Genomic DNA, 57,671 nt, shown 5'->3' with positions numbered 1-57,671 from the left:
GGGGGAACATCACCCGGCCGCCGAACCGGTCGGTCAGGGCGCCGACGGGGATGCGGCCCAGCGAGCCCACCACCACCGGGACCGCGACCAGCAGCGCCTGCTGGGCGGCCGACAGGCCCAGCAGGTCCTTGAACCGGGGCCCCAGCGGGCTCAGCAGCGCCCAGGCCCAGAAGTTCACCGCGAACCCCAGGGTCGCCAGGGCGAGCATCGCCGCAGCCCGCCCTCCGGAGGCGGCCGGGTCCTGCCCGCCGGTCTTCGCCGTGGTCATCGCATCGCTCCTCATCACATGGGTCGCCGTGCCGACGGCTTCCATGACATCGGACCGCCCCCTGCCGCCGGTACCGACGAAGGTCCTCTCCGCCCGGGACCTCGGGCCCCGGTGCGGATGCGGCGCCACCGGGTGTCCCGCACAGGTGGCGCCGCGGGTGTCCCGGCCGGTCGCGGGCGGACCGCCGGGCGGTGGCCGCGCACCCGCCCGGCGGGCGTCCGGCGGCCGATCGGTAGAGTGGCACACGGTGCGCCGGGAAGTCTGGTCGGCAACGTCCGACCCGTACCCGAAATCCGGAGCACTCCATGACGCACCCCGTCCCGCCGCGCCGACCCGTCCTGCTGGGCCGAGGCTCCTGGGGCGAGGCCCGCCGCATCGCCGACATCCTGCGCAAGGAGACCGTCGGCGGGGCGCTGCTGCTGGCCGCCGCGGTGGCGGCGATGATCTGGGCCAACTCCCCGTGGGCCGGCGCCTACGAGACGCTGCGCGACCTGCGCGTCGGGCCCGAGGCGCTGCACCTGAACCTCTCCCTGGCCGGCTGGGCCGGCGACGGCCTGCTGGCGATCTTCTTCTTCGTGGCCGGGCTGGAACTCAAACGCGAGTTCGTCGCCGGCGACCTGCGCGACGTACGGCGGGCCGCGGTCCCGATCGCGGCCGCGCTCGGCGGGGTGATCGTCCCGGCGCTGCTGTACCTGCTCATCACCCGGGGCGCGGAAGGCGCGGGCAAGGGGTGGGCGATCCCCACCGCCACCGACATCGCCTTCGCCCTGGCGGTGCTCGCGGTCATCGGCCGGTTCCTGCCGACCGCGCTGCGCACCTTCCTGCTCACCCTGGCGGTGGTCGACGACCTGGTGGCCATCGTCATCATCGCGCTGTTCTACACCGACCACCTGGCGCCGGTCCCGCTGGCCGCGGCGCTGGCCCTGCTGGCGGTCTTCACCGCGCTGGTGCAGCGCGGGGTGCGCTCGTGGTGGCTGCTGCTGCCGCTGGCCGCGGCCGTGTGGGCGCTGGTGCACGCCTCAGGCGTGCACGCCACCGTCGCCGGGGTGCTGCTGGGCTTCGCCGTGCCGGTGCTGCGCAGCCGCCGGTCCGGCGGCCCGCAGGACGGGCCGGGCCTGGCCGAGCACTTCGAGCACCGCTTCCGCCCGGTCTCGGCCGGGGTGGCCGTGCCGGTGTTCGCGTTCTTCTCGGCCGGGGTGGCCCTGGGCGGGCTGGACGGCCTGACGGGTGCCTTCGGCGACCCGGTCGTGCTGGGGGTGGTGGTGGGCCTGGTGGCGGGCAAGCCGATCGGGATCATGGCCGCGACCTGGCTGGTGGCCCGCTTCACCCGGGCCGACCTGGACGAGGACCTGGCCTGGGTGGACATGGCGGGGCTGTCGGTGCTGGCGGGGATCGGGTTCACCGTCTCACTGCTCATCGGCGAGCTGGCCTTCGGCGCCGAGGGCGCCGAGCACGTCAAGGTGGCGGTGCTGGCCGGTTCGCTGGCCGCGGCGCTGATCGCGACGGTGATCCTGCGGCTGCGCAACCGCGTCTACCGGCGCATCCACGAGATCGAGACCGCCGACCTCGACCACGACGGCATCCCCGACGTCTACGAGACCGATCGGGCCGGCACCGCCGACGGCTGAGCCGCCCCTGCGCCCCCGCGCCCGGACCGTATCCGGTTCCGGTCCTGCTCGCCGCCGCTGCAGGAGCGGTCGGTGGTGCTCGAGCCCGCCGAGGGCGCCGTGCCGGGCCCGGAGCGCGAGGGGCTACCTGCGGACGCGGCACGCGCACCGATCAGGTTTCCGCGCCGCGCCCGTCTGGACGTGGGAGATCGACTCACGAGAGGCTGGCACGATGCGGAAACTGATCTTCGGCATGAACGTGACCCTGGACGGCTACATCGCCGCGAGCGGCGACGACCTCGGCTGGAGTGGGGGGGAGGGACCGGACTCGTCGCCGAGCGCCGAGCTGTTCCAGTGGTGGTCCGACCGGGTGGACGCGACGGGCCTGGCGCTGTACGGGCGCAAGCTGTGGGAGGCGATGAGCTCCCACTGGCCGACCGCCGACAAGCAGCCGGGTGCCACACCGGCGGTGATCGAGTTCGCCGGCCGCTGGCGGGACATGCCGAAGGCGGTGTTCTCCTCGACGATCGACAGGGTCGACTGGAACACCCGCCTGGTCACCGGCGACGCGGTCACCGAGATCACCAGGCTCAAGGCCGGCGACGGCGGCCCCATGGACATCGGCGGCGCCACACTCGCCGCGGCGGCCATGCGGGCCGGGCTGATCGACGAGTACGCGATCGTCACCCATCCGGTCCTGGTGGGCGGCGGCACGCCGTTCTTCACGGCCCTGGACAACTGGGTGGACCTGACCCTGGTGGAGACCCGGACGTTTCCCGGCGGCGTGGTGCTGACCAGGTACGAGACGAGGCGCTGAGCACGGGCCGAATGCTCGGCTCGTGAGGCCGGGTCGAAATCCTTCCTGGCGTGCTCACCGTGGCCCTCGGCGATGAGGAACCTTCCCGGCCCTTCCTTGCTTTCCGAGTGAGCTGTTGACCGGCTCGCTGAGATGAGGACGACGGCATCGTTGATCATGACGATGTTCTTCGGGAACAGGGCTGCCCGCCGGCAACGCCGGCGGGGCGGTGGTGCTCGCGTTGCCGCGGTGGTGTTCAGCTGGTCGGGGTGCTCATTCCGCGGTTCGTCGCGTAGCAGGACCGTCAGCCCGTTGAGGTCGTTGCGCTCATCGGCGGCCTTCGGCGCCGGCCGGCCGAGGACGTCTCGCAGGATGAACACCGCCCGCTGCCGCGGCGGCAGGTGCTGCACGGCGGCGATGAACGCCGGCTCGACCGTCTCCCGCGCCACCACCGATTCCTGCGGGTCCTCCGGGAGCATCCGGCCCGGGTAGGGCGCTCACACCGGGCCGTTCGTCGGACCGGAGGGGTCGGGCCGATCCAGAGGACGTGTTCATCGGGTCCCTACGGTCAACTTGCGGGAATCTTCATTCCCGGTAGTTGGTGAACAGCTCCTGCTGCACAACGAACAAGATTTATTTATTTGTGTTTTCTAGAAAACAGAAAATGCTAGGCTTGGCGCATGACACAGGAGACGACCACGCCCCGGCCGTGCAAGCACTGCGGGACGCCTGTGGAGCAGCGCCCGGGACGGGGACGCCCCCGCGCCTACTGCCCGCAGGGCGACTGCCAGGCCGCCGCGAAGCGGGAGCGCGAACTGCGCCGCGCCACCCCGGGCCTGGAAGGCGCGCTGGCCCGCGCGGAGGAGTTCTACGAGCGCATGGAGAAGGGGATGGCCGCGGCGATCGCCCCCCTGGCCCAGGTCCTGGCCGAGGAACTGAGCCCCGCGGGGGTGGAGGCCCGGGTGAGCGCGGTACAGGCCGAGGCGCACACCAGGGTCGCCATCGCCCGCACCGAGCGGGAGCAGGCCTTCGAGCAGGTACGCCTGGCCCGGGAGGCGGCCGAGCACGCCCGCCGCGAGCGCGACACCATGGCGGAGCGGACGGCCGAGGCGCTCGCCGAGCGCGACACCGCGCTCCGTGACGCCGAGACGGCCCGCGAGCAGGCACTGGCCGCGCTCCGTGAGGCCGCGGCCACCGAGCGCCTGGCCAGGAACGCCGAGGCCCAGGCGCGCCGCCGGGCCGAGCAGGCGGAGGCGGCCCGGGACGCGGCGGTACGGGAGATGGCCGAACGGGTGGAAGCCGCCGGAGCCGAACGGGACCGAGCCCTGACGCAGGCCGCACAGGACCGGGAGCGGACGGCCGAGGCGCTGGCCGAGCGCGACGAGGCGCGGGCCGAAGCCGAGCAGGCGCGCCGGGCCGCAATCGAGGCCGAGCGCTCCGCGGCCGCGGCGGCGGTGCAGGCCGAGGCCGCGGCGGCCGAACGGGACCGGGCGCTGGCCCGCGCCGAAGAGCAGTCCCGGGCACGGGCGCGCGCCGAGACCCGAAGAGCCGAGGCGCTGGCGCTGCAGGTGCAGGCGCAGGAACGCGCCGCCGCCGCGGAGGCCGCGGCGGCCGAACGGGTGGCCGAGGCCGAGCACCGGGCCGCCGGCCAGGTCGACGAGGCCGAGGATCGGGCCGGACGGCTACGGGAACAGGCGGAGTCGATGCGGGCCGAGCGCGACGACGCGCGCACCGGGCTGCTGCTGGAGCAGGCCAGGGTCGCCGACCTGAGGGAGCAGCTGCAGGCGGCGCGGTCCGAGGCGGCCGGCCTGCGGGAGAGGGCCGTCGCGGCGGAGCTGCGCGGCGGCGGCCCTGCCGGACCGCAGCTCACCCCCTGACGGCCCGGCGACACCCGGCCCGCCACCGGTGCGAACGGCCGGCCATCACCGCGCGGCCACCGCCGGCGCCGGCGGTGGCCGCCGTCGACGAACGGTGACATGCGGCGGACAACGCGCGCACATTCGGCGCCCATCCTTGGTCATGAACGAGCCGCGCACCGTCCCGCCCCGGACCCGACGGACCCGACGGACCCGACGGACCCGACGGACGCGGCGGTGCCCGGCAGCGAGCGGCAGCGAGCGAGGACGAGGGATGACGCAGGCGGACACGGTGGAGACGGGTCAGGGCGACGGCCACAGGGATACCGGGTCGGCCGCCCGGCGCGCGGGCATCCGCCGGGCGATCCGCCGCGGCTCCCTGCCGGAGCCCTGCAGACGCGGTCCGGCGCTCGCGGTGTCGGCACTGCTCCTGGGCCTGTCCATGCTGCTGCACGCGAAGATCCCGAACCGGATCGGGAACCTCGGCAGCCTGGTGGAGACCTTCCTGCCGTGGTCCGGTCTGGGGATACCCGTACTGCTGGCCGGTGCGCTGCGGCGCCGCTCCGCCTCGGCGGCGGCCGCACTGCTGCTGCCGGCCCTGGCATGGCTGAACCTCTTCGGCGGGATGCTCGGCGACAGGTCCCGCCCGGGCGGCGACCTCACCGTGGCCGGCCACAACGTCGGCGCCGGCAACCCCGACCCGGCCGGCACCGCCCGCGCCCTGCGCGCCTCCGGAGCGGACCTGCTGGCGCTGCAGGAGCTGACCCGGCAGGCCAGGGGGGTGTACGAGAAGGAACTGGCCGGCACCTACCCCCACCACACGGTGCAGGGCACGGTCGGGCTGTGGAGCAAGCTGCCGCTGTCCGATATCCGGCCGATCGACATCATGAACCACGGGCCGCTGGCGGACACCGTACCGGCCGACCAGAAGGCGGCCTCCAACCGGGCGCTGCGCGCCACGGTGTCCACGGACCACGGGCCGCTGACGGTGTATGCGGCCCACCTGGGCTCCGTACGGGTGAACCCCAGGGCGGGCTTCTGGACGGCCTCGCGGAACATAGGCGTGCAGGCGCTCGGCAAGGCCGTCGCCGCCGAGCAGAACAAGCGGGTGGTGCTGCTCGGCGACCTGAACGGCACCATGGACGACCGCGCGCTCGCCGGTCTCACCTCGCAGCTGCGCTCGGCTCAGGACGTGGCCGGAGACGGCTTCGGCTTCACCTGGCCCGCCTCCTTCCCGGTGGTGCGGTTCGACCAGATCCTGGTCCGCGGCATGGAGCCGGCCGGTTCGTGGGCGCTGCCGGCCACCGGCAGCGACCACCTGCCGGTGGCGGCCAGAATCAGCTGGTGAGCATCCCGCAAGGGCCGCGGATCCGTCCCCGGATCCGGAAGTACGCACCTCAGGGGTGTTTCCGGGGTCGAGGAAAGGACGGCACGCGCCCAAAGTGACAAGGGGCGCAACCGCGCCCGTCACGACATGGGAAGGATCACCGTGAGATCCAGAGTTCTAGCAGGGGCGGCGCTCTCCGCAGTGCTGCTGTCCGGCATCCTGCACACCCCCGCCGCAGCGGCCGCTCCGGCGGCGGCCGCCACCGCGGGGTGCGCCTGGCAGGCGAGCACACTGCCCCTGCCCTCAGGCACCACATCGGGCCGGGTCTCGGCGACGGACCACCAGGGCGGGTACTCCGGCACGGCGTGGGGTGCCGACGGCAAACGCCGGGTGCTGTCGTGGAAGGACGGGACGACCACCGACTACGGAACGGGAGGTCCCAATGACTCCGTGGTGGACCAGAACTCCACCGGGACCATCATCGGTTACAGTCCTCTCGGCTACGCGCCGCCCGCCGGCCACGCCTGGAGCACCCGCAACGGCAAGAAGGCGCCCCTGCCCAGGCCCGCGACCGTATACGTCTCCTCCCCGTACGCCATCAAGGACAACGGCGACATCCTCGGCTGGATGTGGGGCACCTTCGACGGCGTCTGGCGGACCCGCCACGTTCGCTGGCCCGCCGACCGGCCCGCCGAGTTCGAGGTGATGCCCGACCTTCCCAAGGACGCCGTCGTCGCGGACGTCGACGACGACGACACGATGCTGCTCAACTTCAACGCCAACCAGGGGACCTACGCAGTGGGGCTGTGGCGCGGCGGCGTGACGACCTACCTGGCCGAGATCCCGGGGGCGACGCGCACCACCGTGCGCGCCATCTCCAACGGGCGGGTGATCGGCGAGACCACCCGCCCGGACGCCACGGGCAAGACCTCGACCGACGGCGTGCTGTGGGACCGGGACGGAAGCGTCCACATCCTGCCCGGCACCGCCTCCGTCTCCGGCATCAACCGGGACGGACTGATCGCCGCTGCCCTCGACCCGGACAGGAACAACGACTACTTCACCGGCATCTGGCGGCTGCAGACGTTCGACTCCGTCCTCGACAACGCCGACAGCGGCGTGAGCGTCGTCGGCAACGACGGCACGATCGGCGGTCATCGGTTCAACCCGGCCACCGCCAGGTTCCAGCCGACGGTCTGGCGCTGCGGCCGGTGAATCCGAGCGGACGCGCGCGAACGGACGATGGTCGGCTCCGCAACGCGGGATGCGGGGTGATCTAAGGGTCCACGTCCGCAAGGCCGGCTGTGAGCATGGCGAGCCTCAGCCCGGAAGCCGCACGGGGACAACCGCAGGCCCGCACCCTCCTCCCGAGGGCCCACGCACTCGGTACGGCCACACCCTCCCCGGGCCGCGACCGGCCGAAGCGGTGAGGTGCGACCATCCGCCGCCGGACGAGCAGGAACACGATGCGACACAGACCACTGGCTGCGCCATGCTCGTCGCGGCCGTGCTCGCCCCGGCGATGGAGGCTTCGGCGGCCTCGCCGGAAGCGGGTGCGGCCGGAGCCGGTGGCTTCGCCGGCGTCGCCCGGGCGAGCGGCGTCACCAACCACGTCGTCGTCTGGAAGGACGGCGGTTACGCCGACTACGGCCGGATCGACAGCATCTACCATTCCGAGGTCAACGACGAGAACCGATCCGGCACGGTCGTCGGGACGGCGGCGTTCAACGGCGACGTTCAGCCGCAGCCTGTCCCACCGGCCGAAAGGCGGCAGGCGCTAGAGCATGTCCAGCAGGATGGGGGCGGCGTTGATCGCGCCGTGAACAGTGAGGATAGGCCACAACGGCCGGGCGAACGGTCCGGCGTAGAGGACGAGCCAGGCCGCCACCGGCACCACCGGCACCACCGGCCCGTAGCGGTGCCAGACCTCGGTCCGCTCACGCACCGGTTCTCGACGAGTGGCGCCGTGGCGTGACAGCCGGAATACCAGCGCCGGTACGGCCAGCAACAGGACGAGCTTCAAGACGGTGTACGCCGGCTCGGCGTCATGGCCGCTGTCTGTCACCAGTCGCAGCGCTACTGCGAACAGCACGCCTGACACCAGCAGGGCGCCTGCTTGCAGGTGAAGCTCCCGCGTTGCCGGTGCACCGCCCCCAAGGGCCGCTCGAGGTGGTGATGGCATCAACCGGGTGAGCACCAGGCCGGCGAGGGCGGGGATCCAGATGTGCCACATGGGCCTGGTGGCGACCTGGTCGGCCGTGTAGCGGATCTCGCCGACGGTGGTCAGCGCCGCCACAGCGCTGATCCGGAGATCACGGCCAGGCCGGCGATCAGCACACCCAAGCTCAGCTCCCTCGCGGAGCTGCACAGCACCGCCTGGGCGGGCGAACGCCACATCTGCCGCCTCGCGGTCGCCTCCTGCCACGACATGCCGTCACCCGAGATCGGGCAGGAGCTCGCCGACGCCGACCTGGAACGACAGGCCGCGCGGCTCCACGTGTTCATGGACGGCCTGACGCTGCAGACGGCGACCTACCCGCGCAACTTCACCCCGCAAGACATCCGGGCGGTCGTCCACGAAGAGCTGCGTCTGCTGACCGAAGTGCAGCGACCTTCCGGGCATAAGGATTAAGGATTCTCGTGGTCCGAAACCCCGTCCGGGAACCTGCTGAGAGGGGAAGCCGGTGGCGCTGCCCTCCGAAGACGGTCAGGCGCTCTGGCGGGTGCGCCACCGGGCGAGGATCTCCCGGTCGGCGGCCCGTTCGGCGGCCTCAGCGTGAAGCTGCTGCTCTTCGCTGCGCGCCAGCGGCAGCCAAAGCGAATATTCAGGGTCGTCACTGGTGATGTCGCGGGTGCCGTCACACGTGACCCCGTCGTCCAGCGTGATCACTGCGGGGATGCGGAGCACTCCACCCGGCAACATGATCACCTGCATGGCCGTGTCCTTTCCGCCATCGATCCCGCTCCAGCATAATCGCACGGTCGCCGCGAACACCACGAAGGCGCCTTTCAGCCGATCCCGTACCGGCCGACCATCCAGTGATAGACACCCTCGGCCTCAGGCTCGTCACCGATCAGCATGATCAGCCGACCCGCCCGCCGGGTCAGCACGCAGGCGAAGCACTCGGCGAACAACTCACCCACGTCCTGGCGGTAGGGCGGCGGCAGGTGATCGCGCCTACGGACGTGCAACCGGCTCCACCACGCCGCCCGGGAAGGCCGGTGCTCCATGTCGTCGACCGCATGCCCCAGTTCGTGCCCGCAGACCGACACCGACGGCGACGGGGCGCTGCCGATACCGATCCGCCGCTGCAGCGGATCGTAGACCCCGGCGGTGCGCTCCCACGATCCGGCCTGAACCGGCAACGGAACACCACGCAGCCCGTCGAAACCCGGCAGATCAGGCACCGATCCCGGGCCGATGACGATGCCGCCGCTCAGGTGAACCGCCAGCCGAGCCGCAAGCACCTTGGGCAGCGCCGACAGCGTCAGCACCGCGAGAAGGGCCTCCGCCGGAGGAAAGGTACCGGGATCCCAGCAGCGCCTCAGGCGGGACTCCAACGGGCCCACGTGCAGCCAGCCCGGACGTCCCCTGCTGCGATCAACCACCGTGGTCGCGCCCTCCTGCACGGGCAAGCCCGATCGGCTCGGGGGCGCCGATCGACAAAGGCCTGACGATCACCCTGGACTATATCCCCGGCCGACATCCCGCAGAATGATCATCTGATGAGGCCGCAACCATCCGCACCCTCCGCGGCAGGTCATCGCCGACGGACGGGGTATGTCCTCATTGCCGCCCCATGGCATCCGACGCCACCAGGAATCCCTACCGCCGACTGGCCGGCCTGCGAAACGCGCCAGGCCGGCCAGTCGGCGGCGGCGCTTCTCGGGGTGCTGTCGTGGTTTTTGGCTTTCTGTGGTTGTTTATGAAATCAAAAACCTCCTTTACAATGTAGATTTTTTATGTGGCACCTGACTCCCAAAGCCCTCGTGATCGAGGGAACAGGCCCAGGCGGTGAGCGTCGGCACCGTTCCCCTACGGAGACCCGAGATCCTTGGCAGGATGGCCTCCGTAGGGGAACGGCACGAGGCATCCGGCCGATGCACCCGGATCCGGCTCGGACGGCGGAGGAGATCCGATGACACCGCACGACGACGAAGAGGTCACCGACAGTCCGACGGGCTGGGTGGCCCACCACATCCGCACCTACGTCGAGTCAGGCGGCGAGAAGGGCCATCTCTACCAAGGCCTGCCGACGCTGCTGCTCACCACCCGCGGCCGCAGGACGGGGACGCTCCGCCGTACCGCACTGATCTATGGGAGGGACGGCGACCGCCACCTCCTCGTGGCGTCGAACGGCGGAGCACCCCGGCACCCCGCGTGGTACCTCAACCTGGTCGCCCACCCCGACGTCTTCCTGCAGGTCGGCCCGGAGAAGTTCGCCGCCCGTGCCCGCGTCGCGACCGCGGAGGAGAAACCACCGCTGTGGCGGCTGATGGCGTCGGTCTTCCCCCGCTACGACGACTACCGGACCCGGACCGACCGGGACATCCCCCTGGTGATCCTGGAACGCCTCCCCGACCGGCACCCCTGAGCGCACCCGGCGGCTCGGTGGTACGGCGGTGCGGAAAGCGAGACCGGCACCGCCGCGGGCAGGACGACATCGCGAACGTCGTCGTCCTGCCCGACACCCACGCGCCGCAGCGGTGGAAGCCCTGCCCTCCCCGCCGCACTGGTGACGCTCTACTCCCGATCCCGGCGGCGGGCGCTCCGGACCCGCCGCAGCAGGCGCACCCACACCGACCAGCGCGCGGGACGGCGGCCGAGCCGACCGGTCGCGGCACGCTCGGCGTTGTCGAAGAGATCCTGCATCAGCGCCTCGTGCAACCAGCGGATCAGCAGCGGCCACAGGAACCTCATGCGCCCTCGGGTGGTGCCGACGATCGTGTGCGTGAGGCGGGAACGATCCGGTCCCTCCGCGGTGACGACGAGCTCGTGGTGGCCGTCGAGGCCCAGCTCAGGGTCGAAAGAGAACCGCAGACGGCGGCCGGGCTCGTATTCGGCGACGCTGTAGCGGATGGGGCCGTGACCGCCGCGCGATCCGGGAGCCAGCCCTGCGTCGAGGACGAGCGGCGGCCAGGACGGAGTGGGCCAGAGGCGGTCACCGGCGGCTGACACCCCGTCCAACAACGCACCGAGCCTGTCCGCCGGCGCGTCGATCGACCGCTGCTGGACGTTCCTCATACCGCTCCCCCGTCCGCCGATCTCCAGTGGAACCGTACGGCACAGCCGGATCACGGAGGAACGCGGGTGCCGTGCTTCCCGGTGGCGACCCGCGGCTGCCCGTGCGACCCGCCATCACCTGCCCCGCCCCGCCGTTCCGCCTCGCCCCGCGGTCTCCCCCCGCCCCGGAGCCGGCCAGGCGCCCGGCGACGCCGTACCCCCGCCCGGACCCCGGCTGCGTCTCCCGAGGCCGAGGCGGGATGGTGCGTGGTTCGTTCATGACGAATTACGATTGGCGCCGGATGTGCGCGCGCCGTCAGCCGCATGTCACCGTTCATCGACGGCCGCGACCGTGACACGACCATGACACGACACGGACGGGACGGGGACACGGCCGGACGACAGTGGACGAGGTCGGCAGGCAGGCGAGTTACGGAGTGTGCTGTGAAATCCGGGGGCGCGTCGCGAGTGCTGCTGATCGAAGACGACCCGGCCGTGCGGGAGGGCCTCGAGCTGGCCCTGACCCGGCACGGGCACCGGGTGCGCGCGGTGGAGTACGGCGAGCAGGGACTGGACCGGCTGCGTACGGACCCCCCCGACGTCGTCGTGCTCGATCTCATGCTGCCCGGCATCGACGGGTTCGAGGTCTGCCGCCGCATCCGGGCCGCCGGTGAGGTGCCGATCATCATGCTGACCGCGCGCGGCGACGACATGGACGTGGTGGCCGGACTCGAGGCGGGCGCCGACGACTACGTGGTCAAGCCGGTGCAGCCCCGGGTGCTCGAGGCGCGCATCCGCGCGGTCCTCCGGCGGATCGGCCGGGACCAGGCGGAACTGGAGCGGCACGGGGACCTGACCATCGACCGGGCCGGGCTGGTGGTCGCCAGCCGCGGCGTGCCGGTCAGCCTCGCCCCCACCGAACTACGCCTGCTGCTCGAGCTCTCCGGCACGCCGGGCCGGGTGCACAGCCGCCAGCAGCTGCTGGAGTCGGTGTGGGAGCACGGCTACTTCGGCGACTCGCGCCTCGTGGACGCGTGCGTGCAGCGGCTGCGTGCGAAGATCGAGGACGACTCGGCCGCGCCCGTCTACATCCAGACGGTGCGCGGGTTCGGCTACCGGTTCGGGCCGGTGTGAGCCGCCGGTGGCACCTTGGCCGAGCCTGGGGCTGCGCGCCCGGCTGTCGTCCGCGTTCGCGCTGCTGTGCGTGGTCACCACGGCGGCGGTGGCCGGCGGGATCTACGTCCAGGCGCGCAACGCCATCCTGCAGCGGACCCAGGACGCCGCGGTGCAGGCGATGACGAGCCGCCTGGAGGCGCTCTACCCGCTGCGGAACCCGGCGCCGGACCGGGCCGAGCTGGGCGACATCGCCGACGCCGTGAGCGACGGGAACGTCTTCGCGGTCGCCTTCTACCGCGGTGAGCACTCGCCGGTCGGCCCGCCCCCGGAGCGCCCCGGCGCCCCGGCCCCCGGTCCGCCGCCGGAGCACCGGAGGCCGGGCGGGGATCCACCGGTCCTGGATCTCGGGGTGATCCCACCGGAGCTGCGGCGGACGGTGGCAGGCGGCGGCGTCGCGTGGCAGCGCGTGGTGCGGCGGGACGCCCCCTTCCTGATCATCGGCACGCCGTTGCTGATCACCGAGCGGGACCGGACGGCGCGGCCGTCCGGCATCGAGGTCTACGCCGCGCGCAGCCTGCTTCCCGAACAGCGCAGCATCGACGAGCTCGCCGTACGCGCCTGGCTCACCGGCGGGGCGGCCCTGGCCTTCGCGCTCCTCCTGGCGTGGCTGGCCACCCGCGGCGTGCTGCGCCCGGTGCGCGAGCTCGGCCGGGCGGCACGCCTGCTGGGCGAGGGCGAGCTGCACACCAGGATCGCGGTCCGCGGCTCCGACGAGCTGGCCGGCGTGGCACGCACGTTCAACACCACCGCCGCGGAGCTGCAACGGCACGTCGAGCAGCTGCGCCAGATGGAGGCCGACGCCCGCCGGTTCGTGGCCGACGTCTCCCACGAGCTGCGCACCCCGCTGGCCGCGCTCGCCGCGGTCGCCGACGTCCTCGACGAGGAGGCGGCCCGGCTGCCCGAGCCCTCCGGCAGGGCCGCCAGGCTGGTCAGCCAGGAGACGCTCAACCTCACCGCTCTGGTGAACGACCTCATCGAGATCAGCAGGTTCGACTCCGGCGTCGCGGCCCTCGCGCTGAACGAGGTCGACGTGGCCGAGCTGGTGCGCGCCACCCTGCGCGCCCGCGGCTGGTCGGAGGCGGTGCGCACCGAGCTCCCACCCGGGGTGACGGCACTGCTGGACCCGCGGCGGGTGGACGTCATCCTCGCGAACCTGGTCGGCAACGCCCTGCGGCACGGCGAGCCGCCGGTGTCGGTACGGCTCTCCGCCGACCCGCACCGGATCACTCTGGAGGTCCGCGACCACGGGCCGGGCCTCGACGAAGCGGTGCTGCCGCACGTGTTCGACCGGTTCTACAAGGCCGGCACGGCCAGGGCCAGGTCCGAGGGCAGCGGCCTCGGCCTGTCCATCGCACGGGAGAACGCGCGCCTGCACCGAGGCGACCTCACCGCCGCCGACGCCCCGGACGGCGGCGCCGTGTTCACGCTGCGCCTGCCGCGCCGGGCACCCGATCCGGACGGGGGCCCCGAGTGAGGACCGCGCTCCCCCGCCGCGTGCTCGCCGCGGGCCTCGTAGCGCTCGCGGTGGCCGGTTGCGGCGTGCGGCCCAGCGACGTCATCCCCGCCGGCGACCCGCCGAGCGGACCCGTCGCACCGGCCACGATCACCCTCTACCTGGTGAGGAACGGCCGGCTCGACGCCGTGACGCGGCCCGGTGGCCCGCTGTCCCGGGCGGACACGCTCGCGCTGCTGGCGGCCGGGCCCGCCGCCGGGGAGCGGGCACGCGGGCTCACCACCGACGTCCCGCCCGAAGCCGGCCCGTTCTCGGTGACCGTCGAGCGGCCCGGCCATGTGGTGGTGACCCCGTCCGCCCCGGCCGGTGAACTGTCCGCACTGGCCGTCGGGCAGATCGTGTGCACGGCCGCCGCCACCGCGCCGGAGGGCCCTGCCCGGATCACCGTCGTCGGTACCGGGCGCAGGGCCGACCCCCGGGACTGCCCGCGGTGGCGGTAGCGGTCCGCCGTCCGCATCCGTTTCCGCAGTGGCCTGCCGTTGCCTGTTTTTTTCGGGGCGGGGATTTTCGAACCGGACCGGCGCCTTTACAATGTAGATCAAATACTATTTGATCTCACGATATGCCTTGTTTCTCCACAGATGCCCTGTGCGTGGGGGCCGTCTCCGGAGATGATGCGATCACGGACATGAGGAACCGGTGATCGCGAGAAGCGAGGAGGCGTTCGTGCGTCTGGGATTCAGCATCGGCACCCTGGGGCCTGTCGCGTCCACCCCCGATGAGCACCTCAAGCTCGTCGGGGAGGCCGAGCGGCTGGGGTACGACTCCGTCTGGGCCTCCGAGGGGTACGGCGCCGACCCCGCGACGACGCTGGCCTGGCTGGCGGCGGGCACCGAACGCGTGGAGCTCGGCAGCGGGATCATCCAGATCTCCGGCCGCACCGCCGTCGCCACCGCCATGGCCGCGGCGACGATCGACCGGCTGTCCGGCGGCCGGTTCCGGCTGGGCCTGGGCACCTCCGGCCCGCAGGTGACGGAGGGCTGGCACGGGCGGCGCTACGAGCGTCCGCTGGCCCACCTGCGCGACTACGTCCAGGTGGTGCGGACCGCGCTGGCCGGCGAGCCCGTGCGCCACGCGGGCCCCGTCCTCCGGCTGCCCCTGCCCGACAGCCGCGGCAAGGAGCTGAGCATGGCCATCGGGCCGGTACGGCGGCCGCTGCCGATCCATCTGGCGGCCATGGGTCCCAAGGCGATCGCCCTCGCCGGCGAGATCGCCGACGGATGGCTGCCGATCCACTTCCCGCCCGAGCACGTGGCCGAGTCCCTCGGCCGGCTGCGCTCGGGGGCGGCCCTGGCCGGGCGCGACCCGGCGGAGATCGCCGTCTCCCCCATGGTGATGGCGATGGTGGACGACGACGCCGACTACGCCCGCGACGTGGTGCGCCCGATGCTCGCGCTCTATCTGGGCGGCATGGGCAGCAGGGAGGTCAACTTCTACAACCGGCTGGCCCAGCGCCTGGGCTTCGCCGCCGCGGCCGCCCGGGTGCAGGACGCCTACCTCGACGGCGGGATGGGCGAGGCGATGGAGGAGCTGCCCGACGACCTGGTGGACGCGCTGGCGCTGTGCGGCACCCCGGAGCGGGTGCGCGGGCGGCTGGAGGCCTACCGCGAGGCGGGGGCGACGACCCTCGTCGTCGGGTTGAACGCGCCGACCCTGGACGACCGCATGGAGCAGCTCGGCTGGCTGGCCGAGCTGAACTCCTGACAGGTGCCTGCGGGTTCCGGGAGGTCGTCTCCCCGGACCCTCGCAGGCAGCTCCCGCCGCGCCGGCCTGAGAAGGATGGAGCGGCGGCTCCCGGCCCCGCGGAACGCCCTGCGCCGTGGGACCGGGGGAGGGGCCGGCCCGCCGAGCCGGTCGCTCCGGCGGGCCGCCCCTTGCGGATCAGCCCGGCGTGGCGGTCCGGGGCTGGCGGACGATGGCGGCCGGGACCGCCTCCTTCGCGGCGCCCTTCGCCCGCATCTCCTCGACGAGCGCCGCCATCCCCGTCACCGTGGGAACCTGGAACAGGGTCCGCATGGGGAGCTTCACCCCTGCCTTCTTGCGCAGCAGCGCGATGAGCTGGACCGCCACGAGCGAGTTGCCGCCGAGCTCGAAGAAGTCGTCCTCCACGCCGACCCGTCTTGCGCCGAGCACCTCGCCCCAGAGCCCTGCCAGCATGCTCTCGGTCTCGTTGCGGGGCGCGACGTAGCCGTCCGCGCTCCCCCCACCGCCGTCCGCCGCCAGGTCCAGCTCCTCGGCCACGGTCTCCTGGGTGAGCTCGCGCACGCCCGCCACGAACTCCGCCAGCGCGGTCGCGTTGACGACCGTCTGGGTCCCCAGGCCCGCGGCGAGCAGCCGGCGGAACGCGTCCGCGCCGTCCGCGGGCGAGATGCCGCGCTGGGCCCCTTCCAGGTCCACGCCCGCCCCGGCCGCCGCGGACTCCTCGGCCACGACGGGCTGCTCCGCCGTCTGCCGGGCGCCCTCCCCGACGGTGGCGGCGACGGCGCCGGTGTCGACCCGGCGGAGCACGAAGTCGGAGATGTCGACCAGGGCGCGGCCGTCGTCCCCGTAGAGCGTCAGATCGACGGAGACGATCTCCCCTCCCCCGGTGTCCCGGTGCCTGGCGTGGCTCCAGATCCGGTCCTGCAGCGGTGCGTGCACGGTGATCCTGCCGTAGCCCAGCGGCAGGTAGCTGTGCTCGCCCGCGGCGCTGACGAACGCGGTCGCCTCGTCGAGCAGGGCCGGGTGGAGCCCGAAGCGGCCGAGCTCCGCGGCGACCTCGGGCGCCGCCTCCAGCCGGGCGAGCTCCTCCTCCTGCCCCAGGTGCACCGCGCGCAGGCTCCGCCAGCGGGGTCCGAAGGCGACCAGGCCGGACGCGGAGGCGAACATGTCCGCCGCCTCACCGCGGGAGCCGTACGAGCACCGGTCCCGCAGCTCGGCCAGGTCCGCGGCCTGCGCGTCCGCGGGCACCCACGCCGCACCGCCCCTGGCGTGCTGCCTGGTCGTCCCGCCGACGACGCTCACCACCTCGAAGTCCACCCCGTCCCCGCCGGGCGAGAACAGCACCCGCAGCTCGGCCGAGGCGCCCTCGGCGACCGCCAGCGGCGCCACGAAGGCGACGTCGCGCAGCTCGACGGCGTGGCCGGGCCCCGGAGCGGGCACGGTCGCCTCGAAGGCGTGGCGGACCGTCTCCAGGTAGCCGGTGCCGGGCAGCACCGGCTCTCCGGCGACGCGGTGCTCGGCCAGCAGCCAGTGGGTGTCCGGGGAGACCGTCCCGGAGGCCCAGGGCAGCCGGTCGGCGGAGTCGTGCCGGTGGGTGAGCACGGGGTGGTCCAGCGGGCTGACCCGGTCGCCGCGCTGCAGCGCCCGGAAGGCCACCGGCGCGGCGACCTCGGCGGCCATGCCGACCTCCAGCCAGGCGCCCCAGTTGACCGAGATCACCCGTCCGGGCCAGGTCTGCGCGTAGGCGTCGAGGAAGTTGTTGGCGGCGCAGTAGTCGACCTGGCCGAACCCTCCGGCCACCGCGGTCACCGAGGAGCACAGCAGCACGAAGTCCGGCTCCAGGTCGCCGAACGCCTCGCGGAGCGCGATGGTGCCGGCCAGCTTGGGGGCCATCACCCGTTCGGCCTCCGCGCGTTCCTTGACCTCGGCCATGCCGCCGCCGGGCAGTCCGGCGGCGTGCACGATCCCGTCGATCCGGCCGAACCGCGCGAGCGCCTCGTCGCGGGCGCGCCGCACGCTCGCCGGATCGGTCACGTCCGCGGCCAGCACGAGCACCTCGGCGCCCGCCTCCTCCATCCGGCGGACCGCCGCGACGGCCCGGGCGGTCCGGTCCGTCCCGCCGGCGAGCGCCTCCCACTCCCGCCGCGGGGGCAGCCCCGAGCGGCCGAGCAGGACCAGCCGGGCCCGCACCCGCCGGGCCAGGTCCTCGGCCAGGGTGAGGCCGATCCCGCCGAGGCCGCCGGTGACGAGGTAGACGCCGCCCTCGCGCAGCCCCTCCGGCGCGCCGGCGCGGGGGGCCGGGGCGGCCACCGGGACGGGCTCGTACCCCCGCACCCAGCGCCTCCCGGACCGCAGCACCACCGGGGAGGGCGGCGTCCCCTCCTCCGGCGCGTCGAGCCGCGGGTCCCGGGCGAGCTCGGCCAGCACGGGGCCGAAGCCGTACGGCGCCGCCCCGGCTCCGGCGGGCTCCCCCGCGGCCTGCCCGGGGGCCTCGGCCGGGGCCTCCAGGTCGATGTGGCGGACCGACAGCCAGGACGCCTCCAGGGGGACGACCTTGGCGATCCCGGCCACCGTCGCGTGCTCGGGGCGGCGCAGGTCGGGGCCGAGCACGCCCTGCGTGCCCGCGGTCAGCACGTCCAGGTGCACGCCGGACTCCCGCTCGGCCGCCGCCAGCGCCTGGACGAGGGTGAGCAGGCTGAAGAAGCCGAGGTCCTGGGCGGCCAGCGTGCCGGCCGCGTCGCGGGCGGGCGAACCGTCCAGCGCCCAGGCGTGGACGATCCGCTCCGGCACCCCGGCCTCGGCGATCAGGGCCTCGTAGTCCTCCCGGGCGCCGGGCCGGACCGTGATCCCGCCGTCGGCCGTGCGGCCGTACCGCTCTCCGGCGGTGACGGTCAGCACCTGCGTCCCGGCCGCGCGCAGCGCCGCCGTCAGCGGGGCGGCGGACGGGCCGGCGAAGACGAGGCAGCGCTCCGGCGCCGGCGCGCCGGAGACGGGGACGGGCTCCTGCCGCCAGGCGGGGAGGCTGAACCACTCCTCGACGGGGAGCGCGCCGGTGCGCGGCGGGACCGGGTAGATCAGCTGCGGGTCGGGCAGGATCGGCACCCAGTGGTGGGAGCGTTCGAAGGGGTAGCCCGGCAGCGGGACGCGGCGCCCGGGTGCGCCCGCGGCGTCCGGGTCGATCGCGACCCCCGAGGCCCACAGGGCGCCGGCCGCGGCGTGGAGCACCTCCGCGTCCGGCTTGGGGTCCGCGGGGCCGGGCAGGCTCGCCAGCGGCGCCGGGGCGCCGGAGGGCAGCTGGGTCCTGGCCAGGCCGGCCAGCTGGCGGCCGGGGCCGCACTCGACGAGCCGCCACTCCCCCTCCGCCAGGAGGGTCGCCACGCAGTCGCCGAACCTGACCGCCTCCCGCAGGTGGCGGGTCCAGTAGGCGGGGTCGGCCGCGTCCTCGGCGGTGGTCCACGTCCCGGTGACGTTCGACAGGAAGGGCAGGGCGGGGGCGTTGCGCGGGGTCGAGGCGACGACCTCGTGGAACTCCGCGAGGACGGGGTCCATCATGGCCGAGTGGAAGGCGTGCGAGGTGCGCAGCACCGTGCGCCCCACCCCCTGCTCGGCCAGCCGCGCGCCGTACTCCTCGACCAGGGCGGTGGGCCCGGCCACGACGCAGGTGCCCGGCCCGTTGACGGTCGCGATCGACAGCCCGTCGGGCAGGCTCTGGCGGACCTCCGCCTCGTCCAGGCGGAGCGCGAGCATCGAGCCCGGCGGCATGCTCTGCATGAGCCTGCCCCGGGCGGCGACCACGTGCAGCGCGCCGGGCAGGTCGAAGACCCCGGCCACGGTCGCCGCGACGTACTCGCCGATGCTGTGGCCGATCATCGCGGCCGGTTCGACGCCCCAGGAGCGCCAGAGGCGGGCCAGCGCGTACTCGACGGTGAACAGCGCGGGCTGGGTGAGCGCGGTCTGCCGGAGCCGCTCGTCGGCGGCCTCCCGCTCTCCGTCGCCGGGGAAGAGCAGGTCCCGCAGGTCGAGGCCGAGCTCGGCGCGCAGGATCTCGGCGCACTCGTCCACGGTCTGGCGGAAGACCTCCTCGGTCCGGTAGAGGCCGGACCCCATCCCGGCGTACTGCGCGCCCTGGCCGGAGAAGAGCCAGGCCACCCGCGGCGCCGCGCCCGCCGCGCCCCTGACCAGGCGGCGGGGGTCGGTGAGCGCGCGGGCCGCGTCCTCGGTGTCGGTGGCGACGACGACCGCCCGGTGCTTCATCTCCTTGCGCCCGGTGCGCAGCGTGAAGGCCACGTCCGCCAGGTCGAGGTCGGCCGCGCCGGTCAGCCGGTCGGCGAGCCTGCCCGCCATGGCGTCCAGCGCGGCCGGGGTGCGGGCCGACAGCCGCAGGAGGTGGACCGGGCGGTCCTCGCGGGGGGCGGGCGGGATCACCGGGGCCTGTTCGAGTACGGCGTGCGCGTTGGTGCCGCCGATGCCGAAGGAGCTGACCCCCGCCCTGCGCGGCAGGTCGCCGGTCTCCCACTTGGTGAGGGCGGACACGACGCGGAAGGGGTTCTCGCCGAAGCCGATGCGGGGGTTGGGGCTGGTGTAGTTGAGGCTCGGCGGGATCATGCCGTGCTCGATCGACAGGACCGTCTTGATGAACCCGGCGATGCCCGCGGCGGGGCCGAGGTGCCCGATGTTGGTCTTGACCGAGCCGATCCCGCACCAGCCGGTCTCGGCGGTGTCCCTGCCGAACACGCTCGACAGCGCCGCCACCTCGATCGGGTCGCCCAGGGAGGTGCCGGTGCCGTGCGCCTCCACGTAGGTGACGGTGCGCGGGTCGACGCCGGCCAGGTCGAGGGCCTGGGAGACCGCGACGGCCTGCCCCTCGACGCTCGGCGCCGAGAAGCCCACCTTGGTCGCGCCGTCGTTGTTGATGGCGTTGCCGATCACGATCGCCCGGACGTGGTCGCCGTCGGCGAGGGCGTCCGACAGCCGCTTGAGCACGGCGATGCCGCCGCCGCCGCCCCAGATGGTGCCCGCGGCGGAGGCGTCGAACGCCCTGCAGTGCCCGTCCGGGGCGTAGATGCCGTCCTGGTGGTACTGGTAGCCCCATTCGGGCGGCATCTCGATCGACACGCCGCCGCTGAGCGCCATGTCGCACTCGCCGGACCGCAGCGCCTCGCAGGCCGTGTGGATGGCGACCAGCGAGGAGGAGCAGGCGGTGTGCAGGGTGAGGCTGGGGCCGCGCAGGTCGAGCTTGTAGGACACCAGCGTCGACAGGTAGTCCGGGTGGTTGCCGGTGTAGATGGCGAGGTTGCCGACGGAGGCGTGCGTCCTGCGGTCCCTGCGGATGAACATCCACTGGTACTCGTCGGAGCCGATCGCCCCGTAGACGCCGACCTCCCCCGGGTAGCGCGCGGGGTCGTAGCCGGCGTCCTCCAGCGCGCTGTGCGACAGCTCCAGGAACATCCGCTGCTGCGGGTCGCGCAGCTGCGCCTCCCGGGGGGACATGCCGAAGAAGGCGGCGTCCAGGGCGCCGTAGTCGTCGGCGATGGACGCCGCGCGCACGAAGTTGGGGTCGTCGAGCAGGTAGTCGGGCACGCCGAGCGCGGCCTGCTCCTCCCGGGTGTAGAACCTGACCGACTCCACTCCGTCGACGAGGTTGCGCCAGAACGACGGGACGTCCGGAGCCCCCGGCATCCGGCACGCGAGCCCGACCACCGCGATCGGCTCGACCGCGTATTCCTCGGTCATTCCTCATTCTCCTGTCTTCCGGCCGGGTGGGGCCGGTGGGATGGTGCCCTGCGGGACGGGGTCCGGACCTGCCTGGCGGCGATCCGCCGGGAGGCGCGCTCCGGACCCGGGGTGCGCCCGGCGCCGTCGAGGTGGGCGGCGAGGGAGCGGACCGTGGGGAAGCGGAAGAGGTCCACGATGGGGACGGCACGGCCGAGCAGCGCGGCGAGCCGGGCCTGGACCTCGGCGGTGGCGAGCGAGTGCCCGCCGATCTCGAAGAAGTTCTCTCCGGCGGAGATCCTCGGCAGGCCGAGGACCTCCCGCCACACCCCGGCGACGAGCCGCTCCGTCGCGCCGGACGGCTCGTCGGCGCGCGTGCCGGCCGGGCGGGGCGCGGGTTCGGGCAGCGCGGCCCGGTCGACCTTCCCGTTCGGGGTGAGGGGCAGCGCGGGCAGCAGCACCACCTCGGCGGGGACGGCGTGGGCGGGCAGCCGGTCGCCCAGGTGCCGCCGGAGGCCTGCCGCGCGGACCCCCGCCCTGGCGGGGACGGCGTAGGCGCGCAGCACCGGCCCGCCCGGCCGGTCGGCGACCGCCGCCGCCGCGGCCCGGACGTCCGGATGCTCCATGAGCACGCCCTCGATCTCGCCGAGCTCGACCCGGTAACCGCGGATCTTCACCTGGCCGTCGGCCCGCCCGGCGAGCACGACCCGTCCGGCGGGGTCGTAGCGGCCCAGGTCGCCCGTCCGGTACCGGCCCGTCCCGCCGTCCGCCTCGACGGTGAAGCGCTCCTCGGTGAGCCGCTCGTCGAGGTAGCCCTCGGCCAGCCGCGGGCTGCGGATCACCACCTCGCCCAGTTCCCCCACCGCGGCCGGCAGCCCGTTCCCGCCGAGCACGAGCAGTTCCGCGCCGGCGACCCCGTGCCCGACCGGGACGGCGTCGCCGCGGTCGTCCCGGCCGCCGGGGTCCGCCCGCTCCCCTCGGCCGCCGCGGTCCCCGCCGGTGATCTCGAAGGCCGCCTGGACCTGGGGCGTCTCGGTGGTGCCGTAGGCGTTCACCAGGCGCGCGCCGGGCGCGACCTCCCGGAAGCGGGCGGCCTGCGCCCAGGTGAGCCGGTCCCCGCCGAGCAGGACCAGCCGCAGGTCCGGCAGCGGCACCCCGGCGGCGGCCACGAGCACGGCCAGCTGCGGGGTGAGGTGGGCGACGGTGACGGCGCGGTCCCGCAGCCAGGCGGCCAGGCGGGCGGGGTCGCGGAGGTCGTCCTGGTCGGGCACGTGCAGCGCGCCGCCCAGGACGAGGGGGGTGAAGGCGTCGCGGAGCAGGGGGTCGTGCGCGAGCCCGGCGAGCAGGGCGAACCGGTCCCGCCCGGTCAGGCCGTACGTTCCGGGGTACCAGTCGAGGAATCGCGCGAGCGGCCCTTCCGCCGCCCGCACGGGTTTGGGGTCGCCCGTGCTGCCGGAGGTGAAGGAGAGGTAACCGCGTTCCCCGGCCGGCGCGACCGGCCCGGATCCCGGTCCCGCCTCCTGGTCGCGGCCCCCTCCTGAGAGGGTCTCCGCACCGGCCTCTCCAGGGAGCGCCTCCGTGCAGGACTCTTCGGGGAGCGCCTCCGTGCGGCCTCCTCCTGGGGGAAGAAGCCGCACCGGTGGAAGGCCGGCCAGTCCGGGCGGCGGGACCGTGCCGGGGCAGCACAGCAGCGCGCGTGCGTCCACGGCGGCCGTTTGGGCGGCCAGCCGGGCGGGCGGGAGCGCCGGGTCGAGCACGGCCCAGCGGGCTCCGGCGGCCAGCACCCCGAGCAGCAGGGCGGGCAGCTCGACCCGGCGGGCGGCCAGGACCGCGACGGCCTGTCCGGGGCCGGCTGCGGCGGCGGTCGCGGCGGCGGTCCGCCTCACCAGGGCGGCCAGCTCACCGTAGGTCAGCTCGCCCCCGGCGCCGGTGACCGCGATCCTGCCGGGGTGCTCGGCCGCCCTGGCCAGGACGCGTTCCACCAGGCCGGCGGCGGCCGGGCCGGGCGGCGCTCCGGCGGACACGGCGGGCGCGGCGGACGGGGGCCCGGCGGACACGGCGACCGAGGCGGGCCGGGCTCCCGCGGATACGGCAGGCGGGCCGGGCGAGGCTCCCGTGGATACGGCGGCCGCGGCACCGGGTAGCGGGGCGCCCGGCGGGCGCATGGACGTGAGCCGCACGGGCGCCTCCGGGGCGGCGACCAGCTCGCCGAGCAGGTGGACGTAACCGGCCAGCAGCGCCTCGATCCGCCCGGCGTGGAACAGCCGGGGGTTGTACACCGCCTGGAAGACGTAGCGGCCGCCGCGCTCGCCGACGTAGAGGGTCAGGTCGAACAGGGAGCCGGGCAGCCCGGGCGGGAGCGGGCGGGAATCCACCCCCGGCAGGTCCAGGCGGGGCTCGGTGAAGTCGTACATGTTGAACAGGACCTGGATCAGCGGGTTGCGCGACAGGTCGCGGCCTGCGCCCAGTCTCTCCACGAGGCGTTCCAGCCGGACGTCGAGGTGGGCGAAGGCGCGGGACAGCTCCTGCTGGCACGCGGCGACGTGGCCGGCGAACCCCGCCTCGTCCGTCACGGCCAGCCGTACCGGGACGACCTGCACGAGGCAGCCGACCAGCGGCTCGAACGCCGGGTCGCGGCGGTCGGCCACCGGTGTCCCGACGATCATCTCGGGCTGCCCGGTGAGCCTCCTCATGACCTGGGCGAACGCGGAGAGCATCACGGCGTACGGCGTCGCGCCCAGCCGGGCGGCGAGCGCGCGGACCCCGGCGCCGGTCTCCGCGTCCGCCTCGGCCCGGGCGGCGGCTCCCTCGAAGGTCTGCACGGCGGGGCGCGGCAGGTCGCGCGGCAGGTCCAGTACGGCGGGCGCCCCGCCGAGCTGCTCCACCCGCCGCTCCAGGGCCGCGGTGTCCTCGCGCGCGGCGAGCCAGGCCGCGTACCCGGCGAAGGAGGCGGGGAGCGGCGCCGGGGGGTCGCCCCGGTAGGCGCGCGCGATGTCGTCGTAGAGGACGTCCTGCGACCAGCCGTCGAACACGATGTGGTGCGCCGTGACGGCCAGCACGTGGTCGCCGGGCGCCAGCCGGAGCAGCCGCGCCCGCCACAGCGGCCCCGCCGCGAGGTCGAAGGGCGTGCGGGCCTCCTCCTCCAGCCATGCCCGGACCCCTTCCGGGAGGTCGCCGTCCGCCCGTGCCCCGGCCGGGGCCTCCGGCGCGGCGCCGTCCCCCTCCGGTGCCCGGCCGGTCCCGTCCGGGGAGGGCCCCGGGAGCGGCTCCGCCGTTCCGGCGTCGACCGGGAGCGCGACCTCCCCCGCCGGGTCGACGACCACGCGCGGCACGCCCCCGGACTCCTCGATCCGCCAGCGGAGCACCTCGTGCCTGGCGGAGACCGCCGACAGCGCCGCGCGCAGGGCTCCGGTGTCGAGCGGGCCGGTCAGCCGCTGGGCCATGGCGATGTTGTGCACCGGCGTGCCGGGGGCCAGGCGCTCCACGAACCACATCCGCCGCTGCGCGGCGGTGAGCGCGGGGGCGGCGGCGGCGACGGGCGGGTCCTCGATCGGCGGGGCCTGCCCCGCCCGCAGGGCGAGGCCCTCCACCGTGCGGCCGGCCAGGACGTCCTCGACGGCGATCTCCCTGCGCAGCTCGGCCCGGAGCCCGGCCACCAGGTGCATGGCGAGCAGGGAGTGGCCGCCCGAGGCGAAGAAGTCGTCGTCGAGGCCAGGCTCGGGCACCTCGAACGTCCTCGACCAGACGGCGGCGACGGCCCGCTCCACCGCGTCCCGGGGAACCCGCCTCCCCTCGGAGGGGACCTCCCGCGGCGCCGCCGGGCCCGTCCCGGCGGGCAGGCCGTCCTCGCGCCCGCGGGGGCCCTCACCGCGGGCACGAGGACGGGGGTCCTCAGCCCGGACCTGTCCGCGGAGGTCCTCAGCCCGGGAGCGCAGGCGGGCGAGATCCACCTTGCCCGCCACGGTCAGCGGCAGCGACGGCAGGCGGACGACCCGGGTGGGGACCATGTAGACCGGGAGCCTGGCCAGGCAGTGGTCGCGGACCCCGTCCGGGCCGGGGGCGGACTCGGGGGCCAGGTAGGCGGTGAGCTCGGCCAGCCCGCCGGGCCCGGAGTCCAGGTCGACCACCGCGTGGCCGACGTCCGGGTGGGCGCGGAGCACCGACTCGATCTCCCCGATCTCCACCCGCTGGCCCTGCACCTTGACCTGGCGGTCCAGCCGTCCGAGGAAGCCGATCCGGCCGTCGGCCTCCAGCACGACCCGGTCGCCCGTGCGGTAGAGGCGGGAGCCGGGCGGGCCGTAGGGGTCGGCGACGAAGCGTTCGGCCGTCAGGGCGGGCCGGCCGAAGTAGCCCCGGGCGAGCTGCGGGCCTGCGATGCACAGCTCGCCCGGGGTGCCCGGCGGGCAGGGGGCGAGCCGGTCGTCGAGGATCCGGGCGGTGCACCCGGGCAGCGCACGGCCGATCGGCAGCGGCCGGTCCCAGCTGCCGGTCAGCTCGCCGCCGACCACGCAGACCGTGGTCTCGGTGGGGCCGTACCAGTTGTGGAAGCGCCGGACTCCCGGGCGCGACCAGCGGGCCACCTGCTCGGGACCGGCCGGCTCCCCGGCGGTGAGCAGGTCGCGCAGCAGGGGCAGCCGGTCCGGGTCGAGCAGCGGGAGCAGCGCGGGCGGGAGGGTCCCCCAGGTGACCTCGTGGTGTTCCAGGAAGCGCTGCAGCCGCGCCGGATCGGTCCGGTCCCCGTCGGGGACGAACATCACCGAACCGCCCCTGGCCAGCGGGGCGAACACGTCGAGGACCGACACGTCGAAGCCGAGCGCGGCGAAGCCGATGCTGCGGCAGCCGGAGTCGAGGCCGAACAGCTCGCCGGCCATGGTGACGAAGGAGACGGCGGCGGCGTGGCCGACCACGACGCCCTTGGGCCGCCCGGTGGATCCGGAGGTGTACAGGACGTAGGCCGCGTGATCGGGACGGGCCGGGCGCGGCGGCACGGGCGTCCCGGCCGGATCGGCCGAGGACTCCTGCCCGGCGCCGCCGTCCCCGGGCCGTCCGTGCGGCTCCCCCGCGGCCGTTTCGGCGCGCGGTCCCGTCAGCCGTACCGGGGCCCCGGCGAGCAGCCCGCGTCCGGTGTCGTCGGCGACGACCGTGCCGATGCCGGCGTCCTCGATGATCGTGCGCAGCCTGGCGGGCGGATGCGAGGGGTCCAGCGGCACGTAGGCCCCGCCCGCCATCATGATCCCCAGGACCGAGACCAGCAGGTCGGGCGTGCGGCGGCCGCAGACGCCGACCCGGGTCTCCGGCCGGACGCCCGCCGCGCGCAGCCGGCCGGCCAGCGCGCCCGCGGCGTCGACCAGCTCACCGTAGGTCAGCGTCCGGTCCCACTGCCGGACCGCCGTCGCGCCCGGCGTGCGGGCGGCCTGCCCCACGACGAGATCGTGCAGGGACTGCGCCGGGATCATCGGCTCACCGCTCCGTCATCGATCGGTCCACAGGTCGGCGCTCAGCCGGGTCCGGCCGCGGGGCGCCGCGACCGCCGCCACCGCCTCGCCCAGCGGCGTGTGCAGGGCCAGGAAGGTCACCTGCCAGTCGCCGCCCGCGGGCCACGGCCCCGGGGCGGCCAGGTCGGGGAATCCCGCCGCGGCCTGGGCGTGCGCGCCCGCACGGGACAGCGCCCGCCTGGCCGTCCTGGCGCGGAGCTCCAGCCAGGGCCGGTCCTCCTCGGCCGCGTCCGCCAGCTGCTCCCGCTCCCCCGGCCCGAGCTCGCCACCGGGACCGGCACCGGGAAACGCACCGTGGACAGCGCCGGGAAATGCACCGTGGACGGCGCCGGGAAACGCATCATGGGCGGCGGCGAGGGCGGCGCCGTACGGCTCCAGCAGTCCCACGGCGGCGCCGACGGCGGCGCCGCGGACCGTCGCCTCGACCGCCAGGCCGTCCGCCCGGTCCACGGCGCGGGAGAGTCCGCCCCCGCCCGCGCCGGGGGTGCCCGACGGCTCCCCGGCGGGGAACACGCGGACGTGGATCTCGTCGTCCTGCACCGACGGCGGGCCCGCGCCCCTGCCGGGGCCGGGGCCCGCGAGGTCCTCCGCGATCAGCCGGGCCAGCTCCGCGGCGCCGTCCCTGACGAAGAAGTGGCCGCCGCGCAGGGTCCGCAGGCCGAATCCGGCGCGGGTGTGGCGCGCCCAGCCGAGCATGTCGCCCGGCGGCACCTCCCCGTCGTCGAGACCCGCGAACGCCACCACGGGGACGTCCAGCGGCGGCTCGGGCGCGTAGCGGTACCGCTTGATCCAGGTGAAGTCCGCCCGCAGCACGGGCAGGAGCAGCTCCTGCAGCTCGGGCACGTCCCTGAGCTCCTCGGGGGCGCCGGCGCGCCGTACGAGCTGGTCGATGAACGCCTCGTCGGGCAGATCCGCGGTCGCGGCCAGCGGCACCCTCCGGTCCGGGGGGTGCGCGGCCCCCGCGTAGAGCCTCAGCGGCGGGGGCAGTCCCCGGCGGCGCAGCTCGCGTGCCACCTCGAAGGCGATCCGGGCGCCCATGCTGTGCCCGTAGAGGGCGTACGGCCGTGCCGTGTGCGGGGCGATCTCGTCGGTGAGCCGCGGCACGGAGAACTCGGGCGGCTCGGCGATCCGGTTCTCCCGGCCGGGAAGCTGGACGGCGACGACCTCGACCGCGCCGCAGGCGCCTTTCAGGCCGCGATAGGCACCGGCCGCCCCTCCCGCGTAGGGGAGGCAGAGCAGCGCGGGGGTGTGTTGTTCGGCAGGGGGGTCCGGGTGGGGGGTCGCAGGGGGGAAGGGTCGCGTAATCGAGAGGGGCTCGATCGCCATGTGCCAGGTGCTCCTCCGCGGGGCCGCATCGCCCCGACGGTTCAGAAGGATTTAATGCGCACGACAAATCACCTTATATCCACATGCACAACCCGGCGTCAACTGTCCTTAATGATGTCCGATAACCAGTGTTTCGGACATGTCTATTCACAGAAGAGTCATTTATGACCTACTTTTCATCTCGACTCGGGACGGGCGGATATGCATGAATGTCCTTCATCCGATGTAACGCGCCGCCCACCCGAAAGTGAGCCAGGTGTGACATCCACGCCCGACCTTTCCCCGAGCGGTCTCCGGCTCTCCGACACCAAGCGGACCCTCCTCGAACAGCGTCTGCGCCGCCGCACCCCCGTGCGGGCCGCCGCCGTCCCCCCGCGACCTCCGGACCGGCCGGTCCCGCTCTCGTTCGGGCAGGAGCGGCTCTGGTTCATGGAGCAGTTCGCCCCGGGGAGCGCCGCCTACACGATCCCGATCTCCCTGCGGCTGCGCGGCCCCCTCGACCCCGACCGGCTGGAGCTCGCCCTGCGCGCCGTCGTGGCGCGGCACGAGAGCCTGCGGATGCGCTTCCCCGCCGACGAGGACGGCCGCCCGTACGTCGTCGTCGGGGAGGCCGCCGACGTCGAGCTGCGCCGCGCCACCGCCGACGAGGCGTCCGCCGCGGACCTCTTCAGCGCCGAGACGGCCCGGCCCTTCGACCTGGCCGAGGGCCCCCTGATCCGCTCGCTCCTGGTCCGGCTGACGGAGGACGACCACGCGCTGCTGGTCACGGTCCACCACATCGCGGCCGACGGCTGGTCCACCGAGATCCTCACCGAGGAGCTGCGCACCCTGTACGGCGGCGCCGACCTGCCCGACCTGCAGGTCCAGTACGGCGACTACGCCCTGTGGCAGCGCGAGCGCCCGGTCGCCGAGGCCGATCTCGACTACTGGCGGGAGCGGCTCGCCGGGGTCCCGCCGCTGGAGCTGCCCGCCGACGGCAGGCGCGCCGCCGAGCAGACCTTCACCGGCGCCTCGCACGGCTTCCTCCTGGACCGCGAGCTGGCGGACGCGGTGGCCCGGCTCGCCGGAGAGGGCGGCGCGACCCTCTACATGGCGCTGCTGGCGGCCTACCAGGTGCTGCTCGGGCGCCATTCCGGACAGGAGGACTTCGCGGTCGGCTCCCCGGTGGGCGGCCGGCCGCGCCGCGAACTCGAAGGCCTGATCGGGCTGTTCGTCAACATGCTGGCGATGCGCGCCGAGCTGGGCGGCGACCCGACCTTCCGGGAACTGCTCGCCCGGGTCAGGCGGAGCGCCACCGAGGCCTACGCCCACCAGGAACTGCCCTTCGAGCGGCTCGTCGGGGAGCTCGGAGTCGTCCGGGACGTCTCCAGGCCGCCGGTCTTCCAGGCCGTCCTCACCCTGCAGAGCTACCGGGACGACCGCCGGGGCGGCTGGCCCGGCCTGACCGCCGAGCCGTTCGGCATGGAGGCCCGGGCCGCCCGCTTCGACCTCGAGCTCTTCCTGGAGGAGGAGCCGGACGGGCTCCACGGGATGTTCGTCTACAACCGCGACCTGTTCGGCGCCGAGACGGTCGCGAGCCTGGCCTCGCACCTGGAGACGCTGCTGCGCGCGGCGGTGGCGGAGCCGGACACCCGCGTCTCGGAGCTGGAGATCATCACTCCCGGAGAGAGATCGCGGATCCTCTCCCACGCCGCCGGCCCGCGCGAGCCCTACGACCGCGAGGCCACCCTCGGCGCCCTGTTCCAGGCGCAGGCGGCGCGGACCCCGCAGGCCGTGGCCGTGGAGTTCGAGGACGTGCGGCTGACCTACGCCGAGCTCGACGCGCGGAGCGACCGGCTGGCGCGCCGGCTGCGCGGGCTGGGGGTCGGTCCCGGCGCGCGGGTCGCGATCTGCGCCGAGCGCTCGCCCGAGCTGGTGGTCGGCCTGCTGGGCGTGCTGAAGGCGGGCGGGGCCTACGTCCCGCTGGACCCGGACTACCCGGCCGACCGGCTCGCCTTCATGCTCGCCGACGCCGAGGTGACGGCCCTGCTCCTGCAGCGGGCCGTCGCCGACCGCCTGCCGCCGACCGGCGCCGTCACCGTGCCGCTGGAGGAGGCGTGGGACGGGGCGGCGGACGGGCCGGCGGATGAGCCGCCGCCCTCCGCGAGCTCCTCCGACGTCGCCTACATGATCTACACCTCGGGGTCGACGGGCCGCCCCAAGGGCGTGCCCAACACCCACGCGGCGATCGTCAACCGGCTCGACTGGATGCAGCGGGCCCACCGCCTGTCCGCGGGGGACGTCGGGGACGCCGGGGACGTCGGGGACGTCGTCCTGCAGAAGACCCCGGCCGGTTTCGACGTGTCGGTGTGGGAGTTCTTCTGGCCCCTGACCACCGGCGCCAGGCTCCTGCTCGCCCGCCCCGGCGGGCACCGGGACGCCGCCTACCTGCGCGACCTGATCGTCGAGCGGGGCGTCACGACGATGCACTTCGTGCCGTCGATGCTGGCGGCGTTCCTGTCCGAGGAGGGGATCGAGCGCTGCACCTCGCTGCGGCGGGTCGTGTGCAGCGGCGAGGAACTGGCCCCGCAGGTGGCCGAGCGGTTCTTCGCCCGGCTGCCGGGCGCGGAGCTGTACAACCTGTACGGTCCGACCGAGGCGGCCGTGGACGTCACCCGGTGGCGGTGCGCGCCGGGGGACGCCACGGTGCCCATCGGGCATCCGGTGCAGAACACCGAGCTGTACGTCCTCGACCGGCATCTGCGGCCCGTGCCCTTCGGGGTCCCCGGCGAGCTGCACATCGGCGGCGTCCAGCTCGCCGCCGGCTACCACGCCCGCCCCGGCCTGACCGCCGAGCGGTTCGTGCCCGACCCGTTCGGGCCGCCGGGCGCGCGCCTCTACAAGACGGGAGACCTCGTACGGCTCCGCCGCGACGGGGCGATCGTCTTCCTCGGCCGGATCGACACCCAGGTCAAGATCCGGGGCCAGCGCATCGAGCTGGGCGAGATCGAGTCGGTCCTGCGCGAGCAGCCGGGCGTGGGCGAGGCGGTGGTGACCGTCCGGGAGGACGGCGCGCCCGGCGACCGGCGGCTGGCCGCCTACGTCGTGCCCGGGACGCGACCCGAGGCGCGGCCCGAGGCGGGGCCCGAGGCGGGGCCCGGCGCGGCGGCCCCGGAGGCGCCCGGCCCGCAGACGGCCGCCTCCGGCCCGGTGACCGGCGCGGTGACCGGCGCGGCGCTCGACCCGGCCGGCCTGCGCGCGGCGCTCAAGGCCGTCCTGCCCGACGCCATGGTGCCCTCCGCGATCGTGGTGCTGGACGCGCTGCCGCTGAGTCCCAACGGCAAGCTGGACCGGGCTGCGCTGCCGGCCCCGCAGCGGCACGGCGAGGCGGGCGGCCGGGGGGCCGGGCCCCGTACCCCCGCCGAGCAGGCCATCGCCGGGCTCTGGCGCGAACTGCTCGGCGTGGAGACCGTCGGCGTCGACGACGACTTCTTCGAGCTGGGCGGCCACTCCCTGGTGGCCGTCCAGGCGGTCGCGCGCCTGCGGAAGGTGCTCCCCGGCCTGGAGGGGGGACGCGCGGTCGGGGTCATGGACCTGTTCAAGCACCCGACGGTGCGCGCCCTGGCCGAGCTCGTGGAGCGGACGGACGTCCCGCGGGGACCCCGGTCCCTGCTGTACGAGCTGACCCGGCCGGGTCCCCGGCGGAGCATCACCTACGTCTGCATCCCGTACGGCGGCGGGCAGGCGATGGTCTTCCAGCCGCTGGCGGACGCGCTGCCCGAGGAGTGCGCGCTGTACGCCATGGCCTTCCCCGGGCACGACCCCGGCCTGCCCGACGAGGAGACCAAGCCCCTGGACGAGATCGCCGACCGGTGCGTCACGGAGATCCTGGAGGGCATCGAGGGCCCGCTGGCGATCTACGGCCACTGCGGCATCGGCGGCGCGCTCGCCGTGGAGGTGGCCCGGCGGCTGGAGGCGCGCGGCCGGGACCTGGAGGCGGTCTACATCGGCGCGATCTTCCCGTTCGCCCGGCCCACCGGCCGCATCGCGGGACCCCTGGGCCGGCTGACCCGCCTCGACCGGCTGCGCGGCGACCGGGCCTACGAGAACCGGATGAAGTCGATGGGCAACGACGTCTCCGGGCTCGACGAGGAGCAGATCAGGTTCATGGTCCGCAACCAGCGGCGGGACACCCTGATCGCGGAGGAGAGCTTCACCCGGCTGCTGGCCGAGGAGGTCGCCCCGCTCCGCGCGCCCGTCGTCTCGGTGGTCGGCGAGCAGGACCCCGCGACGGACTACTACCGCGAGCGCTACCGCGAGTGGCACTTCCTCAGCCCGGTGACGGCTCTGGTCATCCTCGACGAGGCCGGGCACTACTTCCTGAAGTACCGGGCCGAGGACCTGGCGGAGATCCTGACCAACACCCACATCGCGATGGGCTACGGCGCCGCGCACACCCTCGACCGCACCTCACGCGGCCCGGCCGCGGGCTGGTGGATCGAGGAGACCTCCGCCCTCCCGCCGAAGACCCCCGACGCCGCCCCGCAGACCCCGGGCGCCCTCCCGCCCGCGCCGCGGCCGGGCGTGCCGCCCCGCCCGGCCCCGGTGCGCGCGGGCGGGCGGGCCGCGCCCGAACCCAGCATGCGGCGCTTCATGATCGTGGCCCTGGCCCAGCTGGTCTCGATGACGGGCACCGCGATCACCGACTTCGCGATCCCCGTCTGGATCTATCTGACGACCGGGTCGCTGGTGGACTTCGCGCTGTTCACCGCGCTGTCGATCATGCCGGGCGTGGTGGCGGCGCCGCTGATCGGCGCGCTGGTGGACCGGGCGGGCAAACGCCGGATGATGGTCACGGGCGCCTGCCTGGCCGGCGGGACCCAGCTCGTCCTGGGCGCGCTGCTGTGGACGGGCGGCCTGGAGATCTGGCACCTCTACCCGCTGGCCGCCTGCCTGTCGGTCGCCCTGATCTTCCAGCGGCTGGCCTTCACCACCGCCCTCCCCCAGCTGGTGCCCAAGCAGTATCTGGGCCACGCGGCCGGCATCGTGCAGATGGTGATGGGCACCTCCCAGTTCGTCGCGCCGCTGGTGGCCGTGGCGCTGCTGTCCTCCATCGGGCTGAGCGGCATCCTCGCCGTCGACGTGGCCAGCTTCGCGGTGCTGCTGGGAGTGCTGGCGCTCGTCCGCTTCCCCGCCACCATGGCCCACGTGCGCCGGGAGACGCTGACGGCGGAGATCGCCAACGGTTTCCGGATGTCGTTCGGCAACCGCCACCTGCGGGCGGCACTGCTCTACTTCGCGGTCCTGAACGTGATGCTGGCGGCGCTGCTGCTGTCGATCTCGCCGCTGGTGCTGTCCTTCGCCCCGCTCGCCACCGCCGGGCAGATCTCCTTCGCGGGCGGCGTCGGCGCCGCCCTGGGCGGCCTGGTGATCGCGCTGTGGGGCGGCCCGCGCCGGCGCCGGATGCGCGGGGTGCTCCTGGCCACGCTGCTGCTGAGCCTCTTCGCGATCGTGACCGGCCTGCACGCCTCCCCCCTGGTGGTGGGCGTCGGCGCCTTCGGCCTGTGGGGCAGCCTCTCGATCGTCAACGGCGTCTTCATGACGATCGTGCACGTGAAGGTGCCGCAGCGCTTCCACGGCCGCGTCATGGCGGTCAACCAGATGATCTCGTGGTCGACGCTGCCGCTCGGCATGGCCGTGGTCGCACCGCTCGGCGAGCGCCTGCTGGAGCCGCTGCTGGCCCCCGGGGGCGCCCTGGCCCCCACCGTGGGCGCCGTGATCGGCGTGGGCGGGGGGCGGGGCATCGCCTTCATGTACATCGTGCTCGGCCTCGGCATCGCCGTACACGTGCTCGTCTCGATGCGGATCCCCGTACTGGCCCGGTTCGACGACGAGGTGCCCGAGGCCGTGCCCGACGACCTGGTGGGGGCCCAGGCCCTGCGCGAGCGGGCGGGCAACCGGGTCAGCCTGGCCTGGAGCGCGCCCGCGTTCGCCAAGGCGCTCACCATGCCGCTGTCGCCGGAGAAGGCGTCCGCCCTGCTGGGCACCGAGGTGGAGCGGGTCGTGCTGCGCACCGGCGGGGAGATCAGCGCGGTCTACGAGGTCCGCTGCGCCGACCGGAGCCTGCCGCACCCGGACCTGATCGTGAAGCTCTACCCCGACCTGTTCACCGCCAGGCTCCGCAAGGAGCTGCTCGTCTACGACCTGCTGCGCGGCAGCGGCGTCCCGGCGCCCGCCGTCGTGAGGCAGGACGAGTCCAGGCGCGACCTCCCCCACGCCTACCTGGTCATGACCAAGGTCGAGGGAAGGCCCCTGTCGGAGGTGTCCGGGGCCCTGCCCGAGCCGGTGATCGCGGCCCTGTACCGGGAGATGGGGACCGCGCTGCGCGCCCTGCACGGGGTGGAGCTGGAGGAGTTCGGGCCGGTCGACGGGGTCCGCGAGCCGACCAACGAGGCCTACCTGGGCGGGCAGCTCGACCTGCGGACGGCCCAGTTCGCCGAGTTCGGCGGCGATCCGGCGCTGCACGCCGAGATCGCCGGGTACGTCGCGGCCCGGCGGCACCTGCTGGCGCGCTGCCGCACGCCCGTCCTGTGCCACCACGACTTCCACGAGCGGAACGTGATGGTCGCCGAACGCGACGGGTCGTGGCACCTGACCGGCGTCATCGACATGGAGAACGCCCTCGGCGGCGACCCGCTCATGGATCTGGCGAAAACCGACTACTTCGCGGTCCGGGGAGATCCCGTGCGCCGCCGGGAACTGCTGGCCGGGTACGGCGCGCTGCCCGCCGACTGGGCCGGCCGCGTCGCCCTCTACCGCCTCTACCACGCGCTGGACCAGTGGTGCTGGCTGGCCACCATCGGCGAGACCGACGCCCTGGCCCCCATCACCGGCGAGATCCGCGACTGCCTGAAGGACCCGTCGAAGGAGGGCCGTTGACCGGCGATGTCTTTCCCGCCTCGTTCGCCCAGGAGCGGATCTGGTTCCTGAGCGAACTGCAGCCGGGGCTGGCGGTGTACAACATCGCCACGTGCTCCGTCCTGCCCTGGATGCGGCCGGTGGACCCTGAGCTGCTGGAACGCGCGCTCGGCCTGCTGGTACGCCGGCACGAGCCGCTGCGCACCTCGTTCGCCCTCCGGGACGGCCAGGTCGTGCAGATCGTCTCCGCCGGCGTCCCGGTGGTCCTGTCCAGGAGCGACGTGTCGGACGCGGACGATCCCCGGGCGGAGTTCGAGCGGATCGCCGCCGAGGAGTCGTCGGCGCCGTTCCCGCTCGACCGCGCTCCCCTCTGGCGGGCCCGGCTGGTCCGCCTGGGACCGGACGGGACGGGCCGGGACGAGTGGCGGCTGCTCTTCGTCGCCCACCACACGGTCTACGACGCCTGGTCCGCGCAGCTCTTCGCGGAGGAGCTCGGCGAGCTCTGCGCGGCGCTGCGCGAGGAGCGCCCGCCGCGCCTGCCGGAACTGGCGATCCAGTACGCCGACTACGCCGTCTGGCAGCGCGACCGGCTGGCCGGCGGCGCGCTCGAGGCCGACCTGGACTACTGGCGCAGGAAGCTGGCCGGGAGCGTCCCGCTGGAGCTGCCGCCCGACCGGCCCCGCCCGGAGGAGTTCGGCTACGCCGGGGCCGCGGTCGGGTTCTCCGTCCCGGACGGCACGTCCGAGCGGGTGGCCGAGCTGGCCAGGCGGACCTCCACCACGCCGTTCATGGTCCTGCTCACCGCGTTCGCCGCGCTGCTGGCCCGCTGGACGGGCCGGACGGACGTCGTCGTGGGCTCCCCGGTGGCCGGCCGCGAGACGCCGGAGCTGAACCCGCTGATCGGCATGTTCGTCAACACGCTGCCGCTCCGGATCGACCTGGGCGGCGACCCGGCGTTCGGCGAGGCGCTGGAACGGGTCCGCGCCACGGTCATGGAGGCCCTCGACCACCAGGACGTGCCGTTCGCCAAGCTGGTGGAGGCCCTCCGGCCGCCCCGCGATCCCGGCCGGACCCCGCTCTACCAGATCGGCTTCAACCAGCTCCCGATCGACGCCCACGGTCAGCAGCTCTCCACCGGGACGGCCAAGACCGACCTCACCCTGGAGGTGCAGAGCCCGCAGGGCCGGTTGGGCGGCTGGATCGAGTACAGCACCGAGCTGTTCGAGGAGGGCACCGTCCGCCGCCTGCTCTCGGCCTTCCTGGTCCTGCTGGAGGCGGCCGTCGGCGACCCGGGGCGGCCGGTCTCCCGGCTCCCCCTCCTGGACGCCGGGGAGCGCGAGGAGCTGCTGACCGCCTGGCACGGCCCCGCCTCGCCGTACCCCGGCCGCTGCCTGCACGAGCTGGTGGCCGAGCAGGCGGCGCGGGCACCGGACGCCCCGGCGATCGTGTCGGGCGGCCCGGGGGGCTCGGGCGGCACGGTGACGCTGACCTACGCCGAGCTGGAGGAACGGGCCGACGACCTGGCCAGGCGGCTGCGCCGGCGCGGGGTCCGCGCGCAGGCGCCGGTGGCGGTGTGCCTGCCGCGGGACGCCGAGCTGGTCGTGGCGCTGCTGGCGGTGCTGAAGGCCGGCGGCTGCTACGTGCCGCTGGACCCGGACTACCCGGCCGACCGGCTCCGGTTCATGCTGGCCGATTCGGGCGCCGGGCTGCTGCTGACCCGTTCGGCCCTGGTGGAGCGCCTGCCCAGCGACCACCCGCCGGCGATCCTGCTGGACGCGCTCCTGTCCGGGCCTCTCCCCCCGCTGCCCCCGGAGAAGCCCTCCCCCGACGCGCTCGCCTACGTCATCTACACCTCCGGGTCGACGGGCACCCCCAAGGGGGTGATGGTCCCGCACCGGGGCGTGGTGAACCTGGTCACCGGCCTGGGCTTCACCCCGGCGGAGCGGATGCTGCTGCTGACCTCCCTGTCGTTCGACATCGCCGCGCTGGAGATCTTCGGGCCGCTGCTGGCGGGCGGGACCGTGGTGATCGCCCCGCCGTACGGAACCAACGGCCTCGGCCCGCTGGTCGCGGAGGCCGGGGTGACCACGGTGCAGGCGCCGCCCTCGGTCCTGGAGGAGGTCCTCCGGCACCTGCCCGCCGGGCTGCCCCGGGTGTTCAGCGGCGGCGAGCCGCTCTCCGCCCGCCTGGCCGGCCGGATCCACGAGGTCGCCGGGGAGCTGTGGAACCTCTACGGGCCGACGGAGACGACGATCTGGTCGACGGTCCACCGCACGTCCCGGGGGGCCGGGACCGTGCCCATCGGCCTGCCCGTGGCCAACACCGTCGCCCACGTGCTCGACGGGGCGATGGAGCCGGTCCCGCCGGGGGTGGCGGGCGAGCTGTACCTGGGCGGCGACGGCCTGGCCCGCGGCTACCACGGCCGCCCCGGCCTCACCGCCGAGCGCTTCGTCGCCGACCCCTTCGGGCACGGCACCCGCCTGTACCGGACCGGTGACCTCGTACGGCGGGCGCCCGACGGCACGATCGAGTTCCTGGGACGCGTCGACGACCAGGTCAAGGTGCGGGGCGTGCGGATCGAGCTCGGCGAGGTGGAGGCGGCGCTGTCGGCCCATCCCGGGGTGCGCAGGGCGGTCGCGGCGGTGCGGGACGACGCCCCCGGAGGCCGGGCGCTGGTCGCCTACGTCGACACGGAGGTCCCCGCCGGGGAGCTGCGGGCGTTCCTGCAGAACCACCTGCCCGCGACGATGCTGCCCAGCCTGTACGTGCGGGTCGGCGACTTCCCCCGGCTGCCCAACGGGAAGCTGGACCGGGCCGCCCTGCCGGCTCCGCACGCGGACGGCGGCCCGCCCCCGGCGGCGGGGCCGTCCACGGCGGGCGAGGAGCTGGTGCACGAGATCTGGTGCGAGGTCCTGGGCCGGGCGAACCTGGGGATCGACGACGACTTCTTCGACGTCGGCGGCCACTCGCTGCTCGGCACCCGGGTCGTCGCCCGGATCTGCTCCGAGGTCGGCATCGACCTGCCGCTGAACGTCGTGTTCACCACCCGCACGATCCGCCGCCTCGCGGCCGTCGTCGAGGAGCGCCTGGCCGCCGAGATCGACCGGTTGTCCGAGGAGGAGGCCGAGTCGCTGATCGACGGACGCGCCTGAGCCGAGGGGCTGATCGACGGACGCGGCTGAGCCGCAGGACCGCGGCCCGGCCGCGGATCCCGGCCGGCGACCCGCGCGCGCCGGCTGTGCCACACACCGGTCCCTAGCGGGGCGCCCCGTCCCGCTCGCTTCTCTGCGCGAGGCGTCGGAGCTGCCCTTCGTGCACGTCGCTCACCCACTCCCAGCCGGGCTCGGCCGACGGGCCGATCCGTGGGTCGGCGGGGACCCGGCCGTCGCGCAACGCGAGTACGTACGCCCGGTCCTGGTCGATCCGCGCCTGCACCTGGCCGGATCCGCCGACGGACCCGTGGCCCGGGACGACGGCGTCGACGCCGCCCGCCACGCCCTCGAGCAGCCGCAGCGCGGCGAGGTAGTCCTCGATCGGATCCGCGGGGCCGTCCCAGTCGAGCATCGGGACCAGGACATCGGAAAGCATGTCGCCGGCGACGAGGACCCCGCGTTCCTCGATCAGCAGCGCCGCGTGGCCCGGGGCGTGCGCTCGGTGTTCGATGATCCGGACCCCGGGACCGTCCCAGGGGACCTGCGTGGTTCCGGCGGGCAGGCCGGTGATGAGGCCGAGCAGGTCCAGCGGTACCTGCCCGGCGATCTCCGTCTCGAGCAGGTGGTCGGCGACGCGGGCCTTCGCGTCCGCGTCCGACAGCTGTTCCCGGACGGTGGCCGCGCAGCGTGCCGTGCCGTAACGGGGCGCCGCGCCGAGCCGGTCGTGCCAGAGCAGGTGATCCCAATCCGGGTGCGTGGAGAACCCCGCCACAACGGGCTGACCCGACTCGGACAGGTCGTTCGCGAGGCAGTCGATCTCGGAGCCGGTCACTCCGGGGTCGATGAGCAGCACGCCGGCCCGGCCCTGCACCACAACGGCGTTGCTCTGCACGAACCGGCTCTCGTGGACCAGCACGCCCTCGGCGACCGGCCTCAGCACGAGCCCGCCTCCTTCGCATCCAGGATGGCGTAGCGGTGCATCGTGACGCCCTGCCCGAACGATCGCTGCTCCAGCAGGTCGAGATCGACCGGCAGGTCGTGGTCGTCGAACAGCGGCCTGCCGAAGCCGAGGATCGCGGGGTGGGTGAAGAGCAGCACCTCGTCGAGCAGTCCCGCCCGGAGCAGCTGGGTGGCGAGCGCCGCCCCGCCCACGCTGATCCTGCCGTCGGTTCCGGCCCGTAGGACGGCGAGCTGCTCGATCGCGTCGTCCCCGCCGATGATCCGGGTGTTGTGATCGGCGCTGCGGCGGGTGCGGGAGACGAGCACCTTGGGCTTGGCGGTCCAGATCTCGCCGTACTCACGCATGTGGTCCGGCAGTGAGGCGTCCTCGCGCGCCCGCGGCCAGTACTCCTCCATGACCTCGTAGAAGACCCGGCCGTGGACCATGAGCGCGAGCGCCCGCGTCTGCGCGTTGGCCTCGCGGTGCAGTTCCTCGTCGATGCGCAGCCACTCACCGGCGCCGTTGTCCCCTGGAACCTGCTCGATCCGCAGGTCGAGGGAGACCTGCATCGAGTAGACGAAGCGGCCCATCAGCCCTCTTTCCCGTATAGTGATTGCATTCTGCAATCACTATTGTCGGGTACGGAACACCTGTCAAGGAGGAACAGTGGAACCACGGTCCGGATGTCCGATCAACACCGCCGTCGAGGTGCTCGGAGACCGCTGGTCGCTGCTCGTGCTGCGCGACGTCATCTTCGGCGACCGCCGCCACTTCCGGGCGCTGCTCACCGGGTCGATCGAGGGCATCGCCTCGAACATCCTCGCCGACCGCCTCAAGCGGCTCATCGATGCGGGCATCCTCACCCGCGGCACCGCCGCGCGGGGGCAGCGCGCACGCTTCAGCCTCACCGAAGCCGGCATCCAGACTCTTCCGGTCATCCACGCCCTCGGCAACTGGGGCCTCGACTGGCGCCCGGGCGGCGACGAGCTCCGCATCCGGCAGCAGCTCATGCGCGACGAGGGCCCGGCGTTCATCGAGGAGCTCATGGACGAGCTCCGTGTCCGTCACCTCGGTGCCCCGCCGAAGCCGCACGACGGCCCGGGCGCGTTCGAGCGCCTCGACGCCGCCTACGCCGCGGCCACCGGGCGGGAACACGCCGATCAACGGTGACGGGACGGTCCCGGCCCTGACCGTCGTGGTCGAACAGCCGCCGGGCCTCCTGGACCGTCCTCGGTCCGGCCCTCTGATCGGCGAGCGCGGTCGGCTGCGCGCCCGCGGTGCGGGATACGGCAGGACCGGCGAATGCGCCGGCAGACGAGCCTCTCGAATGGGGGCGACAAGATCTCCGCACCCCACCGGGCGACATGGTTCCGGAAATACGCCAGACCCTTCCCGACGCGTCGCGCCTTCTGCACCCGGGATGTGGCTAGATCGGGAAGCGGCCGCGGCGCCACCGCCAGTTGCGGCCGGCCCTCAGGTGGTCGATGATCGCGCGCTGGAGCACGGTGCGACGCGGCAACCGCTCGAGGGGCGTGGTCAGGGTGCGGAACACGAACCGCAGCACCTCGACGTCGGCGTCCAGACCCTCCGGCTCCTCGTAGGGCTCCAGCTCGAACCTCCGCTGGAACCGGACGATGTTGGAGTCCTCGGGCAGGTACTCCCGCAACTGCGGGTCGAGGAGCCACGAGCCGCAGGAGAACGCCGTGTAGCGCTCGCCGGGAAAGTGGCGGGGGAAGAACGCGCGGGCCTCGTCGAGCGACACCGCGACCGCCTCCGGCGTCATCGGCCCCGACTCCGGGATGTGCAGGCCGATGGCGGTATCGCCGCGCTGGTACTGCAGCCGGCCCAGCTCGTAGACGGCGCCGCGCGCGTGCAACGTCAGCCAGCTCTGCATGACCGGCCAGCCCTCGCCGTGCATCCTCCGGTCGATCGCGAGGTTGCGGCCCACGTCCGCCAGGGCCGCCCATGACACGGCATCGGCGATGCCGTGGTCGCGGTGATACCCCCTGACGACGTCGACCAGGGCCAGGTACGCGTACACGTAGAGATGCCGCCAGGCGGGACCCCGTTCACGCGGCAGCTCCGGACCGGGCGGCAACCAGCCGTGGCCCCCGAGATCCGCGCGGACCAGGGCGATCGAACGGTCGAGCAGCCAGCGCAGCTCCGGAGTCCACAGCGCGGAGCCGGGGTCGGGCCAGCCCGCCATGATCTCGGCGGCATCGTCCGGCCGCACCGCGAGCCGGTCGAGGATCGCGGGCGCGTCGGCTTTGGCCGGTAGCGGAGCCGACGGGCGGTCACCGGCGAGCCGGTGCACCCGGTCGACGTCCTCGACGGGCACCCCGAGCCGGGCGGCGGTCTCGTCCAGATCCACGCAGACGATCTTACCGACCGGTGGGGCCGGCCCTCCAGCCGCCGGTTCAGTGCGAACAGCACGCGTTCCATGTCCGTGGTGGAGCCTCGTCCACCGGTGGCCTCGGTGATCATCGCGGCGATGTCCGAGCGCTTCCGCAGCGCGTCCAGCGGCAGCCGGACAGCCGGGGAAGGCGGCGCCGCCGTGCCCACCGCCCAGAGCGCCATCAGGGTGTCGAAGAAGATGGCACCGTACGCGCCCAACGTGGACGCGGGCCACCAGACGACGAGCGTTCCCGCCGCCGACGCGGCCGCGACGGCCCGCAGTGCGGGATGGATCTCGGGCAGGCTGCGCTTCCGCTCCGGACTCCGACCAGGGGACGTTTCACCGGCCGTTGCCCATGATTCTCTCCGTCTCGGCGAGCAGCCGCCCGATGTAGTCGCGGGCTCCGCCCGCTCTGGTCAGCGGTGCCGCCTGGCCCGCCCACAGGTTCACCAGATCGGCCAGGCCGCGGCGGCCCGCCTCCCGGCGCAGGCCCAGCATCAGCGTGTTCTGCACCGGGTAGGGCGGCACCTCCGCCTCGAAGGCCGCCATCTCCCGGACGAACCGGTTGGGGATCGCTCTGGCCAGGCGTCCGGAGAACAATCTGGTGAGCACGGTGACCCGGGCCGCGGGGGTGTGCAGGGCGGCCTTGTGCAACGTGCTCGCCCCCGACTCCTGGGTGGCCAGGAAACCGGTGCCGATCTGCACGCCGTGCGCGCCGAGGGTGATCGCCGCGGCGACGCCGCGCCCGTCGGCGATCCCGCCCGCGGCGATGACCGGGACCGAGACGGCGTCGGCGATCTGCGGGACGAGGGAGAACGTGCCGACCAGTGATTCGCCCACGGGCCGCAGGAAGGCGCCCCGGTGCCCTCCCGCGTCGCTGCCGGAGGCGACGATCGCGTCCAGTCCCGCCTGTTCCAGGGCGATCGCCTCGTCCACGGTCGTCGCGGTGCCGATCGTCGGGATGCCCTTGCGCCGGGCTTCGGCCAGGACCCGTGCGGGTGGGACGCCCATGGCGAAGCTGAGCACCGGGGGACCGGCCGCGAGCAGCGCGTCCGCCTGGTCGTCGAAGTCCTGCCCGGCCGGGTGGCCGGCCTCGGGCGCCGGCAGGCCGAGTTCTTCGAAGTAGGGCCGGAGCCGGTCGACGTCGGCCGGTGTCGCCCGCAGTTGCGCCTCGCCGGGGTGGGGAACCCAGAGATTGACCGCGAAGGCTCGGCCGGTGGCCGCCTTGAGCGCGGTCACCAGGCCGGTGAGCTCGTCGGGAGTGAGGATGTGCCCGCCGTAGGACCCCAGGCCGCCCGCCTCGGACACCGCCGCCGTCAGCGCGACGGACGACAGGCCGCCGCCGAAGGGGCCCTGCACGATCGGGTGGTCCAGGCCGAGCAGCCGCTCCAGCCTGCCGCTGGACCATGCGGGAGTGTGCGTGCGCATCAGGCGGCCGTCCCGTCCAGGGCGCGGCGGCCGGAGGCGAGCCGGAGCGCGGTCTGGGCGACCCGGCGGCCCAGGTGCTCTGCCGTGCGCAGGTCGGCGAGGGAGGGGGCGGCCTCAGGGCCCGCGTCGGAAGGCGACTGCGCCATCGCGCCCAGGAAGCCGCCGAGCCGGTTGAGGTCGTCGTCGCGGCCGTCGGCGCTGTACAGCCAGCCCGGCGGCAGGCCCAGGGTCACCCAGGTCATGCCGTGCTGGGCGGCGAGGAGCGCCATGGAGGTGAGCGTGTTGAGCTTGTCGCCGTTCACCCCGGCCGAGTTGGTGAAACCAGCGGCGATCTTGTCACGCCAGCCCATGTCCGCCCAGATCTTGGCGCTGGCCTCGGCGAAGGCCTGGAAGGCGGCCGACTGGCTGCCCATGTAGGTCGGAGAGCCGAAGATGATGGCCTCGGCCCCGCTCAGTCCTTCCCACAGCCCGTCGGTCAGGGAGGTGACGTCGTGCAGCTCCGCCCGCACGCCGGACACGGAGTGCGCGCCGTCCGCGGCGGCCCGCGCCTGGCGCGCGGTGTGGCCGTAGCCGCTGTGGTAGGCGACGGCGACAGTGATCAAGTCAGGCATGATGCCCTTTCTGGTTCGCAGGTGCAGAAGGAGCTTATAGACGACCGGTCAACTATGTCCAGTTATAGTTGACCGACCGTATACTTCCGGTCATGGGACGATCGAGCACCGCCCGCGAACGGCTTCTCGACGCCGCCTGCGAGCTCATGCTGAGCAGGGGATACGGCAGCATCGGAGTCGCGGAGATCTGCGCGCGCGCCGATGTGCGCAAGGGCAGCTTCTACCACTTCTTCGAGTCCAAGCAGGCGCTGACCATCGCGGTCGTCGATGCCCACTGGCAGGCGCAACGGTCGGCCTGGACCGCCGTCCTGCGCGAGCCGGTTCCCGCGCTCGACCGGCTGGAGCGGCTCTTCCGCGAGCAGGTGGAGGGACAGCGCCGGACCAAGCTGACCGCAGGGGCGGTGCACGGCTGCCTGCTGGCCAATCTGGCGCTCGAGCTGAGCCAGCAGGACAGCCCGGTCCAGGAACGCCTGGAGGAGATCTTCGCCGAACAGGTCGACCTGGTCCGAGCCGCCCTCGACGACGCGGCGCACGAGGGGGCCATCCCGCCGCCGCGGCCGAGCACGGCCCGCTCACTGGTGGCCCAGTTGGAAGGGCTGGTCCTGTTCGCCAAGCTGAGCAACGATCCGGAGATCCTGAACGATCTCTGGGAGCAGGCCAGGCTTCTGCTGGGCGTGGCCGACGACCTCTCCCCCACCGCGTAGACCGGCCGCACCGGCTCCCGCCCCTCGCGCTCACGGCGCTCCAGGGCGGCCTTCCCCACTTGACCTTGGCACGGTGACAAGTACTTCACTGTCGCCTGTCGCCGAGGAGGCGGTCCCGATGCCGTGCCGGAACAGGACGTGGCGTCGGCCGGTCCCGCTCCCCGCCCAACCGCGACCCTGAGGGCGGCCGGACACCGCGCAGTCTTCGTTTCAGCCGGTACGGCGGGCCATGCCGCTCGCGCCCCTCTCCCGGGTGGAGGCCGCGGCATCGGCATACCGCGAGACTCCAGCTGATCCTGTAGACGGTGAAACCCACCCGGACGGTGTCAACGGGTGGGGCCCGATGATACGGACCGCTGGGATTACGAAGGATCGTGGTGAGCTCTGCCCACCAGACACACCAGGCCGGTCGAGCGGGAGGTCCGGCCGGTCAGCGCGGTGGCCGCAAGGCCGCACGCCTCCATGGCCGGTGCCACCGCAGCGACGATCTCCTTCACCCGTCCCTCGTCCGGCGGCTCCCAGCACAGGTGGAGGCTCCCACCGGGAGCGAGCCAGCGGCGCAGGGCGCCCAGTTCCCGTACAGGGTCCCGGGTCCAGAACAGGTTGACGTTGATGGAGAAGATCCGGTCGAAGGAGCCGTCCGGGAACGCGGTCTCCTCCAGCGCGGCCGCCAGGAAGTCCGCCCTGCCGGCCGCCACGTGCCCGCTGTTGCGCTGCGCGGCCGCCGCGACGGCGGTGTCCGACCGGTCGATCGCGGTGAGCGATCCCTCCGTGAGGCGGTCGAGGACGAGGGCGGCCGCCAGGCCGCGGCCGCATCCGATCTCCAGGACCCGATCGGACGGCGTGAGATCCAGTGTCCCCACGGCCCAGGAGATCCGCTCGGGTATCGATTGTCCGGTCATGGACACATGATCGCTGAAATCGCGACTCGATGATCAGTCGTGCCGCTTGAGCGGCTTGGCCACGCCCCGGGCGGCACAGCCCGTACGACACCACGGCTCAGCCGGACCCTACGGGTTCGACCGGAGCACCCCGTCAGCGGTCAAGGGTGAACGATGCGGTGACCTTCGACGGCCGGAGCCCCGCGGAGCGGCCAGCAGGGCGAAGCGATGGGCGTAGGCCGTCAGCGGACGGCCGTGCGCCATGTCCTCGTGGAGGACATGCAGGCGGGGGGCGTAGCGGTCCACGTCGAAGTCCGGCACCTGCCACGAGACGAGCGGATAGCCCTCAGTGGCGGCGGTGCGAGGCGGCAGCGGCGCCAGGCCGGAGAGGAACTCCCCGCCTCCCGTGCCCAGATCCAGCAGCGAGGGTGCGCCGGTCAGGCACCCGCGCAGAAGGACGCCACGATCCCGGCCGGAGACGCGCGGCGCTCTCGTGGCACTCTGACGGCATGACATCGGCAGACCCGCCCCTCCTGACCTTCGGACACGGGACGGCGGACCGGTCGCGGATCCTGGAGGCGCTCCACGGCGCGGGAGCCCGCCTGCTCATCGATGTCAGACGTTTTCCCGGCAGCCGCCGCCATCCGCATGTCACCCGGGACGCCCTGGCCCGGTGGCTGCCGGCCGACGGCATCGCGTACCGGTGGGAGCCGCGACTCGGCGGCCGGCGCCGTGTGGTGCCGACGGAGGCCTCGCCCGACTCCTGGTGGCGGGTCGAGGCCTTCCGCGCCTACGCGGCCCACTGCCGGTCCCAGGAGTTCGGTGAGGCGATGACGGCCCTGCTGGACGAGGTGAGAGCCGCCAGGCCGGGGGTGACGGTGGTGATGTGCAGTGAGACGTTGTGGTGGCGCTGCCATCGGCGTCTCATCAGTGACGTGGCCGTGCTGGTCCACGGCCTGCCCGTCGAGCACCTCGGCCATGACGGGCGGCGGACCCCGCACCCGCCGTCGGCCGGGGCACGCCTCACCGCCTCCGGCCTCGTGTACGACCGGCGGCGGTGACCGCCGCTGTGAAGCCTCAGGGCATGATCAACCGGTCGTTCCGTGCGTGCCCATGCCCCGCCGGTCCGGGCCCGGCGGCTCGCGGTGCGCGTTCAGGCCGGGGCCGGCCTGCGGGCACCCCGCGGCACACCGCCGGGGATCGGTCAGCCCGGGGCGAGCGGGTCGGCGAACTCCAGCAGCCCTTCCCGGATCAGGCGTTCGATGAGGACCAGTTTCCCGTCGTCATCGAGGCCTGCGGGAAGCTGCGCGGCGCAGACGGCCGCGCCGCCGCACAGGATGCGCAGCGGCGCTTCGGTGAACGCGGGCAGGGCGAGCGCCGTACGCCCGAAGGACAGCAGGAGGCGGTCACCCGACCGGCTCATGCCGACCCGGTCCGGCCGTTTGGTCCGGACCATGGTCGTCAGCGTGACCTGCTCGCCGTGCGTGAGCCGCGTCAGCAGCCCGCGCAGCGGTGCGCCGCGCGGCCGGTCGATCGCGGCGACCTGGTGGTCGAGGGCACGCCGGACGCGTTCGGTGTCGACCAGCCGCGCCGCCAGCATCGCCAGGGTGCCGGCGAGCCGGTCCTCGTCGAGAGCGGCGCGCCCCAGTCGCGGGGCCACCGATCGCCGGAAATCGGCGTCGGTCCGCTCGAGCTCGTCCAGCACGCGGTGCAGCAGCCAGGACCAGGGGTAGGGGGTGATGCCGAGGGTCAGGTGCACCGATGCGGCATCGGTCGCGATCCCCTGGTGGACGAAGCCGCGGGGGATGTACAGCAACTCCCCCGACCGCAGCAGGACCTCGGTGACCGGGCCGGTCGGGGCCGCGCTCCCGTCGTGCATCGCGGGGGTCGGCAGCTGCACCGGCGGCGGCTGGACGCGCCAGTTCTTGGCGCCGGCGAGTTGCAGGAGGACCACGTCGTGGGTGTCGAAATGCGTCGGGAAACCCTGCGCGTCGGCCGGGGTGAGATAGGCGTTGGCGTGCACGCGCACCCCGAAGAACGCCGACAGCTCATCGCACAGGCCGCCCACCGCGGGCAACGCTTCGTGGACCCGGTTCAACGTGATCGACGCACCGTGGCGGTACAGCGTCAGCACGCGTTCCACGTCGATCTGCACGAGCGGCTGCCCGCCGCCCGGACGCAGGTAGTCGCCGGGTGCCAGGACGTGCCCGTCCCGGGTCAGGCACAGGGCGTCGGAGCGGTGGGAGCCGGTGGCGTAGGCGACGGTCAGCAGCTCGTCGAGGTCCTCGACCGACACCAGCGTGGGCAGCAGTTCCTGCAGGGCGGGGTTGTCGGCGCGGCGGACGTGCAGGTGGTCCTGCTCCCAGACACGCGAGAAGAACGTCTCCAGGTCGTGTGGATACAGCAGTTTCTCCAGGATGCTCATCGTCGTGGCACCTGCCCGCCCGGTCAGCCGAACGGGTTGAGGTCGCCGATGTCGACACCGTGCGGGGTGAGCGGGTTCCAGTCGGAGCCGGGCCCGCGGTTGCCGTGGTTGCCGAACGGCGGCAGCATCTCCTGATCACCCATGATCTTGTACATGGCCGTCATCGCCTGGTGCATCGACCGCAGCGTGTCCACCGGGACGGGGACGTGCGCGGACGCCTCGGCCTCGCGGTTGCCGTCCACCAGTTCCTGGGCCTGGCGCAATGCGCCGAAGAAGAAGTCGCCGTTGTCCCTGAAGTAGTCCTGGATCTCTGCTTTGGTGAGAGACCGCTGCTCCGGTTCGGACATGTTCATCCTCCTGGGCGGACCCGGCCGGTTACCGTCGGTGTCCTACCGAGCACCGTAACCGAGGTTCGGCGCCGCGTCGATGCCCCATCGAAGCGCCTGACCGGCCGGTCCGGCCGGACCTTGCCGCCGGCTCTCGGCTCGCCGGGGTGCCCGGGCACCAGGCGGATGCCGAGCCAGGTCCTTCCGTCCCGGCGGCGGCCGAGGTGGCGGGTGAGCGGGCACGCGCGTCCGGCGGCGGTCGGGGGCGTCGGCGCGCCGGTCCGCCGCCGGGAACGACGGTTCAGCGGGGCCGGTGGCCCTTCCCTCCCCGGCCGGTCTGCGTGCCCCGGCGACCCGAGCCGCCCGGGGCGGGACTCCTCTGCTGCTTCCGCGCCTTCTGCGGGGCAGGGGCGGGGGTACGGCCCCGCGAGCTGTTCACCGTACGCCCGCGGACGATACCGATGAAGTCCTCCACCAGTTCGGTCGTCGCCTCCGTGGGCCAGGCCAGCGCGATCTGCGACTGCGGAGTCTCCGCGACCGGCCGGGAGGTCAGGTCCTTGCGGTGGTGCAGGCGCGCCAGCGACTGCGGGACCAGCAGCAGCCCGGCCCCCGCCGCCACCAGCTCGATCGCCTCCGCCGTCGTGTCCGGGCGCGTGAAGGCCGGCAGCCCCGGCAGGGCCGTCCACTGGAGGGTGTCGTCCATCGGATGGAGCACCTCGTCGTCGGCGAGATCGGCGACGGCCACCTCGTCGGCGGCGGCCACCAGGTGATCCTTCGGCACCACGACCACGGTGGTCTCGACATAGAGAGGAATCACGCTGAGCCCTTCGCGGTCCACGGGCAGCCGCACGAACCCGGCGTCGGCGCCGCCGTCGTGCAGGAGCCGCACCGCCCCGGCGGCGGCGACGGGGACCAGGGTGAGCGGCACGTCGGGTACACGCTCGGCCCAGACGCCGGCCCATTTGGCGGGCGTCACCCCGGGTACGTAAGCCAGCCGGAACTCTCTGTCAGTCACCTCCTCAGGGTACCGATGTCAGGGGAAGCGGCTTCGCGCCATACCCTTGGCACCATGACCAAGCTCAAGACCACTCAGACGATGAAGCCCGCGACCGCGGCCAAGAAGCTGGGTGTGCTCCTCTCGGCCACTCCCGCCGAGTTCCAGGAGGGAGTCGTCTCCAGGGATGAGCTGAACGCGCTGCAGGCCACTCCGCCGGCCTGGCTGACCGAGCTGCGGCGCAACGGACCGCACCCCAGGCAGGTCGTCGCCGTGAAGCTGGGCGTCTCCAACTCCGGCCTGGCGAGGGGCGGCATCACCGGGCCGCTCACCAGCGCCGAGATCGACGCCATCAAGGCGGAGGACCCCGAGTGGCTGAAGCACGAGCGGTCGGTCCAGGCCGAGGTGCGCAAGGAGGCGCAGCGCCGCAAGGAGCGCTAGCCGGCCTATCCGGCCGATGGGGCCGGCGGTCCGCCCCGGTCCGGTGGGCCGGCGGCAGCCGGTCCGCCGGTGTCACGGTGAGCCGTCGGCGGTCGGGAGGGTGAAAGCGAAACGGGCGCCGCCGCCGGGGTTGTCGGCGGCGGTGACGGTGCCGCCGTGGCGCTCGACGATCCGCTGGCAGATGGCCAGGCCGAGCCCGGTACCGGTGTAACCGGCGGCGGCCCGGTGGAATCCGGCGAAGATCGCCTGATGTTCACCCGGAGGGATGCCGATGCCGCGATCGGCGATCTCGACGCACACCCGGCCGTCGCCGGTCCGCGCTCCGGTGATGTCGACGTGGGCGGCGTGCCCGGGCGGGGTGTATTTGATCGCGTTGCCGATCAGGTTGGTCAGCAGCTGGCGGATCATGGACAGGTCGGCCTCGACGGTCGGCAGCGGGCCGATGTACACCTGCGGCTCGGGCGCGGAGGCGGTGGAGCGGGTCGCGCTGCGGTGTTCCTCGACGATCTGGTCGGCCAGCGTGGTCAGGTCGATCTGGACCGGGACGAGGGTGGCGTCGCGGGCGGTGGCGTAGGTGAGCAGGTCGTCGATCAGGTGGCCCATCCGGGCGGAGGCGGTCAGCGCCCGTTTCAGCAGGTCGGCGGGTTGCTCTCGGCCCGGCTGGCCGGCCAGGGCGTCGTGGGCCAGTTCGGTGAAGCCGCGCACCGCCGTCAGCGGGGCCTTCAGGTCGTGGGCGACGACGCCGGCGAACATCTGCAGCTCGGCCTCGCGCCGCCGGGTCTGCTCGTACAGCCGGGCGTTCTCGACGGCCACGCCTGCGGCGGTGGCCAGTGCGACCACCACGGCCTCGTCCTCGTCGGTGAACGCCTCGCCTCCGGCTTTCTCGGTCAGGTACAGGTTGCCGAACACCTCGCCGCGCACCCGGATGGGCATGCCCAGGAAGCTGCGCATCGGCGGGTGCCCCTCGGGGAAGCCGTAGGAGTCGGCGTGCTCGGCGAGGTCGGCCAGCCGCAACCGCTGAGGCTTCCTGATCAGCAGCCCGAGCAGCCCCTCACCGTGCGGCCAGTGATCCACCTGGGCTATCTCCTCGGCGCTCATGCCCACCGGGATGAACCGTTCCAGCGTGCCGCCCGGGCCGATCACGCCCAGCGCCCCGTAGCGGGCCTCCACCAGCGTGGTGGCCGTCTCGGTGATCCGCCGCAGCACGGTCTCCAGGTCCAGGTCACTGCCGATCGCGATCACGGCCTCCAACAGGGCGTGGACCCGGTCGCGGGCGGCCAGCACCGCCTTCAGCCGGTCCTGCAGCTCGGCCAGCAGGTCGTCCAGCCGCATCGGAGGGATCAACGGCTCATCCACGCCCGTGCTCCTTGCCCTGGTCAGCGGTGACCTGCCTGCCTACCTGAGTGTTGGTGTTCCCCCGTCTCGTGGAAACAAGAGCATCCGCCGGCCGCGCTTCCGCATGCCCTCGCCAGGCGGGCCTTCCCCGTGGATTCTGCGCCCGCCCGTGTGCCGGACCGTCCGGAGCGGCGGTGAGCTCCGCAGCCGGTCATCTCCGCCCTACCGCCGTCAGCGCTCGTTCGCTCATGTCACAGGGGGCCGGGTCACGTCGTCTTAGGGGGTGTAGCCACTGACGACCACAGAGGAGCACACCATGGATGCACGGCTGGACTACTTCGCCTCCCCGACCGCCGGCAAGATCCTCAAGCACTTCATGTCGGCGGGCAAGGCGCTCAAGGAATCACCGCTGCCGGTCGCGACGCAGGAGCTGGTGGCGCTCCGCGTCAGCCAGATCAACGGCTGCGCCGTCTGCATCGACATGCACGCCAAGGAGGCCGCCTCGGCAGGTGAGACCCCGGTGCGACTCAACCTGGTGGCGGCCTGGCGGGAGGCCACGGTCTTCACCGAGGCCGAGCGCGCCGCGCTGGCACTGGCGGAGGAGGGGACCCGGGTCGCGGACGCGGCCGGTGGGGTCAGCGACGAGGTGTGGGCGCGCGCCGCCGAGCACTACGACGAGGAGCAGCTCACCGCCCTGGTGGTCCTGGTCTCCTTCATGAACACGGCGAACCGGCTGAACATCATCACCCGGCAGCCGGCCGGCGACTACGAGCCCGGGCGGTTCCGCTGAACGGCATGAGCGGCCGTCCCGGGGTCCGGCTGCGGGCCCCGGGACGCGGAGGGCGTCACTCCGTCCATCCGGTGGCCCGAATGATCGTCAGAAGACGTCCGCGGCGGCGCGCACGGCAGGATGGAAGGCGTCAGAGGGGATGGCCGGTGTGAACAAGGTCGAGGAGTTCGAGGATCTGCGGCCGCTGCTGTTCTCGATCGCCTACCGGATTCTGGGCAGTGTGGCCGAGGCCGAGGACGCGGTGCAGGAGACATGGCTGCGCTTTGACGGCTCGGCGACCCGACCTGTGTCGGCCAAGGCTTTCCTGTCGGCCGCGGTGACGCGGATCTCGCTCGACGTGCTGCGTTCTGCGCGGGTGCGGCGGGAGGAGTACGTGGGCCCGTGGCTTCCCGAGCCGCTGCTGAGTGATCCGTACCAGGATCCGGCGCGGTCGGTGGAGCTGGCCGACTCGGTGTCGATGGCGGCGCTGCTGCTGCTGGAACGGCTCAGCCCGCTGGAGCGGGCGGTGTTCGTGCTGCGGGAGGTGTTCGGCTTCGGGTTCGGCGAGGTCGCCGCGGCGGTGGGCCGCTCGGAGGCGGCGTGCCGGCAACTGCTGGTGCGGGCGCGGCGGCACATGGAGGCCGGGCGGCCACGCTTCGAAGCGGTCCGCGAAGAGCGGGAGGAACTGGCGTCGCGGTTCTTCGACGCCCTGCGCGAAGGTGACATCAGCGGCCTGCGGGAGCTGCTCGCCGCCGACGTGACGATGGTCGGCGACGGCGGCGGCAAGGCCCCGCAGCTGGCCAGAGCCGTCAGCGGTGCCGGGAACGTGGCCCGGCTGCTCGCCTCCTTCCTCCCCCTGATGGCCCGGGTCGGCGTGACGTTCGAGCCGCACGAGGTCAACGGTCGGCCGGGCGCGGTCTTCCGTGACCGGGACGGCAAGGTGCTCTACATCCTGGCGCTCGATGTCCTCGACGGGCGGATCCAGACGATCCGTTCGGTGATCAACCCCGACAAGCTCGGGCATCTGGGCCCGGTGGCGGACGCCTGGGCGGTCGGCCGCGAAGTACGGCAGGCACGCCGGCCCGCGCGACAGCCGGCCGCACCCCGGATCCCCTCCGCGGAGCCCACCCCTCCTCCGGCAGCGGACCCGCGGCTTCCCGCCCTCCCCCACGATCTTCCGCGCGGGTGAACACCGCTCCCCCGCCGTCGGCTCCGGCAGGCGGCCGTCCGCCTGCGGACCTCTTGATCTTCGCGGCGCGCCGACCGCCGAGCGGCAGGAACGGCATGCGGCCCCGCCCGAGCCGGTCCCTCGCCCGTGCTCCGACGGCCGGCGAGCGGGGGAACCGGCGCGGCCGTTCCGGATCGTGCGGGAAGGCCGCGGGTCAGCGGGGTACCGCGCGCACCCACTCGCGGTCGCCGTCGAGGAACCCGGAGAGCGTCAGACCGGCCCGGCCGAGCTCACGGCCGAGACGGTCGTCGTCGAGGCGGCGGCTGACGAAGGTGTGGGTCCAGCGCCGTTCGCCGACGACGTACTCCATGGTGGCCTTCAGCAGGCCGGGGCCGGGGCGGCTGATGTCCTTCATGCGGACGGTGCCGCCGTCGCCGGTCCGGCGTTCGGACGGCCGGACGGTGTCGTACCACTCGGGGGGCTTGCGCTGCAGGATCACGCAGCCGTCGTCGGCGACGTGGCGGCGGCAGGTGTCCAGGAACGCCGCGCGCAGGTCGTCGTCGGCGGTCTCGACGACGAACGACATCAGCAGCACCAGATCGAAGGTCCGGGACAGGGCCAGGGACTGGATGGGTGAGCAGACGGTCTCGGCTCCGGTGATGTGGGCGAGCATCTCGGGAGACTCGTCGACGGCGACGACCTCGTGCCCGAGCTCCAGCAGGGGACGGGTGATGCGTCCGGCCCCGGCGCCGAGTTCGAGGATGGCCGCCCCGGGCGGGACGGCGGCATGGATGAGTCCGGGCTCGCCGCCCGCGGCGAGGGTGGCGTAGTAGTCGACCGCGCAACCGTCAGGGGTGATCGGTCCCGGTCCCGTGCCGTGGTAGATCTCCATGCCTCCTAGTCTGGACGCCGCGGGCGGCCGGAGCGCGGACGGAACGCGGACGGAACGCGGACGGGCGTCCGGAAGGCGCGCGGCGGCCCGTGCGGTCCGGTGGCCGGGACGGGACCGTGCTCCGCATCGACGGCCTTCCGGACGGCGAGTGGGCTCGTCGCGGTCACACGGTCACGTGCGGCGGCACCGCCCTGCCCGAGTCGAGCTCCAGACGGGAGCCGGTGAAGGCGTCCCGCATGCGCCGGTCGTGGGTGACGATGACGAGCGAACCCGGGTAAGCGGTCAGAGCGTCCTCCAGGTCGTCCATCAGGTCCGGGGACAGGTGGTTGGTGGGTTCGTCCAGCAGCAGCAGATCGGTCGGTTCGCTGATGATGCGGGCGAGTTCGAGCCTGCGGAGCAGGCCTGGGGAGAGGGAGCGGACCGGCGAGGCGAGCCGGGTGGCGCGGAACAGCCCCAGCGCGAGCAGCGCGTCGGCGTGCTCGGCCGGATCTCCCGGCCGACCCGCCGCGAACGCCTCCAGGACCGTGCCTTCGCCGTACACCGTGCCGTCGTGCTGGCGCAGATGCCCCACGCGGGGCACCCGGCGGACCGTGCCGGCGTCGGGGGCGAGCTCGCCGGCCAGGACGCGCAGGAGCGTGGTCTTGCCCGCCCCGTTGGGTCCGGTGACCAGCAGCCGCGCTCCCGGTTCGATGCGCAGCGATTCGACGTGCAGGCGCTCGCCGACCCGCACATCGGTCAGCTCCACGAGGGGGCCGGTGATGTCGGCGGCGGTGGCGTGCGCTCTGGCGTGGGGGGTGAACCGCAGGGGAAGCGGCGGCGGCGGAACAGGGTTCAGCCGGAGCCGTCGCAGCCGTTCACGGGCGCCGCGTATCCTGCTCATCGCGCCGTGCGCCCGTGATCTGGCGCGGAACGCACCCGCCCCGCTGAAGGCGGCCGGCGCCTTGCGCGGGATGGCGGCCAGCCGCTTCGCATGGGAGTCGGCCAGTCCTTCCTGGCGGGTCACCTCGGCGCGCCACTCCTGGTGCTCTCGCGCCCAGCGTGCTCTGGCCGCCGCCTTGGCCGCCAGGAATCCGGTGTAGCCGTTGCCGTAGCGGTGCACGGTGCGCAGATCGTGGTCCACCTCCACGATGGTGGAGGTGATCCGGTCCAGGAGAAGCCGGTCGTGGGTGACCATGATCAAGGTACCCCGGTGGTTCCGCAGGTGGTCCTCCAGCCAGGCGACGGCCTGGTCGTCGAGGTCGTTGGTGGGTTCGTCGAGGAGCAGCACCTCGGGAGCCGCGGCCAGGGTCGCGGCCAGCGCGAGCCGGGACCTCTGCCCGCCCGACAGGGTGCCCAGCGGGCGGTCGCGGTCCAGTCCGGGCAGGCCGAGCGCGTCCAGCATGATCTCGACCCGGGTGTCGGCCTGGTATCCCTCGCGAGCCTCGAACAGGGCGACCAGGTCACCGTAGACGGCCAGTCCGGCAGGTGCGGCATCGCCCAGGTCGAGCTCGGCCCGGCGTATCCGGCGCTCCAGATCACGCAGGTCCGCCAGCGCGAGATCGACGGCGTCGCCGACGAGGGCGGTTGCGGGCAGATCCGAGGTCTGGGCCAGATAACCGACGCCACCGGGCGCCGCGACGGTGACGGAGCCGTTGTCTGGGCGGCTCCGTCCGGCGATCAGGCGCAGCAGAGTGGACTTCCCGGAGCCGTTGTCGCCGATCACCCCGACCTTCTCACCGGGCTTGACCGTGAGGGAGACCTCGTTCAGGACGATCGTGTCGTCATACCGCTTGGTGACGCCGGATAGGACGAGCCGGGTGTCGGACGAGGGATGAGCGGTGCGCATATGAGCGACCTCCTGATGTCGGGACGGCGGTCGGACGGTCGTGGGCGGAGTCGGCGGTCCGGTGGTTCCGGTGACGGAGAGGCCGGTTCCGGGGCCGGCCAGTCGGTGGTCTCCGGGGGATCCGGGGATACGGCATGTCCGGGGTGCGCACATGCAGTGCTCCGATTAATCGCCCCTATCGAGACGAACCGTTCCGTCTCGACGGAGACGATAACGGCTTGCCCTCATCCCGTCAAGACGGTCCGTCTCGTCTGATTCGTTGCGCGGCCCGACGGCACCGAGGATTCCCGGGGCCGGACCTTCCCGGCTCCCCGTCACCGGGCGGCGGAGCCGGGCTGACGGAGAGGCCGGCGCGGCTGCGTGATCCGACCGCCGGCCGGGCCGATGGTGACCGGCGCGCTCGTCGCCCGGATCCTGCTGGTGTCCGCCCTGCTGGTGGCCGGCACCTGGCTGCTGTTTCAGGGGGAGCTGGCCGACGGCGCCGCCTTCGAGCAGGCCCGCACCGCCGCGGTCAACCTCTTCGTCCACGGTGGCGTGCCGTTCCGGCGGTACCGCCGCTGGCGGTCCAGGCGTAGCAGGCGCGACGGCCGTCGCGCCGCACCCGCAGACACCCCTTCGCCGACGAGGCCGGCGACGACGGCCTGCACCGCGCGCAGGGCGTGTCGACCCGGAACGAGCGGGCGCCGAGCCGGCGACACGGCCTCCTCCGTCCCGCTGCCGCAGGATGGCGCATGTGAGCATGGAGGCATGGCGGAGACGATGACGGCCTGGGCGGTGCGCCGGCCCGGCCCCATGGCAGCGGGCCCGCTGGAGCGGGTGCGGTTGCCGGTCCCGCAGCCGGCTCCGGGCGAGGTGCTGGTCGAGGTCGAGGTGTGCGCGGTGTGCCGTACCGACCTGCACCTGGCCGAGGGAGACCTGGCTCCCCGCCGCCCGGGTACGGTTCCCGGGCATGAGGTGGTGGGGCGCGTGGCCGCCCGCGGTCCGGGAGCCGACCGGTTCGCCACCGGCGCCCGGGTGGGGGTGGCGTGGCTGCGCTCCGCCTGCGGCGCGTGCCGCTACTGCCTGCGCGGCGCCGAGAACCTCTGCCCGGACTCGCGCTACACCGGCTGGGACGCCGACGGCGGCTACGCCGAGTACCTGACCGCGCCGCAGGACTTCGTCTACGAACTGCCCGCCGATCGGCCCGCCGAGGAACTGGCGCCGCTTTTGTGCGCGGGCATCATCGGCTACCGGGCGCTGCTGCGCGCCGAGCTGCCGCCCGGCGGGCGGCTGGGCATCTACGGGTTCGGCGCCTCGGCCCACCTGACCGCCCAGGTCGCGCTCGCCCAGGGCGCCACGGTGCACGTGCTGACCCGCGCCGAGTCCGCCCGGCGGCTCGCCCTGCAGTTGGGGGCCGCCTCGGCGGGTGACGCCTACGGCGCCCCGCCCGAGCCGTTGGACGCCGCGATCCTGTTCGCACCGGTCGGCGATCTGGTGCCGGTGGCGCTGTCGGCGTTGGACGCCGGTGGCACGCTGGCGGTGGCCGGGATCCACCTCACCGACGTCCCGGTCCTGAACTACGCTGAGCATCTGTTCCGCGAGCGCACCCTGCGCAGCGTCACGGCCAACACCCGCGCCGACGGCCGCGCCCTGCTGGAGCACGCCGCCCGGCACCCTCTGAGCGTCACCACCGTCGCCTACGGGTTGGAGGGGGCCGACCGGGCCCTGGCCGACCTGGCCGCCGACCGCGTCACCGGTGCCGCCGTCCTGCGCGTCGGCGGCTGAAGCTCCGTCGCGGACGGTCCCGAAACGAGTACATCGTCGCAAATCGGGCGAGAAGGACACCCCTCCGCAGAGGGAATCGCAGGTGAGGAGCGGCAGGGCAGGGAAAGCGTTTCCCAGTGGATATGGCGCGCCGCCGCGCGGCGGCATCGCTCATCCGGGCCCTATCCTAAGGAATAACCTCTGAGTTCTCGAGTTGCTCTCCCGGCCATCCAGTCCCAGGACCAGGGCATTCTCCGTGTAGAGCACGTCGCTCTGGCGATTGAGGACGTCTCGGAATCAGTGATGCTCCTCTCTTGTCGCTGAGGTTTTTGTAGCGGCGGTGAAGTCGAGGAGTTGCGTGCCGGCCCCGGTCGAGGGGGCTCGGCCCGACGCTGAGTGCCGCGCTGACAGAGAACACCTGCTCACGTGGGGGCAGCTCCGTACACCAGCCTAGGCACCTCGGCCGCTCGCCAGGCCGGGCCGACCGCCGTCGTCGGGTTCCCGGTCATCGCCCGGTGTCGCTCCGGGACCGGCTGACCGTAGACGGCCTTGGGCTCCGGCGAACCCAAGGGTGCATAACCTCCCAGGCCACCCCAGCGGTCCAGCGTCGGCCCTTGGGTTCGCGGGAACTCTGGGCTTTCTGGAGGGGTGGACAAGATAAGCGTCAAAGGGGCACGCCGCAGGTCCTGGGTTCCGCAGCTAATCAGGGTTCTGGGCCACGGGTGAGGGTGTAGGTGCTGGTCA

General features: G+C 73.8%; 39 protein-coding genes and 2 pseudogenes (1 of these 41 running past the window's edge). 20 read left to right on the top strand and 21 right to left on the bottom strand.

Annotated elements, in window-relative coordinates:
- Positions 1-268 carry the 5' portion of an MFS transporter gene (locus tag IEZ06_RS28715; protein ID WP_189239807.1) on the bottom strand. It extends 986 nt beyond the left edge of the window, so 268 of the gene's 1,254 nt are visible here — the first part of the coding sequence; its start codon is at positions 266-268; its stop codon lies beyond the left edge, outside the window.
- A 305-nt stretch (positions 269-573) separates the two neighbouring features.
- Between IEZ06_RS28715 and nhaA the strand changes: the two genes are divergently transcribed.
- From nhaA to IEZ06_RS28690, 5 genes are all read left to right on the top strand, one after another.
- Complete coding sequence (nhaA, locus tag IEZ06_RS28710; RefSeq protein WP_189239806.1) at positions 574-1,896, top strand: Na+/H+ antiporter NhaA; 1,323 nt, start codon at positions 574-576, stop codon at positions 1,894-1,896.
- Between the two features lie 211 nt (positions 1,897-2,107).
- Entirely contained in the window at positions 2,108-2,692 is a 585-nt protein-coding gene (locus IEZ06_RS28705) for a dihydrofolate reductase family protein (protein WP_189239805.1), read from the top strand.
- A 659-nt stretch (positions 2,693-3,351) separates the two neighbouring features.
- On the top strand, positions 3,352-4,548 hold the full coding sequence (locus IEZ06_RS28700) for a coiled-coil domain-containing protein (RefSeq protein ID WP_189239804.1): 1,197 nt from the start codon (positions 3,352-3,354) through the stop codon (positions 4,546-4,548).
- A gap of 253 nt (positions 4,549-4,801) precedes the next feature.
- The gene (locus IEZ06_RS28695) at positions 4,802-5,875 is read left to right on the top strand and encodes an endonuclease/exonuclease/phosphatase family protein (RefSeq protein WP_189239803.1); all 1,074 of its coding nucleotides are present in this window, start codon (positions 4,802-4,804) and stop codon (positions 5,873-5,875) included.
- A 141-nt stretch (positions 5,876-6,016) separates the two neighbouring features.
- On the top strand, positions 6,017-7,069 hold the full coding sequence (locus IEZ06_RS28690; protein ID WP_189239802.1) for a hypothetical protein: 1,053 nt from the start codon (positions 6,017-6,019) through the stop codon (positions 7,067-7,069).
- 562 nt (positions 7,070-7,631) lie between these two features.
- Here the strand turns inward: IEZ06_RS28690 and IEZ06_RS28685 are convergent.
- Complete coding sequence (locus tag IEZ06_RS28685) at positions 7,632-7,946, bottom strand: hypothetical protein (protein WP_189239801.1); 315 nt, start codon at positions 7,944-7,946, stop codon at positions 7,632-7,634.
- Between the two features lie 132 nt (positions 7,947-8,078).
- Here IEZ06_RS28685 and IEZ06_RS28680 point away from each other — a divergent pair, with 132 nt between their 5' ends.
- Positions 8,079-8,486: a TetR family transcriptional regulator C-terminal domain-containing protein gene (locus IEZ06_RS28680; protein WP_189239800.1), complete on the top strand. Its 408-nt coding sequence runs from the start codon at positions 8,079-8,081 to the stop codon at positions 8,484-8,486.
- Positions 8,487-8,561: 75 nt separating this feature from the next.
- Here IEZ06_RS28680 and IEZ06_RS28675 read toward each other — a convergent pair whose 3' ends face one another.
- The gene (locus tag IEZ06_RS28675) at positions 8,562-8,852 is read right to left on the bottom strand and encodes a hypothetical protein (protein ID WP_189239799.1); all 291 of its coding nucleotides are present in this window, start codon (positions 8,850-8,852) and stop codon (positions 8,562-8,564) included.
- Positions 8,853-8,863: 11 nt separating this feature from the next.
- A complete protein-coding gene (locus tag IEZ06_RS28670; RefSeq protein WP_189239798.1) occupies positions 8,864-9,349 on the bottom strand; it encodes a hypothetical protein in 486 nt (161 codons plus the stop codon).
- Positions 9,350-9,993: 644 nt separating this feature from the next.
- Here IEZ06_RS28670 and IEZ06_RS28665 point away from each other — a divergent pair.
- Positions 9,994-10,449 carry a nitroreductase family deazaflavin-dependent oxidoreductase gene (locus IEZ06_RS28665; protein ID WP_189239797.1) on the top strand — a complete coding sequence of 152 codons (456 nt, stop codon included), beginning with the start codon at positions 9,994-9,996 and terminating at the stop codon, positions 10,447-10,449.
- Between the two features lie 149 nt (positions 10,450-10,598).
- On the opposite strand, the gene IEZ06_RS28660 is transcribed toward IEZ06_RS28665, so the two are convergent.
- A complete protein-coding gene (locus IEZ06_RS28660) occupies positions 10,599-11,099 on the bottom strand; it encodes an SRPBCC family protein (protein ID WP_189239796.1) in 501 nt (166 codons plus the stop codon).
- Between the two features lie 423 nt (positions 11,100-11,522).
- Between IEZ06_RS28660 and IEZ06_RS28655 the strand changes: the two genes are divergently transcribed.
- The 4 genes from IEZ06_RS28655 (at position 11,523) to IEZ06_RS28640 (ending at position 15,471) form a co-directional block, all read left to right on the top strand.
- Positions 11,523-12,212: a response regulator gene (locus tag IEZ06_RS28655; protein ID WP_203872204.1), complete on the top strand. Its 690-nt coding sequence runs from the start codon at positions 11,523-11,525 to the stop codon at positions 12,210-12,212.
- Positions 12,213-12,219: 7 nt separating this feature from the next.
- Positions 12,220-13,728: an ATP-binding protein gene (locus IEZ06_RS28650; RefSeq protein ID WP_189239795.1), complete on the top strand. Its 1,509-nt coding sequence runs from the start codon at positions 12,220-12,222 to the stop codon at positions 13,726-13,728.
- Positions 13,725-14,207 (top strand): hypothetical protein, encoded by a 483-nt coding sequence (locus IEZ06_RS28645; protein ID WP_189239794.1) that lies wholly within the window; start codon positions 13,725-13,727, stop codon positions 14,205-14,207. The genes IEZ06_RS28650 and IEZ06_RS28645 overlap by 4 nt, the downstream gene beginning before the upstream one ends.
- Positions 14,208-14,406: 199 nt before the next feature.
- Positions 14,407-15,471, top strand: coding sequence for an LLM class F420-dependent oxidoreductase (locus tag IEZ06_RS28640; protein WP_229798827.1), 1,065 nt, complete (start codon positions 14,407-14,409; stop codon positions 15,469-15,471).
- A 177-nt stretch (positions 15,472-15,648) separates the two neighbouring features.
- Here IEZ06_RS28640 and IEZ06_RS28635 read toward each other — a convergent pair whose 3' ends face one another.
- The 3 genes from IEZ06_RS28635 to IEZ06_RS28625 are packed head-to-tail and all read right to left on the bottom strand — an operon-like array spanning position 15,649 to position 28,001.
- Positions 15,649-21,201 (bottom strand): type I polyketide synthase, encoded by a 5,553-nt coding sequence (locus IEZ06_RS28635; protein ID WP_189239793.1) that lies wholly within the window; start codon positions 21,199-21,201, stop codon positions 15,649-15,651.
- The gene (locus IEZ06_RS28630; protein ID WP_189239792.1) at positions 21,198-26,636 is read right to left on the bottom strand and encodes a non-ribosomal peptide synthetase; all 5,439 of its coding nucleotides are present in this window, start codon (positions 26,634-26,636) and stop codon (positions 21,198-21,200) included. Before IEZ06_RS28630 ends, IEZ06_RS28635 begins: the two co-directional genes overlap by 4 nt.
- A 15-nt stretch (positions 26,637-26,651) precedes the next feature.
- Entirely contained in the window at positions 26,652-28,001 is a 1,350-nt protein-coding gene (locus tag IEZ06_RS28625) for a thioesterase II family protein (protein ID WP_189239791.1), read from the bottom strand.
- A 258-nt stretch (positions 28,002-28,259) separates the two neighbouring features.
- On the opposite strand from IEZ06_RS28625, the gene IEZ06_RS28620 reads away from it, so the two are divergent.
- Positions 28,260-34,919 carry a non-ribosomal peptide synthetase gene (locus IEZ06_RS28620; RefSeq protein ID WP_229798824.1) on the top strand — a complete coding sequence of 2,220 codons (6,660 nt, stop codon included), beginning with the start codon at positions 28,260-28,262 and terminating at the stop codon, positions 34,917-34,919.
- Positions 34,916-38,050, top strand: a complete 3,135-nt coding sequence (locus IEZ06_RS28615; protein WP_189239789.1) for a non-ribosomal peptide synthetase — start codon at positions 34,916-34,918, stop codon at positions 38,048-38,050. Before IEZ06_RS28620 ends, IEZ06_RS28615 begins: the two co-directional genes overlap by 4 nt.
- 103 nt (positions 38,051-38,153) lie before the next feature.
- Here IEZ06_RS28615 and IEZ06_RS28610 read toward each other — a convergent pair whose 3' ends face one another.
- Together IEZ06_RS28610 and IEZ06_RS28605 are read right to left on the bottom strand one after the other, a co-directional pair.
- Positions 38,154-38,990, bottom strand: a complete 837-nt coding sequence (locus tag IEZ06_RS28610; RefSeq protein ID WP_189239788.1) for an MBL fold metallo-hydrolase — start codon at positions 38,988-38,990, stop codon at positions 38,154-38,156.
- Positions 38,984-39,580 carry a dihydrofolate reductase family protein gene (locus IEZ06_RS28605; protein WP_189239787.1) on the bottom strand — a complete coding sequence of 199 codons (597 nt, stop codon included), beginning with the start codon at positions 39,578-39,580 and terminating at the stop codon, positions 38,984-38,986. Before IEZ06_RS28605 ends, IEZ06_RS28610 begins: the two co-directional genes overlap by 7 nt.
- Positions 39,581-39,656: 76 nt before the next feature.
- Between IEZ06_RS28605 and IEZ06_RS28600 the strand changes: the two genes are divergently transcribed.
- Positions 39,657-40,160, top strand: coding sequence for a winged helix-turn-helix transcriptional regulator (locus tag IEZ06_RS28600; RefSeq protein WP_189239786.1), 504 nt, complete (start codon positions 39,657-39,659; stop codon positions 40,158-40,160).
- A 256-nt stretch (positions 40,161-40,416) separates the two neighbouring features.
- On the opposite strand, the gene IEZ06_RS28595 is transcribed toward IEZ06_RS28600, so the two are convergent.
- The 3 genes from IEZ06_RS28595 to IEZ06_RS28585 all read right to left on the bottom strand — a co-directional run bounded on the left by IEZ06_RS28595 (position 40,417) and on the right by IEZ06_RS28585 (position 43,415).
- Complete coding sequence (locus IEZ06_RS28595; protein WP_189239785.1) at positions 40,417-41,361, bottom strand: acyltransferase domain-containing protein; 945 nt, start codon at positions 41,359-41,361, stop codon at positions 40,417-40,419.
- Positions 41,362-41,724: 363 nt separating this feature from the next.
- Positions 41,725-42,813: an NAD(P)H-dependent flavin oxidoreductase gene (locus IEZ06_RS28590; protein WP_189239784.1), complete on the bottom strand. Its 1,089-nt coding sequence runs from the start codon at positions 42,811-42,813 to the stop codon at positions 41,725-41,727.
- Positions 42,813-43,415, bottom strand: coding sequence for a flavodoxin family protein (locus tag IEZ06_RS28585; protein WP_373293955.1), 603 nt, complete (start codon positions 43,413-43,415; stop codon positions 42,813-42,815). Before IEZ06_RS28585 ends, IEZ06_RS28590 begins: the two co-directional genes overlap by 1 nt.
- 101 nt (positions 43,416-43,516) lie before the next feature.
- On the opposite strand from IEZ06_RS28585, the gene IEZ06_RS28580 reads away from it, so the two are divergent.
- Positions 43,517-44,128 carry a TetR/AcrR family transcriptional regulator gene (locus IEZ06_RS28580; protein ID WP_189239782.1) on the top strand — a complete coding sequence of 204 codons (612 nt, stop codon included), beginning with the start codon at positions 43,517-43,519 and terminating at the stop codon, positions 44,126-44,128.
- A gap of 362 nt (positions 44,129-44,490) precedes the next feature.
- Here the strand turns inward: IEZ06_RS28580 and IEZ06_RS28575 are convergent, their stop codons facing one another.
- Entirely contained in the window at positions 44,491-45,030 is a 540-nt protein-coding gene (locus tag IEZ06_RS28575; RefSeq protein WP_189239781.1) for a class I SAM-dependent methyltransferase, read from the bottom strand.
- 488 nt (positions 45,031-45,518) lie between these two features.
- Here IEZ06_RS28575 and IEZ06_RS28570 point away from each other — a divergent pair, with 488 nt between their 5' ends.
- Entirely contained in the window at positions 45,519-46,070 is a 552-nt protein-coding gene (locus IEZ06_RS28570; RefSeq protein WP_189239780.1) for a DUF488 domain-containing protein, read from the top strand.
- Between the two features lie 143 nt (positions 46,071-46,213).
- Here the strand turns inward: IEZ06_RS28570 and IEZ06_RS28565 are convergent, their stop codons facing one another.
- The 3 genes from IEZ06_RS28565 to IEZ06_RS28555 all read right to left on the bottom strand — a co-directional run bounded on the left by IEZ06_RS28565 (position 46,214) and on the right by IEZ06_RS28555 (position 48,775).
- A complete protein-coding gene (locus IEZ06_RS28565) occupies positions 46,214-47,434 on the bottom strand; it encodes a cupin domain-containing protein (RefSeq protein ID WP_189239779.1) in 1,221 nt (406 codons plus the stop codon).
- A 23-nt stretch (positions 47,435-47,457) separates the two neighbouring features.
- Entirely contained in the window at positions 47,458-47,781 is a 324-nt protein-coding gene (locus IEZ06_RS28560; RefSeq protein WP_189239778.1) for a hypothetical protein, read from the bottom strand.
- A gap of 280 nt (positions 47,782-48,061) precedes the next feature.
- A complete protein-coding gene (locus tag IEZ06_RS28555) occupies positions 48,062-48,775 on the bottom strand; it encodes a LysR family transcriptional regulator substrate-binding protein (protein ID WP_229798822.1) in 714 nt (237 codons plus the stop codon).
- 54 nt (positions 48,776-48,829) lie between these two features.
- Between IEZ06_RS28555 and IEZ06_RS28550 the strand changes: the two genes are divergently transcribed.
- Positions 48,830-49,195, top strand: a complete 366-nt coding sequence (locus tag IEZ06_RS28550) for a DUF5997 family protein (protein ID WP_189239777.1) — start codon at positions 48,830-48,832, stop codon at positions 49,193-49,195.
- Positions 49,196-49,267: 72 nt separating this feature from the next.
- On the opposite strand, the pseudogene IEZ06_RS36755 reads toward IEZ06_RS28550, so the two are convergent.
- Both IEZ06_RS36755 and IEZ06_RS36750 read right to left on the bottom strand, forming a co-directional pair.
- A pseudogene (locus tag IEZ06_RS36755) lies at positions 49,268-49,891 on the bottom strand (sensor histidine kinase); the annotation flags it as partial.
- Positions 49,892-49,950: 59 nt separating this feature from the next.
- Positions 49,951-50,527 (bottom strand): annotated as a pseudogene (locus tag IEZ06_RS36750) (GAF domain-containing protein); the annotation flags it as partial.
- 319 nt (positions 50,528-50,846) lie between these two features.
- On the opposite strand from IEZ06_RS36750, the gene IEZ06_RS28540 reads away from it, so the two are divergent.
- Complete coding sequence (locus IEZ06_RS28540; RefSeq protein WP_189239775.1) at positions 50,847-51,320, top strand: carboxymuconolactone decarboxylase family protein; 474 nt, start codon at positions 50,847-50,849, stop codon at positions 51,318-51,320.
- A gap of 148 nt (positions 51,321-51,468) precedes the next feature.
- Positions 51,469-52,488 (top strand): RNA polymerase sigma-70 factor, encoded by a 1,020-nt coding sequence (locus IEZ06_RS28535; protein WP_189239774.1) that lies wholly within the window; start codon positions 51,469-51,471, stop codon positions 52,486-52,488.
- Positions 52,489-52,681: 193 nt separating this feature from the next.
- Here the strand turns inward: IEZ06_RS28535 and IEZ06_RS28530 are convergent, their stop codons facing one another.
- Both IEZ06_RS28530 and abc-f read right to left on the bottom strand, forming a co-directional pair.
- A complete protein-coding gene (locus IEZ06_RS28530) occupies positions 52,682-53,359 on the bottom strand; it encodes a class I SAM-dependent methyltransferase (RefSeq protein WP_189239773.1) in 678 nt (225 codons plus the stop codon).
- A 163-nt stretch (positions 53,360-53,522) separates the two neighbouring features.
- Positions 53,523-55,184 carry a ribosomal protection-like ABC-F family protein gene (gene abc-f, locus IEZ06_RS28525; protein ID WP_189239772.1) on the bottom strand — a complete coding sequence of 554 codons (1,662 nt, stop codon included), beginning with the start codon at positions 55,182-55,184 and terminating at the stop codon, positions 53,523-53,525.
- Positions 55,185-55,544: 360 nt separating this feature from the next.
- On the opposite strand from abc-f, the gene IEZ06_RS28520 reads away from it, so the two are divergent.
- Positions 55,545-56,948 carry a zinc-binding alcohol dehydrogenase family protein gene (locus tag IEZ06_RS28520; RefSeq protein ID WP_373293954.1) on the top strand — a complete coding sequence of 468 codons (1,404 nt, stop codon included), beginning with the start codon at positions 55,545-55,547 and terminating at the stop codon, positions 56,946-56,948.
- Positions 56,949-57,671: the final 723 nt, after the last annotated feature.

Source organism: Planomonospora antibiotica, assembly GCF_014647955.1.
GTDB lineage: Bacteria > Actinomycetota > Actinomycetes > Streptosporangiales > Streptosporangiaceae > Planomonospora > Planomonospora parontospora.
Note: the sequence above shows the minus strand (reverse complement) of the source record. Positions and strands in the feature narration are given on the sequence as shown.

Bases quoted from the DNA above. Each gene is read 5' to 3' on its own strand.
- IEZ06_RS28660 (WP_189239796.1), bottom strand. From the start codon at position 11,099: ATGAGGAACGTCCAGCAGCGGTCGATCGACGCGCCGGCGGACAGGCTC.
- IEZ06_RS28550 (WP_189239777.1), top strand. From the start codon at position 48,830: ATGACCAAGCTCAAGACCACTCAGACGATGAAGCCCGCGACCGCGGCC.
- abc-f (WP_189239772.1), bottom strand. From the start codon at position 55,184: ATGCGCACCGCTCATCCCTCGTCCGACACCCGGCTCGTCCTATCCGGC.
- IEZ06_RS28590 (WP_189239784.1), bottom strand. From the start codon at position 42,813: ATGCGCACGCACACTCCCGCATGGTCCAGCGGCAGGCTGGAGCGGCTG.
- IEZ06_RS28695 (WP_189239803.1), top strand. From the start codon at position 4,802: ATGACGCAGGCGGACACGGTGGAGACGGGTCAGGGCGACGGCCACAGG.
- IEZ06_RS28635 (WP_189239793.1), bottom strand. From the start codon at position 21,201: ATGACCGAGGAATACGCGGTCGAGCCGATCGCGGTGGTCGGGCTCGCG.
- IEZ06_RS28630 (WP_189239792.1), bottom strand. From the start codon at position 26,636: ATGATCCCGGCGCAGTCCCTGCACGATCTCGTCGTGGGGCAGGCCGCC.
- IEZ06_RS28575 (WP_189239781.1), bottom strand. From the start codon at position 45,030: ATGACCGGACAATCGATACCCGAGCGGATCTCCTGGGCCGTGGGGACA.
- IEZ06_RS28540 (WP_189239775.1), top strand. From the start codon at position 50,847: ATGGATGCACGGCTGGACTACTTCGCCTCCCCGACCGCCGGCAAGATC.
- IEZ06_RS28560 (WP_189239778.1), bottom strand. From the start codon at position 47,781: ATGTCCGAACCGGAGCAGCGGTCTCTCACCAAAGCAGAGATCCAGGAC.
- IEZ06_RS28625 (WP_189239791.1), bottom strand. From the start codon at position 28,001: ATGGCGATCGAGCCCCTCTCGATTACGCGACCCTTCCCCCCTGCGACC.
- IEZ06_RS28580 (WP_189239782.1), top strand. From the start codon at position 43,517: ATGGGACGATCGAGCACCGCCCGCGAACGGCTTCTCGACGCCGCCTGC.
- IEZ06_RS28565 (WP_189239779.1), bottom strand. From the start codon at position 47,434: ATGAGCATCCTGGAGAAACTGCTGTATCCACACGACCTGGAGACGTTC.
- IEZ06_RS28665 (WP_189239797.1), top strand. From the start codon at position 9,994: ATGACACCGCACGACGACGAAGAGGTCACCGACAGTCCGACGGGCTGG.
- nhaA (WP_189239806.1), top strand. From the start codon at position 574: ATGACGCACCCCGTCCCGCCGCGCCGACCCGTCCTGCTGGGCCGAGGC.
- IEZ06_RS28605 (WP_189239787.1), bottom strand. From the start codon at position 39,580: ATGGGCCGCTTCGTCTACTCGATGCAGGTCTCCCTCGACCTGCGGATC.
- IEZ06_RS28570 (WP_189239780.1), top strand. From the start codon at position 45,519: ATGACATCGGCAGACCCGCCCCTCCTGACCTTCGGACACGGGACGGCG.
- IEZ06_RS28700 (WP_189239804.1), top strand. From the start codon at position 3,352: ATGACACAGGAGACGACCACGCCCCGGCCGTGCAAGCACTGCGGGACG.
- IEZ06_RS28705 (WP_189239805.1), top strand. From the start codon at position 2,108: ATGCGGAAACTGATCTTCGGCATGAACGTGACCCTGGACGGCTACATC.
- IEZ06_RS28530 (WP_189239773.1), bottom strand. From the start codon at position 53,359: ATGGAGATCTACCACGGCACGGGACCGGGACCGATCACCCCTGACGGT.